The following is a 57,267-nucleotide window of genomic DNA, read 5'->3' on the forward strand; positions in this document are numbered from 1 at the left end:
CGAACCCGACCGACATGAGCACCCGACCGCCACGATTTCACACCGACGCCGAACCGTCTCCCAACCACACAGCGACGCGACCGCAGACGCCGCCCACCTCGAGCGCGACCGCTCGAGCACCGCAGACGTTCTCCCACCGGAGCGGGTCGCGACTGCAGAACCTCGTCGACGAGTTCAACGCCGCTATGCCCGGTTCCCGGAGCGAGTAGTCGACCGCCGGACTCGAGTCCAAACCGTCTTTGTCGGGGGTGTCCTACGCTCGAGTGGCCGATGACGACGCACCCGCTCCGAGCCGGACTCGGCACCCGGTGACGACGAGCCCTATGAGTGCCGAGGCCAGCTTTCTATCCATACATTTACGAGAAGAAGTGAACGAACGTCATAGAATCGCGTCTGCTACCCTCTGCGGGAGGACAGTCGTAATCAAAAGGCGAATAGAGTACACTCTGAGGCGTCACATGGGCATAGTCACTCATCGACCTCTCAGAGAAGACCGTGATTGACCGGATGAACGTGGGGATAGATGTACTGGACATACACTTCGACAAATGTTCGGAACGGGTGAAGCTGGAAAAGCATCGGTTATACCTCGAAGACACCTAATCATCCGTCACAGATATCACAGGTTATTTTTGACTTGTTATTGCAAATCAGAGCACAGAGTTTCTTCACTAGATCAAGCATTTAATTCTGCTAGTCTCTAAGTGGAACTGGTAGTTAATACTTTTAGGAAGGATTTTGTAGCATCTATCGTGAGTTCGACGGTCGACATCTATTCGGAAACATCGGGTGAATTGGTGAACGAAGATACAGGTTTTCTCAGTAACGTAGGTGACAACCTCGAGTTCGAGATCGACAACGTCTACATCGCTAAACGAGGTGGAGGAGAGGACAGTTACCTGAACGGATCCTATTTCGAATTCGACCTGGATCGCCGTGCGATGCACGATGAGAAGGTCATCGCACCCAAACCAGTACAAGAGATCGTTCAGTGGTGTGCTCCCGATATCATTCTCGTAGTCGATGAGGAACCGGTCCTTTCAGTTGAGACGACATACCACGAACTTACCTACAATAATATCGCCCAACGCATCCCTCGGCAGGTAAAGCCAGCCATGGAAGGCGTACCGAGCGTAATCTTCCAAAAGGTCGAGTCATATGATACAGACACGGCATATCTCACGTGGTTTGCTGAAACCTTCCGGAAAGCAAACCAGATCTACGATCCACCGTGCCTCGCCCTCATGTTTACCGAAGAGGATCATGACGAGAAAGCTGATCGACTCGCTAATCTCTGTAATTGGGCGGTCAACAGTAACCAGAACGGATCGATGGAGACTGTCACACAGACAGTCGAAGACATCGCTTCAGATTTTGACCCCGAGTCTATCCTCAAAACAAAGAACGGACGACGACGGAGCTGGATTCGGGTTGACAACGATTATGTTACCTCAATACCAGGCCCAAATCCAGATCGGCAAGGATGGCGGACAAAAGGAACCGGGAATCTCGACCCGTATCCAGGCATGGCGAAGATGTCAGAGATACTCTTCGCATATAACGAGGAAGGTGAGAAAATCCGCGATCTTCGTATATTCTTCCGAAACCTCCCGAGCGACTTCTGGTGGTTCCAGGAGAACGAAGACGAACTATATTATCGCTTGATGAAGGAATTCGCAGACGAACTCTACTACGCTGATCAGAGCGACCAAATCGACGTGTAGACCTCAAACCACGCGGTGGTTCTTGTATAGTCATATAAGCAAGAGGGAAAGACGTATGCTATTCGTGTCCCACTTTTCGGGGAGACGTGATACGTCGAACTCAATCCCTAGCGATCCGCGAAATCAAGATTTGGTTGGAAGACCACAACCATGACGTGTTATATACTGATCAACCTGGTAGCAGTCGTGGGGGTATCGGCGATCGAGCAAATCTGAATCTAGCTTTCGAGCATCTGTATGATCGTACTCCAGATATCGTCGCGATAGACGCTGACAACAATCTCGTCATTGTAGAGGTCGACAAGCGGTTTGACGAGGCTTTGGAAGAGAAATTCAATTTGTACTACAGTAAGCGCGATGCTCTCCTTGAACGACTCGGGGACGAACTCAATCGAGAAATTACTGGGCTCATCTTCGGATTTGGAACTTGGAATACATCTCGACCAGAAGTTGACACTCAATATGATCCGTTCTATCGGTTCTATTTACGCGAGGAAGACGCGAGGGCAGTGAGAGTCTGACCACCATATCACAATTTATATTCGATGACGCAGATATCGTTTCTGGTAAGGACTTAATATGGAGTTCGAGACTCTCGACGAGAAAGATTGGAGCACGATAAAGGATAGCAGTAGTAAAGAACTCACCCACGATATTCACCCGTACTTTGCTAAGTTCTCACCAGAAATCCCTCGTTACCTGATTCGAGAATATACCGACGAAGGAGATGCTGTCCTCGATCCTTTCAGTGGTTCTGGAACTACTCTAGTTGAGAGCTTATCCCTGGGACGCAATGCGATCGGTGTAGACGCAAATCCACTCGCCTGCTTGATTGCTAAAGTAAAAACAACGAAGCTTCAAGATGGCGACCGTCGCCTCACCCGAGAAGTCATCTCTGATATATCGACAGATGTCAATAGCCTATACGGTCAACAAAATCTCCTCGGCAAGTCGTTCGAGGAGCCTGAGATACCGGAATTCCATAATAGAGACGACTGGTTCAATAAAAACGTACAAAAAGAGTTAGCAGTCATCAAACGGCGGATTGAGAAGGTACAGAATGAACGAGTATACGATGTTCTACGTATCGCCTTCTCTCGAATTATTGTTGGTGTTTCAAACCAGGATAGTGAATCACGATATACGCAGGTAGAGAACGACATAGATAACAAAGAATGCCTTGAGAGGTTCACTGAGCAGGCAAATCATATTCTGGATAAGCTTCGAAGTCTTGAGGCAGAAGTGCCCGAGTCGGTTGAGGCCGAGATCTACAATGAGGACTCACGAGAGATGGAAGGCGTCCCGAGTGATTGTGCAGATTTCGTCGTTACGAGTCCACCGTATCTCAACTCTTGGGACTACGGGCTGTATCATAAGTTCCGATTCAAGTGGCTCGACTTGGACGTGGACACGTTCAATCAGCGTGAGATCGGGCGTCATCTCCGACGTAAGGGCGACAAAGTCAGCAGATACAGGAACGATATGTCCGCTGTTCTAGGAAACGTCGCACGGGTTCTCCGTGATGATGGATGTGCTGTCATCGTAAACGCTACTTCTGTCGTTGATGGTGAACACATCGATACAAACGAGATTCTTATCGAAGAAGCCCAGAAACACGGCCTTACATTAGGGAATTCGGTGAGCAAAGAAGTATACGGGCCTCACTTTGGAATGCGGGCAAATAGTGATAAAATGGAAGAAAATCAAAAAATCGAAAAGATGCTCGTGTTTCACGAGGAGGACTGAATTAGGCCTGTAGAATGAGTACTGTTTCGTAGTCGATCTTCCCGCCGGTACTTCGTCGACCGGTTTGCAATTGCACCTTTCGATAGTAGTGTTTGAAATCCGTAACAGAATCGAAGCCAACGCTCTCAGCGATCGAGCTTAGGTACTTTGCTGTCGGAATGTACTCGTTCCGAATTTCGTTGTCACCGACAACAATGACACAGTAGGCGTCCTCCTTCAGAACGCGGTTAAGCGACTCAAATGCTTCTTCCATCCCCGTGAAGTACTGATAGAGGATGAATGCTCGAATCTTGTCTTTCCGTTCGCCCTTCTCGAATATTTTCTTGATTTGTCCGTCAATCGATTCGTATCCAGTCAGACGCAGCTCGTCATAGTAGTCCTTTGTAACTGCCCGCTCGGTCATTCCGACGTATTCCCGTCGATGCTCCTTATAGGAGTCTTGATCGAAGAAATCAAGAAAGATGAGACTTCGTCTATGAGCCATCGTGTAGTCGATAGCGTTGATGTACGGTGGCGAAGTGACTACGAGATCAACCGAGTTCTCTTCAAGTGACTGAGTCCGTGCGTCCTCCCCGACTACTTTAGAGAAAAGGCCGTCGCCTCCACACTTCTTAGCAAACTCGACGGCGCCTCGCTGATTCTTCTCGACAGTGCTCTCGAATAGATCAATGGTTTCCGGAAGTCCATCTTCGAATTTATCTTCGTCTTTTCGGACCTTGATCTGGTTCTCATCTTGATACGAGACAGTATCGACGATTGAAGAAAGGTTGATTAAATAGAATTTTTCTAACAGCTCCCGGTTCTGCTCTGAGATCTCAACAGGTGGATCAAAATTCAGAATATGGCGCTTGATCTTCACTAAATCCGCAATCGCCTGTTCTGGGAACCAAAAGTCCCAGTTAATCGGCGGGTTGAAATATTCGTTCTCGTCAGTCAGTTCCTCCTCAGTCGTATCGTTTCGAATGTTGGACAGTAGCTTTCGAGAACACGCTTTTAGACGTGCAGGATCCTCCGGGAAGAGCGGATTACTCTTCACTTCAGCCATCATCTGGGCTAATGGACTGATGTCCGTGCCGTATGAGTTAAGTCCACACAATCGGGCTTCGACCATCGTCGTTCCACAGCCCACGAATGGATCGTAAACCGTATCTCCTTGATCTAATTCTGCTAGACGAAATGCCCAGCGTGGTATCTGAGGAACGAATTTGGCGGGATACGTGTGCATTCCATGCGTGTAGTCAGTAACTTCGTCACCGACACTGTCGGCGAATGTTATGCCCTCGATCCTGGATAATCCCTCAGTTGGGAATTTATATACTTCCAATACCTCATCAGTGTTGATTTTTTGCTCTGCCTGACCAGATTCTCCTAGAAATCCCTCTAAGCTAGTCTGTTGAGATCCACCTGAGACAGCGTCTTTGAGATCGATTGATTTACTGATATCGTAGTCATCACTTCGTGGCATTCTACGAATCCTCCTGTTGCCATCGACTGTTTTTTGCTTTCACCGTGCGATACTTCACGAAATTTTTTCCTCGCATCACGATGCTTTGTGCTCCGTCTTGAACCTTATAATTACCAGAAGTAATCGTTGGGGTAGAAGTGATTGATTTCATATTCGGAGATCGTCGATTGTGAGGATACTTCTGCACTGTATTCAAGAATTGTCGCCCCCGACCAGATAAAGGTATATATGTATCTTACCTCAGGAGAGCGAATTAGACAGCGGTCACCAGAGTCGACTAACTGAGGTTGCAGTCGAACAGACTGCACAGTTAGTCTATGAACGCAGATCAAAGAGACTCCGACAAGACGCGGTTTCGTGGCGATGTGGTGAGGAATACATCGAATAGCACCTCAACTCGCAGAGACAGGCATCTCTTGACGAGACAACGAACTAGTCGCAGAACAGGTATCACTCTGAAATAACGGAATCCCGATTGCTACGAGTCTCGATTTCCGGAATAGCGTAGTCCGATGAGGTGCTGCTTCGTTACTTTTTGTCGTGAGTCAGGAGATCAACAAGTACCTCCGAGTCACAGTCGTATGGGCTCGGGAGCGCGTCTACGAAGGCCCGCACGAATCCTTCGGTCCCCGGATCGACAACGATCTCGGCGTCGGCGTGAACTGTCTCACCATTCTCGTAGGTCGTAGGCACGAGCACGGGAACTCCCTCTTCAAGATACTCTTGTGAGACATCGTGTAATGCGTCACTCTCCGTATCGAGGTTTCCGTTCGTATCAATCGTCCCGACGACCTTGCCCTGATCATGATTAATTATCTCGACCTCTACAGCCTCATGCTCTTCGTCCTTCGTGTGCTCTTGTGCCGCCTCCGCGATTGCCCACCCGAAGTCCTCTTCCATCCACCGCACGATCTCGGCAGAGTCAGCATCAGGGAGTGGGCGTTCCGGTTGGTTTGATTCGTCCATGGTAGTATATTATTCTTGTCTATATTTAGTCGCTGGTGATGTTTTACTCGTCGCCTCTGAGTGCCCATAGCGCCATGTCGAGCCTGCGAAGACTCACGTCGTACTCGTTCGCGATCGCCCAACATGCTCCGAGAGACAGTAAGTAGTCCTCATCAGTCGGGTTATCGGGCATCTCGTCGGGTAAATACCCGTTCTCGTGCAGCACGTCCCACGCCTTCCAGTCGAGAACGGTGACGCGGCCTGGATTCATAAACAGGAGAAATGCAGACCCCACGAGATAGACTACTTTAGATTTTATTTCATTTTTCCGACATAATCATCGCACTATCGGTGCGATATCCTCTATGCGATACTCCACTCGTTGGATGACTATCTGCGACGAGCGTATCCTCGAACGTCTATCGGAGGTCGAGACAGACAGGCAGAAAGGCATGGCTGACAGTGGGGACGTACGCTTCAATTGGAAGTACATCGGAGAGCGTTATCGAAAATTGACTGACTACGGGATGCTCCAGCATCTCGGCAATGGTGTTTATCGAATCACAGAAGTCGGAGAGCAGTATCTTGAGGGCGAGGTTGATGCAGAAGAGCTCGAATCCGACGAATCGGACTAATGAACGGCTGTCCCTTATTGTAGACCGAAGAGACTCGCGCGAGAAGCGAGAGCAACAGGACCTCCCGAGGGATACATCGGAACGAACGAGGAATCGCAGAGACGGTTAGTCTACCGTATCAAAAAATTCGCGAGCTTCGTCGGGCGATAGGGGTGCTTCAAAATCTGGATTATCCGCGCTCAGTTCCGATGGGTCGCGCCATCGGCTCTCGATATCCGGCGGTTCGTCCAATCCACAGTCTGAGCCTGGTCTGACGAGCTGGTATTTCTTTTCGCCCGTTCCAGTGTGTTTCCAACCTCTGCCTCCGCGTGACCCTTCAAACGGAATCCAGATTCCCGTTGTATCTTCCACCCCATTATCAGTCATACTCAACGTCCTCACTCCTTCTACTGGACCGTGTTCCTCACGATACGATTCGGGATCTCGTCGGTACTGATGGCGAGCCCGAGCCCATTCGTGCAGCTTGGCCCGTTTTTTCTTCGACTTCTCCTCGGCCCGACGAATCTTCGGTGGTTTGTACTCTTCACTATCTCGCCTTGCCTTGCGACGAAGATAGGCCTCCTCTTTGTACTGTTCCTCCTTTCGCATCATCTTCCACTTGTCCGAGAGGGACTGGTTCCACGAACTCATCAACGGGGGTTAGTGACCACCGTAGATAACGTGTACGAGCCAAAAATGACCCCGCATTTAGGAAGAGAATGTAACATGGCATTGAATAGGATGCTGTGTTCTCCACCCCGTCGACACCCGGCCGGATCGAGTTTTTTACTAGCTACATACGTAGCTAGCTTTTTTAGCTGTATACGATAGAGAAGTAGTGATTGTAGAATCGTATAGGGGATGTCAACCATATTTCTCCTACACCCGTCTTCCCACTCGTTGTTAAATAGCTCAAACCTATCTAACGAAAGTGTCTAACGTCTAAGCAATAGCAGAGAGGAGCTGATGGAACACACGGACCCATAGTAACGAACGCGAGCACGCCACCTTGCTCTTCGGTCTCCGCGAGGCGAACGCAGAGGCAACGACTCGGACTAGTAGAGAGACCGGTCACGAAGCGAGAAGGTGAACCTCTATATCGGCGATTTAAGCAGATTTGAAATATGATTTTCTTTCACCAAGCCTACTAGCGACTTCCCCGAGCGCCACGGCATGCCTGTCCACTACTACCAGACGTGTGGTGCAGAGCTTGACGACAACGCCTCGTACTGTCCCGAGTGTGGTACTGTAGTCAGGGATGGCCACAACATAGACGCAGGCGACGACACGACCTCAAAGGACAGCGACCCATGGGACTGGTCAGACCCGCGGGCCCCGGTTCAGTCACCTCGTCACGTCGTTGGCTCCTTGAATCTCCTTGGTTTCGTCTCGTTCCTGCTCGCCATTGGTCTCAACGCGGTGGGTCTGCCTATCACCGCGCTCCCGCATCCTATCCCTATCGCCCTATTCGCTTTCTAGGCGGGCGTCCTAGTGGTCGGGCTGGCACCCTGGTGCCTCCTGCACGTCACCGGCAACGTTATCGGATTCTTCAAACCCAAATAACCTGACCGCAGAGACGACAGTAGACTCCTCGCTCTCGGGAAGCAGGTTCTATCCGTCCCATCGCGGGGGCCGTAGGTGCAGATAGGGAGAGCGTGTCGTCTCTTGACGGAGACACGAAAGCAGGCATACCGATAACCCCCAATCGGGATCGTGTCATGAACTGGTGATTACTTTCACCCCGCTCCGACAACCGTTTTCAGGATAGTAAACAAGACGAGATATGTGAATTGAACTGCTCCCTCCGGTCGTCGTTGAGAATTTAGACGTGATTTCATTGATATTGCTAGATTTACTTGTTGAGAAGAAGTACATCAGTAGACCGGCCATCTGGACGAACGTCGCAGCTATCAACCTCCATTTGTACGAGTACCAGTTTGTCAGCGAGTGGTTCACCTGGTATGCGAACATCGGGATTCTCGTCGTTGGGCTCGCACTCTACACATACAAATTCGATGAGTCGCTACCAGACTGGTACTATACTCTCGCTTGGGCGTACTCGTCAATCCCCATCGCAGCGATAGCAGACTTTACATGGAGCGGTGCTCTTTGAATCACGGTCAGAAACGTATTAAGGTACTCCTTGTTAGACCAAAGACATTCGTTGTCTCTCACGGTCCAGTGTTCATCTGATGGAACACGGGCACCCGTCCAGTCGACTTGCTTCACGACCGCATCTCTTGCGTCTCCGCGAAGTGTTCGACGAGGCGAGGTTACAAATCTAGGGACTTGATACACTCGAGATATTCCTGTCGGGTGTCGTCACGGTCAACCCGAGTGTAGACGTCCATCGTTCGGTTGTTCGCGTCACCACGGATGTGCTGGAGAATGTGGTCTTTCATCCCCTGATTCCGCATCAGCGTTGTGAACACCGTCCGAAACGTGTGAGGGGTGAACTTGCGGTGGAAGCGCGTCTCGCCCTCGTCCATTACTTCTGCCTCGATCGCAGCGTCACGAACGGCCCGCTGCACCTGCGTCGTATTCACACGGTTCCCCCGGACGCTCAGGAATAGGTACTCGGAGTCGTTGTCCGGGCGAACGAGTCGATACCGCTTGATGGCGTGCTTCACCTCCTCGTCCACAGGGACGACCGTTTGACTGCCACCCTTGCGCTCACGGAGGCGAATAAATCCGTCGTCAAGCATCAGGTCGTCCCGTTCGATTTCGAGCGCCTCCCGGATGCGGCATCCCGTCTTCGCCAGCACGACGGCAATCGCCTTGTTCCGTGGGTCAGCGATGTTGTGGACGATTTTCTTTGCATTCTCCCACGTCGCACAGTCAGGACGCTCGCGGTACTTCTGTGGGATTTCTTCGAGGACGACTGCCGCAGGATTGCCGGTGATGTTCTTGAACCGCGGGCGCTTCATCGCCCACCCGTAGAACGACGAGAGCGATTCGAGATACCGTCGTTTCGTGTTCTGCGAAAGGTCGCGGGCAGCGAGTGATCCGATGTAGTCCTCGATATGACGTACCTCAACCTCTCCGGGTTCGAGATCAGGGAACTCCTCGTGAAAGAATGCTTTCAGGGTACGGGAGTAGGCATTGAGCGTCCGACGGCTCCGGCCCATTGCCTGCTTGCGTTCAATGAAATCATTGACTGCATCGTGCTTGTTTTCATAGATCTTCTCGCGGCTTTCTCCAGTCATACCTCAACCACCTCCTGTTCGTCGCTATCGTGAGCGAGACGCCAACCATAGCCCTGTTTATACTCAACTTCACCCTCTTCCGCAAGATCGAATAATTGGTCCTCAACAGCGTCCTTAACAATACCTGTCAGTACACCACTATCCGTGACCTGATGGAGAATTTTATCGAGTGGCTGGTAGCGTTCATTAAGGAAGGTAGTGACGAACTCTTCATGGGCGATATCGATCTCCCCAGATTCCTTGTCCCTCTCTTCCTCGAGTTCTTCCTGCAATTGTTCGACTTTCATTTCTAATTCCTTGACTTTCGGTTCATTCTGACTATACGTGAGAAATCCCTCTTGCCGGGCGGCACGAGCCTCCTGTATTAACTCGTAGAGATATTTGCTACGACTGCCGTACCCCTTCTCTTCTGCTTCTTTCATCCATTCTTCGGCATGCTTTCGACTGGGGTACAAGGCAACATAGGTTGTCTCTTCGGATAATCCGACTTCTTCTTCCCATTCACACTGTTGAGACTCTTCTTCAACCATTTGTATAATACATCAGATAGTTTTGCCTAGAGGTTCCTAGGTATTGTGGATAGACACACCGGATATGGCGACTGAGAGTATAGTAAGTACTCGAGTACGAGTGGAAACCAGGCGACCATCCACCGGGATATCTGCATGTCATGCATGTCGGATGGGAAGACACTGTTCCCGAGATAAGTTCACGACAGGCGTCCTAAGCGGGGAGACTCCCGATGAAACCGAGGAACCCGTTCGTCTTCGAGGAGTTGGTCGCCGCAGTCCTGTGAGCGATGAGATACCACGCAAAGAAAACGCAAGACAGTCAGGACCACGGTATCGACGTGGTCGCTCATCCCGACTCGTTGGGGTTCGAAGAACCATATATCAAGGTCCAAGTCAAACGCCAACAGTCGAAGGTCGGTTCCCCGGACATGCGAGCGTTCATGGGAACCCTCGGAAATGGCGAACGGGACCTGTTCGTTTCAACTGGTAGCTATACAAGTGAAGCACAAGATACAGCACGGAATGTCGAACAGCGGGTCACGCTCATTGGCGGGATGAGTTCATTGACCTCTTGATTCACTACTACGACGACCTCGATTCCGAGTATCAGGCGACACGTTGAAACAGGTCTATATACCCTCGCAGGACCTTCCTCTTGAAGAATAGATTGACTCAGCCGATTTCAGAATAGCGGGCGACACTAATTGTTATTTGACCCCACAATCATTTGGGACTATGGCGGATATTCAACAGGAAATATGGGAGAACTCAAAGCATGGCGAAGGAGCGTGTAGGGGGTGTCCAAAGGCCGGGAGCGAATACAATCATCCGGGGTTCTTCAATTACGAGGCAGATATTCTTATTATAGAGGAGGCACCCTCGTTCCCCCACTTCGATTTCGCCGACTATGATAGGTCTGGTGATTACGAATGGTATAGGACCTTCTACGAGGAAGAACATCTGGACTCCATTCTTTCTTGGCCTCCTGTCAGGCTGTTTCTCCGACCAATATTTGAACCATTAGGCTTTGAAGTGTCCGACATAATCGAGGAAGTCTACATGACGAGTAGCGTGAAGTGTCCTGTCAAAAACCGCAAATTCGATGAACCATTCACATCGTGCCGGTCCTATCTTGAACAGGAAATCATAGAGATAGACCCTGAGGTAATCATTACTGCAGGCAAGTTAGCGACCGAAGGAACTGCTGGGCTATTAGGGGTCTCACCCACGCAAATACGTGACCTCAGTATTTCTAAGCCGGAGTGGTGGGGCTTAAGCAAGTTCGACACTAGCCCGCCGCTGATTCATATCCCTCATTGGGGATATTACGACAACCACAATCGACTGACCGATGAGGAATGGGACGAGTGTCTCCACTCGGTACGTGAGGGACTACGAGATACAATATATACGGACTGAGACGCCAAACCTCGCAGATGCAGAACTCCCAAACTACGGACTGAGTGTGCTCGACAGAGCCGCTAAACACATTTACTATGGATAGATTGTGAGTCGTGAGTGCCGAGGCCACTGATGTACAGGTACCAACGAAACGTGCTGGTTCTTCGAACCAGTACGGACCACAATCCGTACCGGTAGCCAATCACGACGAAGCTTATCAGCCATGACTACGTTTCAATATTACAACTAGAGTGGTCGGTCAACCGACCGTGTAATCTGGAACTCCGCCTCGAGCACATTCGAAAGCGATATTCCAGCAGGATTGACAGATGAGACACCATGGGCGTGGAGGACGCCAGCGATATTGATGTGGCAAACAGTGACGTCATGGAGTGGGCGAAAGCGCACAGTGACGCGTTGCGGTTTCACACCTTGCGCGGAATGGCATCCGATAACGACCGGGAGATATCGCACAACGGAGAGCAGCGCTTCTGGAAGGTATTTCCCAACCGAAGAATCGTCTTCAGTTGGTTGCTGACGCTGGCTCTCGTCGTCGTCGTTCCGGGGCTCGCTCTCGAGGCAACAGGGTTCGACCGAATACTGTTCGACGGGACTCTGCCAGCAGCGCTCGACTCCATCTGGTCGTTTCTCGTGTTCACGCTAGCACTCTACGACTGTACAGTACTCTCCGTGATCACGACGTACGTGACGTTGCCGCCACCTCCATTCACCGGGGTGCATAGACGACAGTTTCTGAGAAGTTGGGTTTCAAACTGCCTGATCGGGCTGGGTATCTTCGTCGCTTACGGCACTCTCTTCTATCTTGTTATCGGCCTGCTCGCAGTTCTGTCGGTTGCATTAGCTGCTTTTGTGGCGGGAATCCTCTTCGCGTACACCGTCAGTCGAGTCCTGTGGCGGCTGATTGACCCCGAGCGGGAGGCCGACACGGTGCCACGGTGGGTCCTTGCCGGCGTGCTCGCCGCGTTCGTCGGCGGGATACTCGTCAATGGCGGTATCGCGGGGAGTTGGACACTCGCTGACTGGGGTATCGCGCTGGTCGCCGGAACGATGATCGTGCTAACGTTTTCGAACACAAGCGCGCTCCCACAGGGCGTCTTTATGGAGGAACTCATTGCGCTGGAAATCCTCCTTCAGGGTAACGAGCGTCTCACAGACCTGCACGATCGCAAACGACGACTGGAAGAACGCGCTCCGGACGAGCTACGTATTACCCTCACGCTCCCGGAGCGACTCGAGACGGTCGACGACGCCGAGGAACTCCTCAACGCGTCAACCCGGTCCTACAACGAGCGGTGGCTGGATATCTACGAATCGTACGTCGATCACTACCTCGAACTGGAGTCGATGCTCGAAACGAGCGCCGTGGAGCAGATCGAAACTGGCGACGAGGACGCCGTCGAGACGGTGCTCGCCAGTTTCGCGGAGTGTCTTCACCCATACCACTACACGAGATCAACGAACGCTCAGGAGGGGGTCGATGTCTTCGGGCACATGGTCGAGGCATACGGAGATGGGGATATCGAGGAAGTCGAAGATCTCTACGGGAGCAGCCTCGTGGAGTATCTCACAAGCGTTGACGGCCCAGTGGATAGCGATCTCGAATCGGTGTTGGCGTTGTTCGATCCCCCGGCGGACATCCGCGACGATTTCGATATCGGTTCGGAGACGATCGAGCGGGCCGACGACCTGCTCGATTACTTCGACTCCTCCTATCGGTCGCTTGTAGTTCGGGCACCCGAGGAGCTAACAATCGACATTCCAATCGACGTTCCGGACGGCTCGCCCGAGATGAGCATCCAGGAAGCCGGTGCGTTCCTCGCAGCAGAACCCGGGTCCCGGTTCGAGGCATGGGTAGCTGTGTACAATACCTACATCGCCGCCTACAGGCGTCTCGAGCGGACCCTCGAGGATTCCGTCCCGGAGACGGCGGAACAACCGGCCAGTTCCCTCGAAGCGGTCCTCTGTCGGCTGGCCCAACGGCTGGAACCAGCAGGATACGACGAACATAGGGAGGCAGAGGCCGCGACAGAGCTTTTTGAGGCTGCTGTCGACGCCTACGTTGACGGGACTGCCGCTCCCGACGAATCGTCGGTGCTGTAGAGGAGTTCGTCACGCCGACCGATTCACCACTTCGTGGTGAGGATCTCAACCGACTCGGTACGAGGATGCGTCGGGCCGACATCGGCATGCACTGAGTACCCGGGCTAGTCATCGGTCATCTATGTATCACGACGGTCAGCCAGCGTACTGGTACATCGTCGGCGTTCGAGTGCCGAGGCCATCGGTTTACCCGTATTAGACAGCTATTGTTTTCTCGACTTTTTCTTCTAAACCATCAAGGAAATCAGAATTATAGCATTCCTCTCCCTGATTCACGTTCCATAGTCCGAATTGACGGACCTTCTCGCTCCAACTGTGGTTCCCGAGCCATTCATCGGAGCGAGCGTCAGTTGGTGACTTCTGGTAGTTACTGACCAGTGCGATGGCGTTTCGTTCGAGATAGATCCGTTCACTTCCGGGACCTAACTCGTCATCTACCTTGATCCAAAGAAACGGAAACGCCGGAGATACTCGCTTATTTGCCGCTCTATCTCGAGTTCTTCGAGGCGAAGTTCTCGGCCTGCACTCGAGCCGTCCCCCATTCGGGATATTTTTCCTGGCATCCGTCGCGGTCGATCATTGCCTCACCGACTCGTTTTCGAAATACAGAGCCTCGATGAGTTCCACTTCCATCGTATGTTTCACTCGTTGCTCCTCAATACATTCGCAGTCGATCCCAGAGTGATACACTGCTTCCCTCCGAAACAGCCAGAGTGCCGATACGGGTCACGCGAAGTTGATCATTCGGATTTTGGGTTTCATCCGGAGCAAAGAAGAAATAGACTCCATGGAAGGATCAGACGAGAGGTTAAATCGTAATATCTAATGGGTTAAAATTAACATATGAAGACGAGTATCTTCTCGCATCGTACCAGAGTACTGTTGGTAAATCGATATGGAACGGATACTGGAGTTACGAACTTCGTAATGAGATACGATTTTGTCGAATCGGACCAAATCAAACAGTTGGACGCAGAATATACGACCACCGGGTCACCAGAAACCAGACGGCAACTGGCGGACGCACTTGCAGAGAACGCGATACGGGAGTTCGAACACGGAATCTTCGGTACCGCAGGCAAAGAGATGCGCGAACGGTTGGCGCAACTTCATGAGGAAGCCGACGGGGAGACGGGTATCACGGTCAATCTTGCCGAGACGCTCGAGGCTGAAGTTCGTCACAATTTCGAGCGAAGTCCCTCGACGAATCCGCTGCCACCGTCCAAACAGCGACAGCGGGTGGCCGACCTTCTTGACCTCGCTGAAGAGTGTAACGACGGACGCGTTAGGAGCGCAGCAACAGTTGCCGTCGAAGGAGTTATCGAAGACTACAGACTGCCGGAACTGTCGAACAACAGACTTCGTGTGGAAGTAGACGAACTCGATGCAACTATTGAACTGTTCGAGCGCATCGTCGAACTGAACCTCGATGTCGATGGGAAAGCCGTGCTCTCTGAAATGCAGTCACACCGTGAAACCGCCAAACAAGAGGCGAAGAAAGCCGAAATAAAATCACATATATTCAACAAATATGTGCTGTTCTTACTCGTTTTCCTCCCACCAGTCTTCACTTCCTATCTCGGTATTATGATGATTACCGGCCATAGCCCAGCGGAAATATTTACGAACTACCTCACATATAACCTCAATCCAGCATATCGAGTTGGAGAAATTGCTGGGCTAATCGTCGTAGGACTCGAGTTTATACTGCTCAAACTCTACTTCTGGTATCGAAAACGGACAGAGTTGGATAAAATTCGGAATCAGTACCTGTAGGTTCGTCTGGTTCTCACCGAGCGACAGCGACCGAACTCCGGCGTCGGCTTCGAAGTCGATCCCGTCGAGATCCAGCCAGAAAACGTTCAGTGAGAGCGCCGACTCGAAGTAGTAGCGTCGGTCACGGTGATCGGCGACCGTGCGCCAACGCGTCGAGGAGATATGCGGCGCGTCCGTCGTACTGATCCCGTACGGCACGGAGACGTTGCGGATCGCGCCGAAGACGCTCGCCGTTGCGGTTCGACGGTTCTGGGTCTGCGGGATCGCGTCCACGTAGAAACTCGCGCGGGCGAATCGGTCAGCCGGACGATTCGTTCCCGGCAACATGACCGTTCCACCGATCTCAGACCAGTACTCGTCGAGTGCGAGCTGTTGGTCGAACGTCGGGGAATTCGTCATCACCTGATACTCCCGACCGTGGTGGATCGTCAACTCGCCGTCGACGTACTCGAGGATGGCACTATCACCCGTGGCGTCCGAGATAGACAGGTGTAGGGTGGCCAACCGGCCTTTGTCCGGGATTTCGTCGGAAACGACCACGAACTCTTCGTTTCGGTGGTTCTCGACTGCCTCGGCTACCGTCGCGAAGTTGTCGAGGACGTACTGCGCCCACAGCGAGATCGACAGTCCAGGTCTGTCGCCAGTCCACTCAGGATAGTCGGATTCGGTGAGCCACAGGACGTTCGCAACCAGACCCGCCTCGTTCATCCCGTCGGTCGTCGCGATGTCGTACGCGGATGCGACGACACTGCCGTACTCGGCGGTCCACTGTATCGAGGCCGGACCGACTTCGCCCGTTCGCTCCACTCCGCGCGGGAACGCCCAAATGTTCGTTCCGATCTCGCCGTGCCAGTCTATCGACCGGCCAGTGAGCACGAGATTCTCGGGTGCGATATACACTAATCGCGTACACATCTACGGGCTCTCTCCGGTCGCTCGGCCGTTGTGTGCCATAGGCCGGATCATACTGCTGCTCTACTTCGATCAGGAACATAAGTTGCATTCGGACCAGCTGATACCTTCTCGCGGGAATGGGACCGTCTCACGAGTTCGGAACCGAGGGCGACGATCGGATTGGCGACATGCCTAGAAATCGGCCAAATCGTGTCGGCTACAATATCACCGTACTGTCAAGCAGTGAGATCAGCCGGCGTGTGACGATTCACCTGGCCCGAGAATTCGTTCGATACGGCGTTCGTAGCCGTCCTCGCTTTCGAGTGATCCAGTCGCCTACCGTCTCCAGACCAAAATCTGACGACGAAGTCGGCTCGAGGGTTCGACTCCACGTACCTGACTGGATCCCCGTCTTTGGCGACGCCGGGGATCGAATGTCGCGGGGGTTCGCTCTCGAACCAGTCGGCCACGGGTCCCTTGTCTGAAAACCGGGCGAGATCGAGGTGGGCTGCTTCGTACGCCAGCAGCCACGCGACGTGCTCGGCCATGCTCTCGTCTCGGATGCGAACGTTGTCGACTGACCCCCTCCCAGACATCGGCGTAACGGGAGGGGAAAGGTCAAATAGCTCGGCAGTGGACTGACAGGTCGTGAGCGATAGCCGCCCGGTACCGTTCTCGCCCGTCGGGTTCGCCATCGCCCTCGTGGCGGTATCTGTCGGAACAGCCGCAGGACTGGCACTGCTCCCTGCCTTCGGTTCCTTCCTCGGAATGCTCGGCGGCGGAGTTGTCGCCGGGCTGGCCATCGAGGATCGCCCCCTGATAGAGGCGGGCCTCGCCGCCGTCCTCGCGAATCTCGGCGTCCTCGCCGCGGCGGCGGGTATCGGAACCGGGATCGTCGCCGCTGTGACCGCGCTCGGGTCGATCGCACCCACGACGCTGCTCGGATCGATCGTCCTCAGCTTCGCCGTCGGCGCGTTCGGCGCGCACTTCGGGGACGACCTGCGGGACGGGCTGACCGAACCCGTCGAGGAGTCCTCTCCTCGAGTGACCACGTCCGGCTCTCGCTCGTCACCTGTCGCAGAATCAGCCGCCACCGACGCTGTCGACGAGACGGAGCGACACGAACCGGCCGCTGACGAAACTCGAGGGAGCGAGACCGAGGGGACTGGGTCCAACGTCGAACGCCGGTCAGAACGATCAGAATCCACTGACGACCGCGAGACCGAGCGATCCGAATCCCGCGACGACCTCGAGCTGGACCGCAACTAACCGGTTCCAGACGCGAGGGTGGCTTCCGGATCTCGGGTGTGCTGGATTTATTAGTGAGACGAAAGAATAACCGACCACATGGGCAGACGAGCGTGGTCCCGCCGCGACCTGTTGAAGACGGCCGGGACGGGCACACTCGGACTCGGCGTCGGTGCCGCGGTCTACAAGTGGATGGACCGGTACATCGTCGGCACGAGATCGGCCGACGGCGCTGACGCGGCTGCGTCAGTATCCGACGGCCGGACCGGGGAAGCCGATCTCAGGGACCACACGTCGTTGAAACTGGTCTGGGGCATTTTCTCGAGGGATCGACTCGAGTCCCTGCTCGCCCGCGACGACGTAGCCTTCGTCCAGCCCGATCACACCCTGACGCGCGTCTCCACGCAGGCCGACGAGCGGGACGAGGGACAGACGCTCCCGTGGGGGGTCGACCGGATCGACGCCGAGATCGTCCACGCGGAGGGTGTCCTGGGGGATGGCGTCGACGTCGGCGTCATCGACCACGGCATCGACGCGACCCATCCCGACCTCGAGGCCACCCTGGCGGACCCGGACGACGACGCCAACCACGAGTCGTGGGTCGACTGCGAGGGCTGCGAACAGCCGTGGTCGGACGAGCAGGGACACGGGACCCACGTGGCAGGAACCATCGCCGCGGGGGACGGGGACAGCGGCGTCGTCGGCGTCGCCCCCGAGGCGCGTCTGCACGCGCTGAAGGTCTGCGGCGGCGCTGGTGGCTGTCGCGCCTCCGCCATCGTCGAGGCGATCCGGTACGCCGCCGACCAGGACTGGGACGTGATCAACCTCAGCCTCGGCTCCCCGCGGGAGTCCCCCGCACTACAAGCCGCCGGCCAGTACGCCCTCGAGGCGGGCGTCCTGCCGGTCGCCGCCGCGGGCAATCGGGGCGCACCGGACTCCGTGGGCTACCCGGCCGCCTACGACGAGTTCGTCGCGGTTTCGGCCACCGACGTCGACGACGAGATCGCCGACTTCTCCTCGACCGGACCCGAGGTCGACGTCGCGGCCCCCGGCGTCGACGTCTGTTCGACGCTCGTCGACGGCTACGGCGACCGAAGCGGAACCTCGATGGCAGCCCCCCACGTCGCGGGGGCCGCTGCCCTCCTCCTGGCCGACGGCTACAGCCCTTCCGAAACCCGGGAGCGACTCCTCGAGACCGCCGAAGACCTCGGCGTGGGCGGCACCGAACAGGGCGCTGGACTGGTCGACGTCGCGGCGGCGCTCGGGTACGACTCGAGCGACGACGGCCCCGCCACGCGCCCGAACTGTCCGGCCTGACGCGGTGCCGACCGACGGGCATCCGTTTGGAGCGGATCGTGGACTCGCGAGGCGACGGGACGGATGGAGGTGACGACCCGCTCGAGTCCGAACCGATCCGTTACGGAGAGTGGTTCCACAGCCAGAATTATCCGTCGTTGATCCGAACGACGGACGATGCCTGGCGCTGCATTCCTCACCGGGGAAGCGATCACGCTCCGGGTGCCGGAACCCGAAGACCGCGAGTTTCTCGCGAGAAACGAAAACGATCCCCGCGTTCGAGCGACCCGAACTGCGGCCTCCCCCTCCGGGACGGAAGACGTAGAGCGGTACATCGGGGGAACCCTGGGGCAAAGCGACGACACGATCGCGTTGCTCGTCTGCAAGGACGGCGAACCGGTCGGCCTCGTGTTACTGATCCGCGAAAAGCCGGGCGATCGACGATATCGCCGCGGCGAACTCGCGTTCTGGATCGCGCCCGACGAACAGGGGAACGGCTACGCGACGGACGCGAGTCGGCTCGTACTCGAGTACGCGTTCGAGACCCTCGGCCTCCACAAGGTCGTCGCCAAAGCCTTCGCGGCGAACCACGCCTCACAGGGCGTCCTCGAATCGCTCGGGTTCGAGCAGGAGGGGACGTTCCGGAACGAGGTCTACGTCGACGGCGAGTGGCAGGACTGGTATCGATACGGCCTGCTGCGGTCCGAACGGGACGCGGCCTGAAGCCGTGGGAGTTCGACGGGGTAGCGGGCTAATCCAATCGGATCCTAGATACGTCGTCCGGGGATCCGTCCGACGGTTCGGAAGACGATACACTCGTCGGCCCGATTAGTATAAGTATTCGTACTATCCTCCATCCCCCATGGGACTCTTCGACGTCGACGAGAACGTACATCTCGAGAACGCCGATCTGGACTGCGAACCGCAAAACGAGTTCGCAAATAAGAAAGAAGTAAAGAGAATCGACAAGTATCTCGACCCGGGCGAGAAGGTCCACTTCCTCGCCCGGAGCGCGGGCGAACAGTTCGAGATCGACGGCGACGACGTCGACGACGTCCTCGCACAGCGGACTGCCGCGACGGACAAACGCATCGTCGTCAAGAAGAAGAAAAACCCGTTCGGGTACGAATCCCAGAGCATCCGATACGAGAACATCTCTTCGGTGAATCTGAGCACCGGCCTCGTCAAGAAGAAACTCCGGATCGAGACGGCCTCGAAGGTCTACGGCATCGGCGTCGGGAAACTCTCGGACGACGCGGCCGAGGCGATGTGTGATTTCGTCCGGACGAAGATGTCAAAAGCCCAGGGGTCGGACAGCGAGAGCGGCGCAAACGAGGACGATCCGCTGGACAAACTCGAGCGACTGGGCGACCTGAAAGAAGACGGCGCCATCTCCGAGGCGGAGTTCGAGGAGAAAAAGGCCGAGTTGCTCGAGCAGATCTAGAAGAAGAGAACGAGGAGGACGAGCAGGAGGAAGACGGCACCGACCAGATAGGCGAGCGCGTTGGACTCGCCGAACGCGCCGCTGCCGATCGCGTCGGATCCCGCGGCGATCTCTCTCGGCAACCGGCCGGTGTACGGCGGCGTTTCGGACGGCAGTCCGTGGATCGACTCTGTACAGTCCTCACAGACGACGTACGCCGACACGGTCGGCAGTTCCGTGGCGTCCTGATCGAGTTCGAACTGGATTTCCTCGTCCCAGTTGCCGGCCTCTTCGGACTCGCGGCTCACCGACCCTTCACCCAGGACCACGGCGTATCCCCGCGGCTCTACGACGTCGTCGGGAACGTCGTCGAGCGCGACCTCGGTGTCACAGACGTGACAGCGATCGGTCGCGTAGGACCGTTCCTCGGTGACGGCTGTTTTCCTCGACATGGTCACTCCGCGAAGCCGTAGACGGCATCGGCACAGGACCGACACATGTGTTGCTCGAGGAGGTCCCCATCCGACTCGCCGAGGAACCACTTCACGAGAACCGTCGGCGTTCGGTACGTCTTCACTCGAGCCGTGCGATCCGTTCGTTCGACGGTCATGTGCTCGCCGCCACCGACGACGACGGTCACCCCCTCCGGAAGGTCGTCGACGTTGTCGACGTCGTCGTCCACGAACACCGCCTCACCGCAGTGGACGCACGTCGCCGTCTCGTATTCGACCGTCTTCGATATTGCCGTCTCCCGGTGTTCCATGACTGCCGGTCGCCCAGAGGGACTATTAAGATTGTTGCAGTTGGCCTCGTACGAGGAGAGACGAGTTCCCGAGCACTGAGTCAGCCTACTGTCAGCCATAATTCGTCACTGCCAGGAACGACATTCAGCACGACCCGGGGTTTCGTTTTCCGTGATCAAATAAGATATAAATAGAGTTAGTTGAAACGAGTAATCGGTATACTATGGGGGATGTAATGGACGAACTGTCGTGGTCGGAGCGATCGACCTACCAGGGAATCGCTTTCGGACGAATATTTCCGCGCCGTTACACGTTTCTCTCGACGCTCCTTTCCGTGCTGATCGGGTGGGTCGGCGGAGTTGCAGCGCTCCTGTACTTCGGTTTCATCGACAGTGTGACGGACGTGAGCAGTACTGGCGAGTTGGCATCGGTATGGGCATTCGGCGTCTTTTTCCTGTGTATCGGACTCGGTTGTGGCCTGAGCGCCTACCTCTGTTTTGGGCTGCTCTCACCGTCGGACATTCGAAACGAACTCGGAACTCTCAGAAACCCGGGCTACTACGTCGGTTACACGGGGATGCTGGTTGGTCTCGGGACCGTCGTCTTCGGGATCGTGCTCTTCATCGATTCCCTCTCGGCGGTATTGGCTGTTATCGTCGCTGCGTTCATCGCTACGTTCCGATACATAAACGACGGGTACATCATGTATTACGGTCGGAACAGGCGACAGACGATGGCGCTTTCAGCAGTCGTGCTCGTCGTTCCGATCCTCGGCTTCGGTGGCCTGTATTTGACGGGGCTGTTGCCGGACTGGTCATACAGCGAGTGGGCCGTCGGACTCATGTACGCGACGGCCGCGTACGTCGGAATTACCGGACCAGCCAATGCCGCTGCTACCGTCGTCGACGACGAGATCGACCTCGTCGGCGGGACGGTCGCCTGTATCGACGCGTTCGAAGCGAGGAACGAAGCGTTGAAAGAAAACGCCCCGGAAGGCGTGACGATCGACGTCGAACTCCCAGCATCGCCGGAGACGTACAGCGAGAGCATCGAGGCGATGGAAACCATTTCGACGACGGAGTATCCGGCGCTGTTCGACGCGTACGAGACGTACATCGCCGCCTACGACCGACTCCAGTCGGAGATCGACGGGACGGTCGAATCGCGAGCAGTCACCGGCGACGGGGACGAACTCGGGACGTTCGTGGCGCGACTGGCCCGGAACGTGCATCCGACCTACTACTCGGACAGCGAAGCGGCGAAGACGGCAGCGGAGACGCTTTCGTCCGTCGTCGACAACTACGTGAACGGATATCTCGAGGAGATCGCAGCAGATGTCGACCCAGCACAGCGCGAGCGACTCGGTGACGAGGAAGGGCCGGACGGAGAGCAGTTGCGTGCGATTCGGACCCAGTTCGACGCTGCATACGCCTGAGCGCGCAAATTCCCGGAACTGGTCGACGGCCGTCTCGAACCGGTCGACCGCCGCGTTCGCTTCGTCGACGTCGTCGTCACTGCTCGGTTCGGCCTGCGCGGCGAGTGCGGCTAACAGCGGTTCGAGCGCGTCGTCGGCCGACGAGTCGCGATCGGTGTTCGCCAACACGCTCTCGAGGCGTTGTACGAGGCCTTCGTCGATGCCGTCGGTCGTCGAGCGGTCGGCGTCCGCGGGTCACAGGGTACCGAAACCCGGCGAGCAGCACCGGCAACTCCGGATCCGTCTCCCGGAGCCGGCTCCCTAGAGCGTTCCGTCACGCATCCAGCGAACCGCCGTCGCTGTCCGAGTGGGCGCGGACCCAGAGCTCGCCGATCCGTGAGAGGCGCGTCCGGTAGGATTTCCCGTGTTCCTCGCGCTCGATGTACCCCTTCCCGCCCGGACCCAGACGATCGACGTTGTAGATCACCTTCGAGCGGAAGCTATCGGTGTACTCCTCGTTGAGTTCGCGCGCCAGCGACTCCGCGAGCTCCGACACCGAATCGAACTCGCCGTCCTCGCCGAGTTTGTAGAGGATGAGTTCCTCGAAGGGTTTGACGTTCGAGAAGGAGGCCACCGGAAGTTCGACGATGTGATCGCCGTCGATCTCCTTCGCGCCGATGGTCGTCCCGCGCTCGTCGAACTCCGAGAGCAGGTCCCGGGCGCTCTCGAGGCGGCGTCGAATCCGGTCCACGCCCACGTCGGCGTCGAGGTCAGCGTCCTCGAGGTCCTCCAGCAGGGCGATCTGTTCGCGCAGTTCCTCCGCGAGTTCGGTCTCGAGGTACTTCTCGGGGGCGGTGTAGTAGGTGTGAATGTGTTCGCGATCGTCCTCGCGTTCGACCATCAGCGAGTGGGCGGCGTTCGCGAACGCGAAACTGACCGTCCGGGGCATCGCGGCGACGTTGACCCAGACCTCGTTGCCGCCGTCCAGTTCCGTCGTGATGAGTTCGTAGGCCTGTTCGAACGCCTCGTCGTAGTCGTAGACGTCCTCTAAGACGAACCGTTCGGTGTCGGCCCCCAGCAGGTTCTGGAAGTCCGTCTCGAGTTTCGTCGAGAGGTGCCGCGAGTACTCGACGTTGGCCTCGCTGCCGACGGCACCCTCGAGCAAGATGACCTTGTCGACGTCGATCTGATCGCGGACGAGCGGCGCGATCAGCCGGTCGTAGTCGAATCCGACCGGGACGATGTGGGTCTGCATACGTGGACGTGGGGGCGGTGCTTATAAAAAACACCAGACTCACCACCGAGCCGCGAGGAACGCGCTTACGGATCCCGGAGTTCCCAGCCGCAGTTCCAGCAGTAGGACGGCGATTCGACGGCCGAGAGATCCGTCCCACAGTGCAGACACGTATCGTCAGTTTCCGGTTTCGTTCGCCGATGGGCCGTCTCGTCGTGATGTCCGAGCGTCGCTCGTCGGACTCGCGAGCCGCGACTGTTACCGGTACAGTCGGGGACGTCGACGGCTGCAACGCCGTTGGATCCACCGATGTAGACTGTGCCGTCGACGGCGATCGGTGCACAGCCACGGATCATGCCGACTGGTTCCATCCACGCCACGTCTCCGCCGTCGGTGTCGAGGCCGAACAGTCCTCCCTGGGCCGTCGCCGTGACGACCTGATCGCCCACGACCGTCGGTGCGGCCGTCACGCGGGTCGGAGACTCGATACCGAGTTGTTGTTCCCACTGCAGTTCTCCCGTCCCGACGTCGGCGGCGAACAGCGTGCCGGCTTCGGTCCCCGCATAGAGGGTCCCGTCGGCGATCGTCGGCGTCGTCGTCGGTGGTGCCGGCGTCCCGATCTGTAGCCGCTTCTCACCGGTCACGGCATCGAAACAGTAAATCGAGCCACCCGTTCCCGCCGCCTGTTCCCGTTCGACGCTCGGCGGAACGGACGTATCGTCGTCGGCTAACGCGTCGTAGGCCCGCGTCACGGCGGACTGGTATCGATCGAGGAGAAAGACCGCCGGGTGGTCGTCTGCCGCGTCGGTCGGGACTTCCCGCGAGGCAACCGCCGGTGCCGTCTCGAGCGGCGTCTCGGTCGTGTATCGCCAGCGTTCGGAGCCGTCACCAGCATCGAGCGCAACGAGCGAGGCGTCGTCCATGACGGGATCGACGGTGACCACGACCGTTCGCTCCGCCGGGCCGTCGATCACCGTCGGTGCCGTCTTGATCCCGCCGTCCATTTCGCGTCGCCACCGTACGGATCCCCCCTCGACGTCGAGGGCACAGAGGTGAGGGGTCCCGTGTTCGTGCGTTCCGACGTAGGCGGTCCCGTCGAGGACTGCCGGGGACGGCATCTCGTACACCAGGGAATCGAAATCGTATCGCCACCGTTCGGTGCCGTCGGCCGCGTCGACTGCATAGCAGATCCCGTCCTCGCTCCCCACCAGGACGGTCCCGTCGACGACTGCCGGCGCTCCCGATATTTCGTCACCGGTTTCGAATCGCCATCGCTCGCTCCCGGTTTCGCTCTCGAACGCACAGAGGACTCCCGTCTCGGATCCGACTCCGTCGTCACAGCCGACGTAGATCGTGTCATCGACGATCGTCGGAGCCGTATCGACCTGTTTCTCGAGATTCTCGAGATCCACCCGCCACTGTTTTTCAACTGACATTACCGGGCCGACGGCGCGTCCGGCCATAAGATTGCCGATCGATCGGGCGAGGAATCTATCCGAACGCCGGATATCCTCGGTCGAACTGGCGGCTGAACCCGCCGGCCCGCGTGACTCTGACGGGGACCGACCCCTGGTCTTGACTCCAGGCCGTCCGCGTATCGAGCGCGACGACGTCGGATTCGTTCGGTGAGCGAACCGGAGACGTTCGTTTCGTATGGATTGCTGTACCGATGTATTGGCGCATCCGCCGCCCGGGTCGGGTACGCCGGAAATACAGGAACTCGTATCAGCGGCCGGGTCCGCTGGCTTCGTCCTCGAGGATCGTCTCGAAAACCTTCTCCTGGGCTGCCCGGAGGTGTTCGTGGAACGTCGCCGGCGTGACATCCAGCGTCTGGGCGACGTCCTCCCCGGAACTGTTACGCGGCCACTCGAAGTAGCCGGCGGCGTAGGCCGTCTCGAGGGCCGTCCGCTGGCGATCGGTCAGCTTCTCGGAGAGGTACTCCTGCAGCCGGTCGATCGACTCGGTCGCAGGGCTTCGCTGGCGGTGGGCGAGCGTCCGCGTCTCCGGGTAGACCTGTTTGATATCCTCGAGGAGCGAGCGGACGTCGGTCCCGGCCGGGAGGTGCAGCGTCGTCACGTAATCGCCGTCGTGGATCGCCGCCTCGTCGACGTAGCCGCCGTAGGCGTCGACGAGCGAGAACAGCGGCGGATCGTCGATCTGGAGTTCGAAGGTGATTCGATCCCGCGACTCCTCGACGACCGAAACCGACTCCCAGTGGGGGACACAGTCGACCAGTTCCTCGATTGCCGGATACGTCTCGGGAGCGGTCGACCCGTACTCGAGGTACTCCCCGTCGCCGATTCGGACGACGCGATCGAACTGGATCGTCCGATCGGTCATCGGCGGGCCGTCGAACAGCGTGGTCGCGTCGTCGATGACGAGTTCGAGTTCGGTCACCGCGTCCCCGAGCAGCACGCGGCGACGCTCGAGGGCGGCGATCGCGTGGCCCAGGATCTCGCCGAGTTGGGCGACGACGTCACACTCCTCGTCGGTGAAGGCGTTCGAGCGGCCGCTCGCGATCCCGAGGATGCCGTAGAGGACCCCGTCGTGGACGATAGGGATGGCGGCGGCCGAGCGATAGCCGAACTCCCGGGCGGCGTCCCGCCAGGGTTCGAAGGCGGGGTCGTCGAAGACGTCGTTCACGACCTGAACCTCCTGGGTCCGGACGGCCTGTCCGACCGGCCCGCGACCGATCGGCTCGTCGGCGTCCGTCGACAGGTCGATCGAGGCGAGATAGCCGTCGACGCCGGCCTCGACGCGTTCGGAGATTGCGCCGGTCGCGGCGTCGACCTCGAGAACGAACGCGAACTCGTACGACGGGGAACTCGCGAGCGTCTCACAGGTCAGGTGTTCGAGTTCGTCACGGTTGGAACCGTCGACGATGGCGGCGTTGATCTCGCGGACGACGCGGTTGACGTGATCGAGCGCCGCGAGGCGTTCGCGTTGGCGTTCGAGTTCCCGCTCGCGCTTCCGGGCCTCCGTCACGTCCCGGAGGATCGACATGTGCGTCCCCGGAAGGACGTGCGCGACCGCGTTGTACTCGACGATACGTTCCTCGCCGTCCGGTCGATCGATGGAGCGGGAGCCGCGCTGTCGACCCTCTTCGAGGAACGTTTCCCAGGCTTCGCGGAAGTCCGAGTCGTCGTCGAGGAACTCCGTGAACGAACGGCCGTACAGTTCCTCGCGCTCGAGACCGAGCAGTTCGGACGCGGCGGGGTTCGCCGCCGTGATCCCGTCGTCGTCGCCGAGCAGGATCGCGTCGTGGGCGTCCTCGAAGATCGACCGAAGGCGGCGGTTCCCCTCTTCGAGTTCCAGTTCCCGCCGTTTGCGATCCGTCACGTCGCGCACGTAGACGGTGACGCCGTCGTCGTCCGGGAAACACCGTCCCTCGAACCACGCGTCGGCGGGTTCGTAGTACGTTTCCGTCGTGACCGGCTGCCCGTGCTCGAGCGCGCGGCGGTGTGACTCCGCGAAGGGGAGCGACGGGTCGTCCCCGTCGGCGCGTTCCTCGCTCGTACGGACGTCCGTCCCACCGTCCGAGTCGAGTACGTCGTCCGGTTCGACGTCGAACTGCTCGCGAGCGGCGTCGTTGGCGTACGTACAGCGAGAGGCCTCGTCGACGGCGTACACCGGATCGTCGATCCGCTCGAGTACGGGCGCTCGCGGCGGCGCGTCGACCACCGGGCCACACCGTGACCGGCGAGTCGACGATCCGGCGGCCGGCTTCGGCGGGTCGTCCTCGATCGGATGCGACTCCTCACACATGGTCGCCCCCAGTTAATCGGTAGAGATAAGCCTAGCGGGTAACCGCGGATTTCCTTCGGGCGGGCTGACGAGCCGTCGATGCGCGAAACTCGAGTCCAGCCGGCCGAAAGACTACCCGTCGTCGGAATCGAGCGGCGAATTCGCGCCCTGGGACGCGTCCACATCGCTCGAGTCACCCGTACCGTCCCCGAGCGTACGCGTCAGTCGGGCGATCCGGTCCCGGTCGCGGTCACGATTCGGGGAGACGTCCGCGACGGTCTCGAGCGGGAGGGTGCCGCCGGCCACGCCGAAACTCGTCTCGGTCGGCCAGACGACGACGTGCGCCTCGGCGTCGACACGGGCAGCGGTCCCGTCGGTTCCGTCCCCCGGGAGCGGGAAGGTCACGTCGAGGACGTACCACTTGCCCGGTTCGCCCGACGGGCTCTCGAACGGGAGGGTATCCCGGACGCCGTCGACGTCCAGCCCCTCGTCCTCGGCGAGTTCGACGAAGCTGTCCTTGGCCTTCAGCGCGGCCATCGAGAGCACCCCGGTCGGTTCGATGCCGACCATCGACAGCGGCGGCGAGATATCCAGGTCCACGACGAACAGCGATCGCAACGGGAGGTCACCGGTAGCTGGCGTCGCGGCTCCGGCCGGCTCGTAGACGGTCGTGGCTGCCTCGAGCGTGACGAGGGTGACACTGCGCTCGTCGGTCAGGGTCGTGACCGGCTCCCACTCGTCGGCGAACGAGTCCGGCAGATCGACGGTCATCGTCGGTCGTTCGACGTCAGGGGGTTTCGGTCTGGCGGTTCCGGCGGGCGCGTTCGGTGAGGGCTGCTTTGGCGGTTCGCGACGTACTCGAGCGTTCGTACGGACCGCTGGTGGTCACGTTCGGCAACTCGCGAGTCTGATCAACGCACGACAGTAGCTCCGTGGCGGCCGACGACTCTCGAGCAATCGTTTCCGCGCTGGCCTCCAATACGGAGCGATCGATAGACCTGCTGTCGATTGGTATATTCGGAGATTTGAATGGGAAAACGAAGCGCGCTGCTATCGTGGACACGGGGAGTGGCCACGCCGCTCACGGGTCACTCCGTTCCCCGTTCGCATTTCGAGGCGCTCACTCCGTTCGCGCCTCGCCCTCCCCAGCCGATTTCTGCTCACGGGCGCGGCGGGGCGGCGCAGCCGCCCCGACATCGCGGCGCGTAGCGCCGCGCTCTGCCCGTTCGCATGGTTCGCGGAACCAGAGGTTCCGCGCTAACGCTCGGTCGCTACGCTCCCTCACTCATCCACTGGAAGACGCAAGCGTCTTCCAAGCCTTCGTTCGCTTCGTGTCGCGCGGCTGCGCCGCGCGATCAGTTCGCGGGACCTGGCGGTCCCGCGCAGCTCACGAAGACCTCGCACGGCTTCATCGACTGGCCTCACAGTCGTTCGGGCAGTCGACAGCGCGCGCCACCCCAGGTGACCTGTATCCATCGTCGAGAACTATCGTCGATAGACGCAAGCGGCGTTATATCGCTTCAATTCTCGCTCGAGCGTCGAATACGTCAGTCGGCCCGCAGCCCCTCGAAGTAGATCGCTTGCCGTTCGTCGGCCGCCGGCGACGTGAGAAGCGACGCGCCGACGGTGACGACCAGGCCGAGCAACATGCCGACGATGCCGGCCGTCCACCCGGCGTAGGTCGGCCGGAAGACCGTCGTGAGGACGGCGATCAGCGAGGGGGTGACCGCGCCGACCACCGGCAGCGTCGCCAGCGCCTCGAGAGCGGCGACGATGGTGCCGCGGAACAACGTCGTGAGGTAGAACGCCTGGCTCACGACGATGCCGGCGGTCATGCCCGCTCTGGTCGTGCGACGCCAGTAGAGCGCGAGCAACACCGGGAGCGCGAGCTGGGCGAAGCCGCTGAAGGCCGCGTCGCCGAGTTCGAACAGCGTCGCGGGATTGAAGAGAGTCGCGACGAACGCGGCCGTCGCGAACAGCACGACGACGAGGCGGGCGATCAGGTCCTCGGCCCGTTCCGAGAGTCCGCGGTCGACGAACGGCCGGTAGAGGTCCCGCGTGAAGTACGACGAGCCCGACAGCAGCATCGAGTCCGAGGAGGACATCATCGCGGCCATCGCGCCGGCGACGACGACCGCGGCGAACCAGGCGGGCGTGAACTCGCCGAGCATCGCCGGGAGGACGTTGCCGCCCTCGGGGAAGGTCACGCCGAGCCCTCGAGCCCACGCGCCCAGCATGAACGAGGGGACGAACAGCAACACACAGAGGATCGGCCACAGCGCGAACGAGCGCTTGAGTACCGTCCGCGACCCGGCCGCGAAGAAGCGCTGGTTCACCTGCGGGAACATCGCCACGCCGAACCCGATCGTGATCGCGGTCGAGAGCATCCACTGGGGCGTGTAGAGGCCGCCGCCCAGCGAGAGGTGGCCCGCGGCTTCGGCCTCGAGCGCCGCGGTCGCCGCGGACGGCCCGCCGACGACGGCGAGCACCCACACCAGCGCGACCCAGGTGGTGACGAGCATGAACGCGCCCTGGAGGGTGTCGGTCCAGGCGATGCCGCGCATCCCGGCGACGACGACGTAGAGGATCATGAACGCGGTGATGAGTCCGGCACCGGCGGCGTAGGGGACTGCGCCGTCGGTCAGCGCCGACAGCGCCGTCCCCGCACCGGCCTGCTGGAGCATGACGTAGGGGAAGAGCCAGAGCAGGCTGACGCCGGCGATGAGGGCACGGAGGCGCGTCGATCCGAACCGGTCGCCGAGCATCTCGCCGAGGGTCACGTAGTCGCGTTGCTGGCCGAGCAGCCACTGCTTGTAGCCGATCAGGTACCAGAGGATCGCGAAGATGATCCCGTCCATCAGCCCCATCACGAGCACCCACGCGGGGCCTTCCTCGTAGGCGACGTCGGGGCCGGCGAAGAAGGTAAACGCCGACAGCAGGGTCGCGAACGTCGTGAACAACAACACGACCGTCCCCAGCGTTCGGCTGGCCAGGTAGAAGTCCTCCGCGGTCCGCTCGGCGACGCGGTAGGCGACCGCGCCGACCAGCAGCGCCAGCACGAGGTAGCCGACGATGATCCCCAGTTGCAGCGCCAGACTCACGGACGGTCACCTCCGGACTCGCTTGCGGACGCCGTGGCGTCCGGTTCGATTCCCACTCCCCACGCCCGACGGGCGAACAGCCAGAAGACGGCCGAAGCGAGGACCATCCAGCCGACGTGCCACCAGAGCCACAGCGGCAGTCCGGCGACGATCGTGGCGTCCCCCCACAGGAACCAGGGGATCGCGAACGCACAGAGGACGAGCGCGACCGCCAGCCACCCCCACTGCTCGATCCGTTTCATAGCCGGTGGTCGTGGTCGAATTGGGTAATATTTTTCCTTCGACAGTCGCGTTCGAAGACGAAGATTCATCGATCGGTACCGCCACGCCGCCGGTCGATTTGTCGTAGCTAAAACCGCTCTTTCACGTAGGAAAAGGCGTATATGCCCCGCCCGGCGAATGAAAGCAAGCGACGATATGGCTCGTTTGTTCCCGCTCCGATCCGAGACGCCCTCCAAGGACGGGGTCCCTCGCGTCGTCGACCTCGAGGGCGAAGACGCCGACGCCGTCTTCAGCGCGCTCTCCTCGACCACTGCACGGGAGATCTACACGCGACTCGACGAGGAACCCGGCACCCCCAGCGACGTCGCGGACGCGATCGACTCCTCAATTCAGAACGTCCGCTACCACCTCGAGAACCTCGAAGACGCGGGCCTCGTCGAGGTCGTCGACACGTGGTACTCCTCGCGTGGCAACGAGATGAGCGTCTACGCGACGACCGACAGCGCCCTCATCGTCACCAGCGACGAGTCGACCGGCTCCCAGCTCAAGGAGGCCATCTCGCGGCTGATCGGCGGGATCGGAGCGCTGGCCGGGGGTAGCCTCCTGGTGCAGTACGGCCTCACCCGCTGGTTCGGCGGTCCCACGACGGGTGCGGACGGCGCGGCCCAGGGTGGCAGCGAACCCGAATACTTCCACTCGGACGACGACGCTGGCGACGGCGGGGCGGACGCAGGCAACGGCGAATCCGACGCGGACGCCGAGAGTGGTGACGACGTCGGTAGCTTGGAGATCGAGGAGGACGCGGCCGACGCTGGCGACGTAACGCCGGATGGCGGCGACACGCTCGTAGGTGATGAGGTCCCCGTCGACGCTGACCCGACCGCAGCCCCGGGCGACGCCGACGGCGTCCTCGAGGGGGCCGACGCGGTCTTCTCGACGATCCCGCCGGGCCTGCTGTTCTTCCTCGGCGGGCTGGTGGTGTTGCTCGTGGTCACGGCCTACTGGTACTGGTACCGGCCGAACTACTGATCGAAGCCGACCGAACCGCTCGTCGGCGTCACCACTGGCGATCGGGGAGAGAGATCGCTCGAGACCACCGACGCGGCGGGATCGACGGGACAACAGCTATTTGCCTCTCACGATCCTAGGTTTCCGCAAATCGGTTGCCGTACGCGATATCCGGCCACCGCTTCCCCCTCCGGGGAACGGATCTCACATGGAAGACACCTCGAAATACCTCATCCACGCGGACGTTACGGCTGACGGGGTCGTCGAGCGCAGCGACGTCGTCGGCGCGATCTTCGGCCAGACCGAAGGCCTGCTCGGCGACGAGCTCGATCTCCGCGATCTCCGCCAGTCACAGAAAGTCGGACGCATCGACGTCGAGATAGCCAGCACTGCCGGCCAGTCACACGGCACGGTGACGATCGCGACCAGCCTGGACAAGGTCGAGACTGCGACGCTGGCCGCCTCGCTCGAGACGATCACCCGGGTGGGTCCCTGCCGGGCCGACCTCCAGGTCACCGAGATCGAGGACGTCCGGGCGGCAAAGCGCAAGGAGGTCGTCGAGCGCGCGAAGGAACTGCTCGAGACGGGCTTCGACGACAGCGTGATGACCTCCGAGGAGATCCTCGCGGAGGTCCGCGAACACGTCCGCGTCGAGGACATCACCGAGTACGAGGGACTGCCGGCCGGCCCCCGGGTGACCGACAGCGACGCCATCATCGTCGTCGAGGGACGGGCCGACGTGCTCACCCTGCTCAAGTACGGCATCAAGAACGGGATCGCGGTCGAGGGGACGAACGTCCCCGACGCGGTGGCCGAACTCACGCGCCACCGCACCGTCACGGCCTTCCTCGACGGCGACCGCGGGGGTGACCTCATCCTCGAGGAACTCGCCCAGGTCGGCGACGTCGACTACGTCGCCTTCGCCCCCTCCGGCGAATCCGTCGAGGAACTCGACCACCACGAACTGTTCGCGGCGCTGCGCAACAAGGTTCCCTACGACTCCGTCTCCGGCCTGAACGAACCCCGGGAAGCCGTCGCCGCGACCGACGGCAGTTCGACGCCCGCGCCCGCACCGACCCGCAGCGAACCGCGCTCGCCCTCGATCGACGCACCCGAGACCACGCCGCGAGAGGACGACGTGACCGCGACCGATCCCGCGAACGAGGGGCAGCGGGAACTGGGCACACCGACTGACCTCGAGACGCCCGACCAGCCACAGGTCGACGAGCCGGGATCCGAGGCGACCGCCGCTACCGACGTTGCGGACTCCGCCGAATCGACCGCAGAACCGGCAGAGCCGGGCACACCCGAGACCGTTTACGGACACGCGAACGAGGTCATCCGCGAGGGAACCGACCGCGTTCGGTTTCTCGACGCCGACGGCGAGACGATCGAGGAGACCGACGCCAGCGACGCCGACGACGCGCTCGAGTCGCTCGAGGAGGTCCCGACGACGGTCGTCCTCGACGCTATTTTGAGCCAGCGCCTGCTCGATCTGGCCGCGGACCGGGGGGTCGACCGGATCGTCGCCCGCTCGCTGGGCCAGTTCACGAAGCGTCCGACCGACGTCAGCGTCCACGCGATCACCGACGTCGCCGAGGAGCCGCCAGCGACGGAGTGACGAACGAAATTCCCACGCGGTGGTAGTCGACCGGAGCGTTCATAGCCGGGTAGTGCCGAGTGTCGCTCGAGATGAGTCCCTCACCGATAGTCGCGCTCGTGCTGGTGGGCGTCTGGGCGGTCGTGATGATCGCGGTGACGAACGCCGCAGGTGCGGCCCAGCGACGCGACGCGGACGCCGTTACCGATCCGGGCCGAACCGACGCGGACGACCGCCGATCCGGGGATCGAACGCCGACCGCGGAGCGGTACCCCGCGGTTTCCGACGACTGATCCTTCGCTCACGTACTTGCGGTTCACGAGCCCACGATTCGCCTACTCCCGGCTTCCTCGCTCACGGCTCACTCGCTACGATCGCCCCTCGCACTACCCGAGAACGGCGAACGAGAGCACGAGCAACGCACAGATCAGCGCGCCCGAGAGCGTCGCGAGGAAGTTCACGCCCTGATTGCCCAGGACGGAGCCCTCGAGGGTCGCGCCCAGCAGGCTGTCGACGGTCATCCCGACGAAGCCGGCGGCGACGATGATCGCCGCGCCGACCGCTTCGACTTCCGGGAACAGAGCGAAGGAGATGGTGGCGACGATCGCCGCGCCGACGATCCCCGCAATTTCGCCCTGCCAGGTGATCCCCCCGTCGGTGCCCGGCTCGACCGGTTCGAACGTCGTGATGAGCCGGGGGGTCTCGAAGACGCTGCCGATCTCGCTCGAGAGGGTGTCGCTCATCGCCGTCGCGATAGAGCCCGTGAACGCGAACAGAAAGAGCATGGGGGGGAGATCGACCGGCAGCAGCGAGGTCGAACTGGCCGCGTACCCGAGGACGGCCACGAGCGCGACGGCGGCGTTCCCGAGGACGTTGCCGGTGCCGCGAGCGCCGTTGTTGTCCTCGGCCACGCCGAGTTCCGCCTTCCGCTCGTAGCGGAACTTCGTCGAGAGGCCGCCGATCGCGAAGAAGGCGATGAGGACGGCGAACCAGCCGTAGCCACCGAGGACGATCGTCACCAGGCCGAGCAGAACGCCGGTCAGCATGCCGGCGATCGAGGCCGTCTCGAGCGCGTAGGAGACGACCCCGAGCGCGATAGTGACGGCGAGCGCGACCGCGATTTCGACGGTGCCGATCGCCGGCTCGAGTTCGGCCAGCAGCCACAGCAGGAAGCCGACCGAGAGCATCACGATCGGATCGTCGTACAGCAGGAGGACGTCACGGAGCAACGCGGCCAGTAGGGCTCCGCTGGCTGCGAGAAAGACCACGCCCGGGAGGACGGTCTCGAACGAGGGGCTCGCTGTTCCCAGCACGACGAGCTGTCCGGCGACGGCGGCGACCGTCGCGACCAGACAGAAGACCGCCACGACGGCGGCGTCGTGATCCGTCCACAGCCGGGCGGCCTGCTCGCCGAGGTTGCCGTAGCCGACGAGCAGTACGGTCCCGACGAAGACGGCGATCGACATCGACGTCCCCACGGCGATGAGTCCGAGCGCGATGCCGGCGAGGACGAACGTAATCACTCCGTAGAGGCGTTCGTCCTCGTAGTCGCCGGGATAGGCCAGCAGCTCGAACAGGGGGCCGTCGCGCACGACGAACGCGCCGACCAGAACGACCGCGGCCAGCGCCGCTCCCGCCATCGGTCCGAACACCGGAACGACGAGCGAGAGCGTCGAAAGGACGGCGAAGACGGCAGCTCGCCGAACTGGGGGTGTCACGATACGGGGTTCTTTCTGTGGCGGTCACTTGAAGGTTCCCGAACTCCGATCGGGGTCGATACCAGCCCCTGCAGCGTCTGAGCCGTGGCATTCGTCTCGGAAACCGGGGCCGATCCGAGGGCCATCGTCTCGAGACGACCGGCTGTCCTCCGGGAGTCTCGACTCGAGTCGCAAAGACCCGAAACCGGTATGGGAACCGACGTGATAGCCGACCACGTGGGAGTCTACGAACGGTATCTCGCCCATCGGATCCGCCGCCACGACGGGCAGCCGCCCGAACACGTCGCCCTCGTCATCACCGAGCGCGACCTCTTGGAGCGTGGGGCGTACGAGACGCTAACGGAGTTCTTCGAGTGGACTTTCGAGTACGCCTCGCAACTCTCGGTCTACGTGAGCGTCCTCGACACCGGCGCGGTCCCCGCGTTACGCCGCGAACTCGAGGCGATCGACGCCCCGCGGGAGGTGGCCGTTCGCGGCCCCGGCGATCGAGCACGGGCGGACGCGCCGATCCGGATCGCCGTCGGCCTCGGCGGGAAACACGAGTTCACGAGCGCCGTGCAGACGGTCGCCGAGCGCGTCGACGGCGGCGAACTCGCGCCCGAGGAGATCGAGGACGAACACGTCGAACGCCATCTCGTCTTTCCCGAGGAGCCCGACCTGGTGATCAAGACCGGCGCGGAGCGGCTCTCGGATTTCATGATCTGGCAGTCCGTCTACTCCGAACTCTACTTCACCGACGTCAACTGGCGGGACTTCCGGAAACGCGACTTCCTCCGGGCAGTCCGGGAGTACTGCAACCGGTCCCGGCGGTTCGGTCGCTGATCGGCGTCGGGACCGTCGAAGAACGGCCTCCGCCTCGAGCGGATCACTCAGTCGGCGACCGTTTCCGCCCCGTCCAGTTCCTCGCCGACCCGCAGGTCCTCGTCGACCGGCCGTTCGCCGGTCGGCAGCGAGTCCCGAAACCGGGCGACGATCGACCGGGCCTCGGGGAGATCCGTATCGCCGAGTGCGCCCAGCAGCGCCATCGCACGGCGAGCGCGGGTCCGCCGCCAGGACTCCGCGCGGTGTTCGTACGTGCGGATCCCCCGCAGGAAGTCGGTCTTCGAGAACTCCGGCCAGTAGGGCGTACAGAAGAAGACCGCGGCCTCGTTGCCGTTGGCGTGCCACGGCAGGAAGTTCGAGGTCCGTTCCTCGCCGGCGGGTCGGATGATCAGGTCGACGTCGCGGACCGGCTGGTCGTACAACCGCTGTTCGATCGTTTCGACGTCGATATCGCCGGGATCGAGATCGCCGTCGTCGACCTCGCTGGCGACGTCGCGAGCGGCCTCGAGCAGTCGCGAGCGGCCGCCGTACGCGAGTGCGATGTTCAGGACGAACCGGTCGTACTCCTCGGTTCGGCGTTCGGCGTAGTCGACGGCCTCCTGGACGCGTTCGGGGAGCATGTCGATCTCGCCGATCGCGCGGATGCCGACCTCGTTCTCGTGAACCCGTTCGGCGTCGGCGAACTCCCGGAGTTTCTCGCAGATGAGGTCGAACAACGCCTCCTTCTGTTCGGGCGGTCGGTCGAAGTTCTCCGTCGAGAACGTATACAGCGTCAGTTCCTCGACGCCGACCTCCTGGCACCACTCGAGGACGCGTTCGGTCGTCTCGGCTCCCGCGCGATGGCCCTCGTGGGCGTCGCCGCCGCGTCGACGCGCGTAGCGTCGGTTGCCGTCCTGAATCACTGCGACGTGGGTCGGCGCGCCGGAGATCTCTCTGGTGAGCACCCGTTCGTACACCGCGTCGACGCGCTGCCGGAGCCACCGTTTCATCGGTCGAATCGACGACAGCGACGCCTATGTGTCTTATGTGTGACTCTCGCCCACTGATACGAGTCACCATGCCAACAAGAGCTGGGATCAGCGAGATCAGTAGGGAACCCGTCGAACGACGGGTCGGCTCGCCGACGGAATCGTGAGTCCTATGCGTTCGGACCGTCTCCGGTCGGGCATGACCGACGCGATCGACCAGGACCTCTACCAGCGGACGAAGGCGTTGCTCGAGCCCGGCGAGATCGAACTCAACGGGGCGATCATCCGCACCGAGTACGGCAACGACGAGGACGTCCAGATGATGCAGGCGACGATCGACATCGGCGACATCATCGCGGAACACGCCGGTTACGATCCCGCCGACTGTTACGTCTACTCGGGCAACGACGACCCGGAGTTCTCCTCGAACCAGCACCAGGGGCTGACCCTCGAGGACGACGAGTTCGTCTGGGAGTGCCAGCAACTGCTGCGAGAGGGCACCTTCGACATCGTCATCTACTACGAGGCCAGCGCCGACCACGAGGCGATCCTCGAGGAGATCAGCGACCTGGGCTACGAGGTCACCGGCGTCGAAGGTTCGTAATCGCGGGCACGGTTTCGGTTCCACGTGGGCGTTCGTCCCGACTCGAGGCGTTCCAGACGCGTGGGAGGAGCCGAGTCCCTTATGTGCCAGTCACGACGATCCACCCGTATGAACGGGGTCGTCGGTCGGGACAGCCGCGAGACGCCGGTCCCTGTCGTCCTGCACGGGAGACCAGCGCCGCCGGGCCACTCGCCGCGAGTGGCCGGCCGCATCCGTCGCGACCGACTACCGGAACGGGCGCGAAACGACGCAAAAATTGTGCCACACCGGCATTCGTTTTGGCGATCGGGAGAACGAACAGACGAACGTCTCGAGGAAACGACCACGAACGGACAGCTTCGATGATTCCACTCGCTCACGATTTCACGGACGCGACCGTACTCGTCTTCGGGGGTGGCCCCGTCGGCGCGCGGAAGGCCCGTCGGTTCGCTCGCGAGGCCGAGACCATCGTCGTCAGCCCCGAGTTCGCCGATCGGGAGTTCGGCTCGGCGACGTTGATCCGGGCCGCACCCGAGCCGTCCGCGGTCGCGGGCTGGCTCGAGCGGACCGACCCGGCGCTCGTCGTCGCTGCGACCGACGACGAACGGGTCAACGAGGCAATCGACGCGGCCGCACGCGAGCGAAACGTCCTCCGAAACCGGGCTGACCGTGCGGGAGCGCGCGATCCGGGCAGCGTGGTCGTTCCCGCGACGGTCCGCGAGGACCCCGTCGTGGCTGCCATCTCGACCGGCGGGCGAGCGCCGGCGCTGAGCAAGTATCTACGGGGAGAACTCGAGGAAACGCTCGCCGGTGCCGGTGAGATGGCCCGCCTCTGTGACCAGCTTCGAACGGAACTGAAACGCCGCGAGGTCGCCGGCCCGCGCCGGCGCGCGATCGTCACCGACGTCGTCAGTTCCCCGGAGCTTTGGACAGCTTTACGTAGCGGTACTGCCAACACTCGCCAAGTGATCGACGACGTGCTCGAGGAGGAACTCTCTACTGGGGGTGAGACGGCGTGAGGTCTGCCGGGGTGGTCATCGGCGCACGCGTCACCCACGAGACGGGAAGCGTCGACGACCTCGCAGCGGCCAGTCCGGAGAGCCAGTCGGCCGCCGTCGACGGCCTGCTCGAGATCCCCGACGTCGAGGAGGCGTTCGTCCTCTCGACGTGTAACCGGGTGGAAGCCTACGTCGTCGCACCGGACCCGGCGGTCGGGCAGGCCGCGCTCAGGGAGTTTTTCGCCGGGAGCGAGGAGGGCCTCGTCGTCACCGACCACGACGAGAGCCTGCGACACCTGCTCCGGGTCGCCGCCGGCCTCGAGTCGGTCGTCCTCGGCGAGGACCAGATCATCGGCCAGGTGCGCGACGCCTACGAGGACGCCCGCAGCGCCGGCGGCATCGGCGACATGCTCGAGGCCGCCGTCACGAAGGCGATCCACGTCGGCGAACGTGCCCGGACCGAGACGGCGATCAACGAGGGCGTCGTCTCGCTCGGTTCGGCCGCGGCCCGACTCGCCGCCGACGACGTCCCGCTCGAGGGGGCGACCGGCCTGATCGTCGGTGCCGGCGAGATGGGCCAACTCGCAGCCCGGAGCCTCGCCGACGCCGACGTGGACGAACTCGTCGTCGCCAACCGGACGCTCTCCCGGGCCGAACACCTGGCGTCCGAACTCGCGGTCGACGCCGACGCCGTCCCGCTGACCGCACTCGAGTCGGTCGCCTCGGAGGCGGACGTCGTCGTGACCGCGACTGGCAGCACCGAACCGGTGCTCGAACCCGACCACCTCGACGCCGAGGACGCCGACGGAAGCGACCCCGAACGGGTCGTCGTCGACCTCGGCCAGCCGCGGGACGTCGACCCGGCGGCCGACGACCTCGAGTCGGTCGCGGTGTACGATCTCGACGACCTCGAACGGGTCACCGAGCGGACCCGCGAGCGGCGCGTCGACGCCGCCCGCGAGGTCGAGGCGATGATCGACCGGGAGTTCGAACTGCTGTGCGATCAGTACAAGCGTGCCCGGGCGGACGAGGTCATCGCCGCGATGTACGAGTCGGCCGAGCGGCTGAAACGCCGCGAACTCGAGACGGCGCTATCCCGGCTCGAGGGCGAGGAGTTCACCGCCGAGCAACGCGACATCGTCGAGTCGATGGCCGACGCACTGGTCAACCAGTTGCTCGCGCCGCCGACCAAGAGCCTCCGGCAGGCCGCCGCCGAGGACGACTGGAGCACGATCAACACGGCCTTACAGCTGTTCGATCCCGACTTCGAGGACGGGAGGCCGTCCCCGGCCGGAACGGCGAGCAACGTCGACCAGCCCATCGGAGCGACCGACGACGACTGAGACGGAACCCGGAGTCGATTCGTCAGCCCCACGAACGAGGCGAGGTTACCCGATCGTTTCGACGAGCGACGTCTCCGACAGCAAGAGGAACACGTTGTTGACCACCAGGAAGGTGTAGACGAGAACGACGACGGTGACGAACCCCGTGTCGGCGGGGTCGGGGAGGACGTTGCCCACGGCGATGACGATCACCGCGTAACAGAGGGCAGCGAGGGCGACACCGGGCAGTCCGAACAGGTCGTAGGTGAACACGGTGACGGGGTTGAGTTCGGTCGCGTACGGCACGAGAAAGAAGAGACAGGCCGCGATCATGTCGACGAGCCAGAGGACGAGAAACGACCGCCGCAGCCGAGGGCTTCCCGGCGGATCGACCTGCAGCCGTCCGTCCTGTATCGCACTCATTATCGGAGTCCAGTGGCCTAACGAGGCTAACGCGTGCCCCTGCAGACGCCGGTCGTGAGACACTCACACCACTCGCTTCGCGGACGGCCTGTCGCTGCCGGCTGCCGATTCGGTGTAGCACAATCGTTATTTACGTCGCTTCCGTTCGGGACACTATGGGCGACGTACTCTCTGACGACGAAATCGAGGCGCAGTTGCCGGCGGAGTGGCAGCGCGAGGGCGACGAGATCGTTCGCGTCTACGAGTTCGACGACTACCTTCGCGGCGTGAACTTCGCCCAGATGGTCGGCGAAATCGCCGAATCCCAGTTCCACCACCCCGAGATCGTCATCCGATACCAGGAAGTAGAGATCCGGCTCACGAGCCACGAAGCCGGCGGTATCACCGACGACGACATCGAGATGGCCGAACTGATCGAGACCGAACGGAACGCCTAGGTTCGACCCGGCCGTCACCAATCGATGGACGGACGATACGTCTTCCGCGTCGATTGCCGACTCGAGGCGGCCCACGAGGCCGTCTCGATCGAGCCATCGAGCGCCGAGACGACGGTCACGGTCGTCCGCACGGCCCCGGAGCCGGGAACCGACGGTTGGCTGTTCTTCCGGGATACGTGCTGGCGGGGCGAGCTGTCGGACCCCGACTACGGCCGCCGGCTGGCCGAGGAGTGGCTCGAGCAGCCCGTCGAGAGCGTCTCGTTCCGGGAGCTACAGGTCGACGAGGCCTACTTCGAGGCGTTCAAGACGGCGATCGCGGACGACCTCGAGGCGTTCAACGCCGAGAACGTCGACGAAGTCCTCTCGAAGTACCTCGGATCGAGCATCCGCGTCCGCTCGGATCCCGACTGAAGGCGTCGGTACCGGGGACGCGAGTGGGCAACTATTTCAGCCACTACCGACAGGTACCCCACAATGCACGGGCGACGACTGGCGACGACCGACGAGATCATCGCCGTCGCGAGTCCCGATACCGACGGCCCGCTCGAGCGACTCCGAGCCTGGGCCGTGGACCGAGGCATCGGCTTTACGGCCGTCGCGATCGGCGAGGACGTCGGCGACGTCTACGAGGAGAGTCGCGCCACGCTCGGCGTGACCATCGGCGGCGACGGCACCTTCCTCGAGGGGATCAAGACGTTCGCGCCGCGGGGGATTCCGCTGTTGGGGATCAACGCCGGGACGCTCGCGTTCCTCGCTCGCGTCGAGGTGGAGAACCTGGAGGCGGCGCTCGACGAGGTGATCCGCGGGCGAGCGACCGTCGACAGTCGTCAACAGATCCACGTCGAGACGGCCGGTCTCGAGGCGACGGGGATCAACGATCTGACTGTCGAACACGTGCCGCCCGAGAACCCCTTCGATCGGAAGGTGACTCGACTCGAGGTGTTCGCCGACGGCGAGTACGTCGGCGAGTTCGAGGGCACCGGTCTGGCCGTCTCGACGCCGACCGGATCGACGGGCATCTCGCTGTCGGCCGACGGGCCGGTCCACTACCCCGTGAACAACCACACGCTCCAGATAGTCCCCCTGCACACCCACCGGATGGGCGTCCGTCCGCTGGTCGTCGCCCCCACGACGGACATCAGGATCGTGACCCGTGGAACCGCGAGCGCGCTCGTCGATGGCGGTCGAGCCCACACGGTCCTGGACGAGGGGACGGTGATCGAGGTGACGGGCGCTGACACCCGGGCTCACGTCGTCCGGACCAGTTACGACGACCCGTTCTTCACGGCGATCACGAACAAACTCAACTGGGGTGCCCGCGACGTCGACGAGTCCGGGCCGACGGCCATGCTCGAAGACGAGCCTCCGAACGACGAGCGCGAATTGGGGGTGGTCGAACGCGCTCGCGACATCGCGGTCGAGGCCGCCCGCAGCGCCGGCGAACCGCTCCAGGAACTCCACGGGCAGATCGAGTCCGTGGACTACAAGACCGACAAATCCGACATCGTTACCGAGGCCGACCAGCAGGCCGATCGGATCATCACGACCGTCGTCCGCAACGAGTTCCCCGAGCACAGCATCTTCTCGGAGGAGAGCACCTTCGTCGACGGCGACAGCCCATACACGTGGGTGATCGATCCGCTCGACGGAACCGGGAACTTCGCTCACGGGAACCCCAACTACTCGGTCTCGATCGCACTGCTCGAGGACGGTCGCCCGGTCGTGGGCGTCGTCCACGTCCCCGAGACCGACGAAACCTTCCACGCCATCGCCGGCGAGGCAGCCTATGAGGGAGAGACGCGCATCGAGACGACCGACCGCGAGACGCTGGACGAGAGTATGCTCCTCTCGGGGTACGATCCCGACGGCTCCTTCCTGGCTCACTACTACGCACAGGCCCGCGGCGTCCGCCGGCTCGGCTCCGCTGCGCTCAACCTCTGTTACCTCGCCAGCGGCAGCGCGGACGCCGTCTGGGAGTACGACACCTATCCCTGGGACGTCGCCGCCGGGGTCGTCATCGCCCGAACGGCGGGTGCGACCGTCACCGACGAAACAGGCGATCCGTACGTCGTCGAGTTCGACGCCGACCGCCGGAAGGGACTGCTCGGCTCGAACGGTCCGCTGCACCCTGCCCTGCTCGAGCACCTCCGCCAGGACGGTGCCGGGCTTGCCGACGACTGAGCGGCGGCGGTCGACGGCACGGCCGATCGTGGAACCCGTTCTCGCGGCGGACAGTCGAACAACAGACATATACTGGAGAATCCCGTAGGTACCCGTCCCGATGGCCACGGATCCCCGCGAGGAGTACGACTACTGGCTGCTCGACCTCGACGGAACGCTCGTCGACGTCGAGTGGTCCTACACCCGGGACGTGTTCGACCGGGTCGGCGACCGCCTCGGGCGGGAGTTCACGGACCGCGAGGCCGACATCATCTGGAACGGCCTGACAGGATCGCGCGACCATCAGCTCCGGGAGTGGGGCGTCGACCCCGAGGCGTTCTGGGAGGCGTTCCACGACGAGGAGGATCCGCTGGTGCGCGCAGAACAGACCTACCTCCACGAGGACGCCGCGTTCGTCGGCGACCTCGACGTGCCGGTGGGGCTGGTCACCCACTGCCAGGAGTTCCTCGCCGAACCCGTCCTCGAGCACGTCGGCATCCGCGACTGGTTCGACGCCCGCCTCTGCTGTACGGAACAGACGGGCTGGAAGCCCGACCCCGAACCGGTCCAGTACGTCGAGAAGGAACTCGGCGTCGGCTACAACGGCCACGTGGGCGTGCTCGCCGGCGACGGGGCCTGCGACGTCGGCGCGGCCTGGAACGCCGGACTGGACGCCATCCACGTCGAACGCGTCGGTCACGAACGCCGCGGCCGGTGTGTCCGCGGTGATTATCGCGTGCGCTCGTTCGACGACCTATTCTGATCGCGCTCGAAGAAGGACAAACCGAGCATCCAACGCCCGGTTTCGTAGCAACCGTTGGTCGTCGGAGTACCCGCCTGACCATGGACTGATCACGTTCCCGTACTGTCGGGAGGGAGGCGACGGCACAGGAGCTCACCTGGCGATGCAACGTTCCGGGAGGGAACGCGGAACGGTTCGACACTCCGGTCACCCGGAGTGTACTCGAGCTATTCGGAACCTGAGCTTGAATGTTGCTAAGACTAATAGAGAAGGTAGACGTGTCTAAGCCACCAGTAGGTAACGAAAGACGGAATCACGGATGAGGACGTACCGACGGACGGGTGATCCAGCCGATTCCGTTCGGGCAGTCGGTGTTGGCAGACCTCCGTCGTGGTCGCCTCGACACTAGCGTCGGTCAGTCGGCCAGTCGGTCGCCGGACGTCGTCTGCGTATCGGTTAGTAAGTCGTCGTCCGACTGGACCTTCCCCAGCAGGACGGTGCCCACGTAGATTACGACGCCGACGAGAACGATCGTCCCACCCGCGGTGGTCTCGTACTGGTACGAGAGGGTGATGCCTGTGAGCACCGCGAGCTGGGCGAGAACGACGGACGCCAGCATCGCTTCCTTGAACCCTCGAGCGAGCTGTGCCGCACTCGCGACCGGAACGACCAGCATCGCAGCGACGAGGATGACGCCCATAATCTGCATGGCACCGACGACGACCAGCGCGGTGAGTACCGACGTCAGCCGGTTGTACCACGGGACACTGAGCCCGGCGACTCGGGCAGCAGTCTCGTCGAACGTCACGTACAGTAGCTGCTTGTAGGTCACCGTGACGACCAGGGAAACGATAGCAAAGAGGGCGACGAGAACGATCGCACTCTCTCGAGAGACAGTCGCCAAGTTCCCGAACAGGTACTGATTGATACCGACCGCCATTCCACCCGTATTCAGGCTGATCAACACAGCCCCGAGTGCAAACCCGGTCGAGAGTACGATCGCCATCGAGACGTCGTTGTAGGCGTCCGTGATCTCGGAGATCAACTCGATTGCGAGCGCTGCGACCATTGCGACGACGATCGCCGTAATATACGGCGAGATACCGGTTCCAAACGCCGCGTTGACGAAGAGACCGACCGCAACTCCCGCGAATGCGGTGTGTGCCAGCGCGTCGCCGATGAGCGCAAGCTGTCGATGCACCAGGAAGGTCCCAATTAGCGGTGCCATGACGGCGATGAGCATACCGACGAGAAACGCGTGATGCATGAACGTATACTCGAGCATCTCGATGCCGTATTTCGCACCGAACTCCCCGAGTTCTTCGCTCCAGCGCTGGATCAACCAGTCGAGTACGTCGTAGGGGACGCTCGTAATCCCAATTCCGACAGCAGTGCCGGTCATGATACCACCGCCTCATCATCACGTCGGACGGTCGTTCCGTAAGCACGCTCCAGTGCGTCGCTGTCCGCGAACGCAACGGGGTCGCCGTCGAAGTACAGTTCCCGGTTGAGACAGACCACACGAGACGTATGCTCGATGACGGCTCCGATATCGTGTTCGACCAACAGAATCGTCATCCCGTCGTCGTTGAGGTCCCCGAGTAAATCGAAAAACGCGTCTACGGACTCCGCGTCGACGCCGACCGTCGGTTCGTCGAGGACGAGGAGTTCCGCCTCGCTGGCGAGTGCCCGGGCGATGTAGGTCCGCTGTCGCTGGCCACCGGAGAGTTGCGTTACTTTTCGATCGGCGAGATGTTCGATCCCCACGGTCTGGAGAGCCTGGCGAGCGTGTTCACGGTCGGTACCCGTAACGCGCCCGAAACCGGCGTGGGGAAAGCGTCCCATCAAAACGACTTCCTCGACTGTGATCGGCATTCGCTTCGTGTTTTCGGTTACGTCCTGTGCGACGTAACCCACCTTCTCGCGTTCGGCAAACGCCCGTGCGGGATGACCGAGCAGTTCGACGTCTCCGTCGTCGGGTTCGTGTAAGCCGAGAATCAGCCGCAACAGCGTACTCTTCCCTGAGCCGTTCGGGCCGACGATCCCGACGTACTCGCCGCGATCGACCGTAAGCGAAACGTTCGTGACCACGTCTGTCGACGTATAGCCGAACGAGACGGCGTCGACGCTCACGAGGGGTTCCGACCGATCTTCGGAGTCGTGTGGGGTGGGAGGACACATGGTTGCTTACGGTTCGAAGTTACGACCGTAGTCGACGAACTCGACAGTCTCGGGTGACTCGACATCCAGAAGGATCCGGAACGTCGGCATGTTGACGTTGCGTGCGATGTCGAAATAGCCCCAGCCCCGCTGGATCCACGATTCGGCCGTCCCCGCGTACGGTGTCACCGGATAGTACGCCTGGACGGCCGTTTGCTCGAGTAACTGCCGCGCTGGACGGATCGGTTCGAAGACGGCCGCACCGATGTGCTCGATGTCGTTGTCCGCTATCGTCTCCTGTGCACGTTGCATATCCGCTGGGCGGACGTCGTCGTTGGCGGCGAGATTGACGACGAGCGGTTCGATCGTTGCGTCGTACCGATCGGCCACGTACTCGAAGGCGTTGTGGGCGGCCAGGAAGACGACGTCACGCTCCGCGAGGTCGAACAGGTCCTGCCACTCCTCGGCGAGGGCCTCGAGGTCCGCTTGGAGGGCGTCCACGTTCTCGTCGAAGGCGTCCTCGTAGGACGGCGCGATTTCCATCAACCCCTCAGCAATGTTGTCGACCGACCGGGTTGCTCGTTCGGGATCGAGCCAGAAGTGTGGATCCTTCGCGTCTCCGACAGCCTCGTCGTCTTCGACGGTGTCGGCGAGGTCGATCAGATCGATTCCCTCTCGAACGTTGATCAGGTGCGTGTCCTGGTTCTCGTCCTCGAGGGTAGCTCTCGCCCGATCAGCCCACGGCTGGAAATCGGGACCGACGTGGATAAACGCGTCTGCGTCGGTGATGTCCCGCTGGACGGACGGGTCCGGCTCCCAACCGTGACCGTGCATTCCCGTCGGGACCAGGTTCTCGACCGAAACCGGCGTCCCGTCGGCAATCCGTCTCGCGAAGTCGTAAAAGGTGAAAAACGACGCGACTGCGACTGTCCGGCCGGTGTCTTCCGCCTGACTGGTTCCATCGCCCCCCTCCGAACGGGTGCCGAAACAACCGGCCAGCCCGGTCGTTACCGCACTCGTTCCGAGAGCGACTGCCCGTCGACGGGAAACGACTTGACGATCGCTGTGGATCGATTGATCAGCTGTCATCGATTCCGGATTTCAGGCAACCACTAATATAGTTTGCTAGCACAAACATGAAAATTAGACTCGTCTAATTAGAGGTCCCGTCGGCCGCTCGAACACCGAGGCGTCGTGCGACGTGGGTCGGCAACGGGACCGACGCGTCGCCGGAGGCGGGGAAAACCGTGACGAGATCGATCGGTGGGGCGTCCTCGACGGACAGTCGCGTCCCCGGACCGATACCCTGTCGGGTCAGATACTCACGAACGTCCGGATCACGATGGGGGACCTGTTCGACGACCACTGTCTCTCCCGGTCCGTATTCGGTAAGCGGGGCGAACGGACCCTCAGTCGGAATCGAGAGGCTCGAATCCGGGATCGGATCGCCGTGTGGGTCCGTCGTCGGTTCCCCCAGAAACGCCTCGAGTCGCGAGACGAATTCGTCACTGACGTGGTGTTCGAGTCGATCCGCTTCGTCGTGGACTTCCGACCAGGGATAGTCGAGACACTCGACGAGAAACGTCTCGAGCAGTCTGTGATTCCTGACGAGGCGAAGCACGACCGATTCGCCCTCCGCACTCAGTTCGACGCCCTCGTACGGCGTATACTCGACGAATCCCTGTTCGTCCAGCGTCTCGAGCATGCTGGTGACCGATGGAGGCGTCACACCGAGGTCCTCGCTGATCTCCGCAGTTCCCACCGCCCGTTCGTGTTCGGTCTGGAGGTAATAGATCGCCGTAAGGTAGTCCTCCGCGATCGGACTGAGGGTCATCGCTGAGTGCTTCTCCAACGACCCATATTAATGTTTGCTGGGCTAATAAAATAATTTGACTAGTCTAAAATAGTTCTTCTGACGATCGGATCGGCTGGAGTGCGTCTGTTCTGATGGCTGAACGCCTCAGTTCGAGTGACCGGCCCCGGACCGGCGGTACAACCGGACCCAGTATGTCAGAGCCAGGACGCCCGTGACGAGGAACGCGGCCAGCAGCAGAGTCGCGACGGGTGCGTCCATCCCGGGAGGCCCCCACCGGTCCCACGTCGCCCCGGCGACGATTCCGGTACCGACAACCCGATTCCGTCCGCCGGTCGCGGTCCCGCCTCGACGGCCCGCGACTCGAAACCTTGACCCGCCGCCTGCGAGTACGGGAAGCCATGCTCACGTTCATCGGTCTCGGCCTCTACGACGAGCGCTCGATCACCGTCGAGGGCCAGGAGGCGCTACGAAGCGCCGACCGCGCGTACGCCGAGTTCTACACCAGCAAACTGCTCGGCACCTCGGTGGCCGAACTCGAGTCCTACCACGACGTCGAGATCGAGGTCCGCGACCGCGCGGGCGTCGAGCGGGACCCCGAGGAGATCCTCGCGACGGCCGAAAGCGAAGACGTCGCGTTCCTCACTGCGGGCGATACGATGATCTCGACGACCCACGTCGACCTCCGACTGCGTGCTCACGAGCGGGGCATCGAGACTCGCGTGATCCACGGCGTTACCGCCCAGACCGCCGCGAGCGCGCTGACGGGGCTGCAGAACTACCGGTTCGGCAAGGCGACGACCCTCCCCTTTCCCTACGCCCACGGGGCCGACGGGCTCCCCGCGAGCGTCACCGAAACGATCGACGCGAACCGCGCGGACGGCCTCCACACCGTCGTCTACCTCGACATCAAAGTCGGCCACGAGCGCGCCGACGAGGACGAATTCATGACCGCCGACGTCGGTGCTGAACTCCTGTCCGAGGAGTACCCCGACCTCGTGGGCGTCGTCGTCGCCCGGGCGGGGAGTCCCGACCCGCTCGTGGAAGCGGGACCGATGACCGAACTGGCCGACCGGAAGTTCGGCGACCCGCTCCACCTGCTCGTGATCCCCGGCGAGTGTCACCTGCTCGAGGCCGACGCGCTGGTCGAACTCGCCGGCGCGGACCGCGACGACCTCGATATCGACTGATTCGGAACTGCTCGATCGGGAACGGAAAACCGGTGACCCGCTCCGGGACCCCCACCCCTATTGGGAAAAAGAACTACGATCGTAGTATGGAGGAAGAGGTTTCGCGGCTGGTCGACCGGCTCACGCTCGAGGAGAAACTCCGGCTGATCCGCGGGGCGGCCGATCCGGAGGGGACGGCGACGGGGTACGTGCCGGGCGTCGAACGGCTCGATATCCCACCGTTGCGACTGGTGGACGGACCGCTCGGGGTACGGGCGATGGGCGAACGCGCGACGGCGTTTCCGTCGTCGATCGCGCTCGCGTCGACGTGGGATCCCGACCTCGCGCGCGAGTTCGGTGCGGCCCTCGGCCGGGAGGCGGCCGCCCACGGACAGGACGTGGTGCTCGGGCCGGGGATGAACCTGATCCGGGTGCCTCACTGCGGACGGAACTTCGAGTACTACAGCGAGGACCCACACCTCACCGCACGGATCGGCGTCCCCACGATCGACGGGATCCAGTCGGAAGGCGTCGCGGCGACGGCCAAACACTACGTCGCGAACAACCAGGAGACGAATCGCTACGACGTCAGCGCAGACGTGAGCGAGCGCGCGCTGCGCGAACTGTACCTCCCCGGGTTCCGTGCGGCGGTCGAGGACGGCGACGTGCTGTCCGTGATGAGCGCCTACAACCGCGTCAACGGGACCCACATGAGCGATCACGAGCGCCTCCTGCAGGACGTGCTCAAAGACGAGTGGGGGTTCGACGGGGTCGTCGTCTCCGACTGGTGGGGCACCCGCAGCGCCGTCGCGGCCGCCGAGGCGGGACTCGACCTCGAGATGCCCGGCGTGGGGATCGAGGCGTTCCTGCCGGAGGAGATGCCAGCTCAGGGAGCGGACGACGGTGGGGCCGAACTGCCCGATCTCGACGACCTCGAGGGGATGGTCGATTCGGTCGACGCCGACGCGGGCGGCGGTCCGCTTCCGCCGATCCCGGAGTTCCCGGCGTACTTCGGCGATCCGCTTCGGGAGGCGATCGAGTCGGGCGACGTCGACGAGGCCGTCGTCGACGAGAAGGTCCGCCGCGTACTCCGGCTCGTGGACCGACTGGGTCGGCTCGAGGGCGACGCACCGGAAGGCACACTCGACACGCCCGAACACCGCCGACTGGCCCGCGACGTCGCCGTCGAGGGGTCGGTCCTGCTGGCCAACGACGGAGTCCTTCCCCTCGACGGGGGCGACTCGATCGGCGTGATCGGCCCGAACGCCGACGCCGCGAAACTGGGCGGCGGCGGCTCCTCCGAGGTGTCGCCGCTCGTCGAGACGAGCCCGCTCGAGGGGCTCGCGGAGCGGTTCGACGAGGTGGCGTTCGAACGAGGTGCGGAGCCGATCGCAGAGTCGTCGTTTTTCAACCCGACCGAGGACGGGCAGGCGGACGCGGACGCGAGCATCGAGGACGCGGTCGCCCTCGCGGAATCGGTCGACTGTGCCGTCGTCGTCGCCCAGGACGACGCGACGGAGTTCAGGGACCGCCCCGACCTCGCGTTGCCGGGCGAGCAGGACGCCCTGATCGAGGCGGTTGCGGACGCCGCCGAGCGGACCGTCGTCGTTCTCCGGACCAGCGGCCCCGTCACGATGCCGTGGCTCGAGTCGGTCGACGCCGTTCTCGAGACGTGGTACCCCGGCCAGGCCGACGGTGAGGCGCTCGCGGCCGTCCTCAGCGGGGACGCCGACCCCGGCGGCCGCCTGCCGGTGACGTTCGGACGGTCGGCCGACGACTACCCGACGGCCGGCGAGGAGGCCTTTCCGGGGGTCGACGGCGTCGCGAGCTACGACGAGGGCGTCTTCGTCGGCTACCGCCACTTCGACGCCGCCGACGTCGATCCACTGTTCCCGTTCGGGCACGGCCTTTCGTACGCGACCGTCGAGTACGGGGACGTCACCGTGACGGAGACGGAGGACGGGTTCGAGGTGGCCGCTACCGTCCGGAACGTCGGCGACCGGGCCGGTACGGAGGTCGTCCAGGTCTACGCAGGCACGGCAGCCGCGCCGGTCCCCTGCCCGGAACGCGAACTCGTCGGCTTCGAGGCCGTCTCGCTCGAGCCCGGGACCGAAACGACCGTTCGAATCCCGGTTGAACGGGAGGCGTTCGCGTACTACGACGACGCCGACGGCTGGACCGTCCCCGACGGGACGAACGATCTCGTCGTCGGCCGTTCCTCGCGGGACATCGAGGCGGCGTTCCGGGTGGAGTGCTGATCGCCGCCGACGCGAGCGCCGGTTACTCCTCGAGAACGCTCTCGATGCGCTCGAGGAAGTCGCCGGGCATCTCGACGTGGGGCGAGTGGCCCGTGTTACCGAAGACGTCCTCCTCGTACGTCCCGCCCCGATCCGCGTAGGTTTCGAAGACGGCGCGGGTCTGGTCGATCATCGGCTGGGGCGGGAAGACGTCCTCGCCCGGCCAGCCGGGTACCTCGCCCATGCGGCCCAGCGTCCCGAGGTCGAACAGCGACTCGTTGGAGACGATCTGATCGGAGTCGCCACGGATCCACAGCAGCGGCGGCTTCTCGGCGGGATCGATCTCGGTGATCGCCTCGAGCTGACAGTACTTCGGCGACAGCGCGTTGTTGACGCCGGTGTCGCCGGGAGCGACGCCAGGCCAGTTCTCGCTCTCGGTCGCGGAGCCGGGGTAGTTCTCGTCGCCGGTGGCCGTATCGAGCATCCCCGTCAGGTACGACTCCTCGCGCTCGTCGTCGAACGTGTGGGAGGGGTCGACGTAGTACGTCCGCAGGATCCGCCGCGCGGACGTCTCGCCCTCCCCTCGATCGCGCTCGGCGAGTGACGATACGAACGCGTCGTTCCCGATACCGCCGCCGGAGCCCGCGTAGTCGTCGAAACAGGGCGTCCCCTCGACGTCCTTCGTGCCGCCGAAGCCGTACGGCGAGACGGGGTTGACGAGTACGAGCGAGTCGACGTCGGTCGGCGTCTCGATCGTATACCGCATCGCGACGCCGCCGCCTTTCGACCAGCCGACCAGCGTGAACGGCGTCGGAACCTCGAGCGCCTCACACAGCGCCTCGAGGTCGCGGACGAAGTCGCCCAGCCCGTTCGTCGCGTCGACGGGTTTCGTCTCCGAATCGCCGTAGCCGCGCATATCCGGGGCGACGGCGTAGTGGTCGTCCGACAGGTCGGCCAGGACGTGTTCGTAAAAGCGCGACGAGGAGACGTTTCCGTGGAGAAAGACGATCGGCTCGCCACCGCCGTCGGGGTCGCCCGACTCCAGGAGGTGCGTCTCGAGGCGGTCGGTTTCGATCGTCCGCGAGCGGACGCCGTCGAGGGTGTCGGCTCGTGACATAGCCCCCCGTACCACGGCCCCCGTGATAACTATCAGGCCCGGGACCGATCCCCGGCGCAGGCGGTAGTCGCGGGTCGACCCCTCCAGCGGCGGACCGGAGCTATAAACCGCCGCGGCCCGACCCGTCGAACCATGGGCGACTCCGATTCCGACCCGTCGGCGATCCGGTCGCTCGCGGTCTCGCCCGACGACGCCGTCGATGCCTTCGTCTACACGCGGGAGAACCCCGGCGAGGCGGTCCTCCGGGTGACGCCGCCGTTTCACGGGCGGATGCGCGCCCGCCTGCACGTCTACCGCGTCGACGACGCGCCGCTGACCGGTGCGGTCCACGTCGACCCAGCTGCGATCATCGACGACCAGGTCGTCGCCGACTACCCCGAACTGGACGACCGACTCGAGTCGGTCGACTCCGAGGAGACCGAACGCCTCCGCGAACGTCACGCCGAAGCGGTCGAATCGTGGCGGACGCGCGCCCGGGACGCGCTGCTCGAGACGGTCACGATCGAGACTCCCGACGGACCGCAGGAGGTTCGGATCACGCCGCTCGGGTGACGACGATCCGCGGCCGGTTCACGGTAGCCGCTCGAGTGCTCTGTCCCCCGCCGTGCGACCGCCATCACCGCTCTGTCGGCTACTTTCACTTTCACCACGGACGGATCGGTTTGACGTACCGTCACTCCAACGTGGGGATATGACGCTGATCGTCGATCGAACCAGTGACCGGGAGGCACGCACGGACGACCGTTCCGAGGCGACCGAATCGCGACGCCGCATCGACGTCACCGACGTCCACACCGGCGGCATCGAGGGCTTCGTCGACTCGAGCGTCGACACCGACTGCGTCTCCCTCGAACACCGCGGCGGTCGTACCTACCTCCTGCTCGAGGAGTAACGACGGCCGTCACGGACGGGGGTGACAGAGGGGTCGGCTGCCGGAGAGACGGCCGGCCCTGGCGACGAAACCCTCGCGTAGAATCGCCCGTTCGTGACCGTCATTCTGCCTTGAACGTCGCGTTCGAAATATTGGCATAAGTTCTTAACCTACCATCGCCCACTCGAGACGTATGCACGCAGATCCATGGACGAAAACGACGGTCGTCGACGAGCGACGGCCGAGTATGGCGGTCATCGACGTCGTCGCCTCGCTCGAAGGCGTCGATCCCCTCGATCTCGATCCGCTGTACGATTCGATGGACCCCGATGCGCTCGATTCGATCTGTCGTGAGGACGGCTTCACGGAACTCGCGTTTACCTACTGCAACCGTTCGATCACCATCGACGGCACCGGCGACGCCCTCGAGATCGCGGTCGAGGACGTCCCCGCCGTCGAGGGGGCAACCGAGGTCGCAGACACCGAGCGATCCGCCTAGGCGGTCCGGTCGCTCCCGAACTCGTCGCGGACGACGGCTCGTTCGTCCGCCGGAATCCCGTACAGCGAGCAGACGCGCTCGTGAATCGTCCGGTCGACGGCGGCGACGTCCGCCTCGAGGTCGGCCAGACGCTTGCGCGCGTCGCGAAACGCCGCGAGCGCCCCGCCGGCGGTCGTCGGCAGGCGGACGGCCCGAAGCCGATCCAGGGGCGACGTAGTCGCCGTGACCGGCCGTCTGAACCCGGCGAACCCGTCCGCGCGCTCGACCGCCCGGGGGACGAACGCCTCGAGTAGCGTGGCGAGATCGTCATCGGACGTGGTAATCCGGAGCGCGGGGATGGGATCGGTCCGCGCGTACCCCCAGCCGTCGGTCGCCGTGTGGTCGTCGTCGGGTTTGTACCGCAGTTCGATCGAGAGCCGCGTGGCCGTCTCTCCGTCGGTTCGCTCCGTCGTAGCCGTGACCGCGTCGACCTTGAGCGAGGGACGACTGTCGCCCGTCTCGGTGAGAAGCGTCCCCTCGACGTCGTCGACCGGCCGAGACGCCTCGAGCGACCCGAGGGTCGGGCCGTCGACCGCGTCGGGGAGGTACGCGAGGACGTCCGCCTCGATCCCATCGCGGTCGGTCGTGAGCGCGAGTCGCTCCTCCACGGCTTCGACGAGCGTCGGGTCCGGGCCGTCGGGCATCGCGATCGGCAGGCGTTCGAACGTCGACTGGTTGATCTGCGGGAACACCGACCGGTATGCCGCGTGGACGTAGTGGTGGTAGTAGTTCAAAAGCGGCGACTGGAGCACGCCCAGCAGGTGTGCGAGCAACTGTCGTTCTGTCCGGGTCCGATCGACACTGGACCCGTCACCAGCCGCGTCGCCCCGTCGCTCGTTCTGCCACGCGTCGACGACAGTCTCGAGCGGGCGAATCGTGTAGGCCGACTTGATCGTACACACCTCGTCGGTCAGCGTGCCCACGAACGCGTCGCCGGTCTGCCTGAACACCAGTTTCGGCCCCCGATACTGGGCGGGGTCCTTCTCGAGGGTCTCCGGCTCAACGTACCGCAAGGCCGACTCGTCGATCCCGTAGGGAACGATCGCACCGCCCGGTGCGATCGGTCGCCGATCCGCCGCCGGCGTCGTCTCGAGACGCGAATCGTTCTTTCCGATCTCCTCGCCGCGAGCGATCGTCACGAACCGCTCGAGGGGTGGCCATCGCTCGAGTCGCTCGACGATCGACTGCGCCGTCTCGTCCAGCGACGGGAGAAAGCGCGTTTTCGGGCGGGACGCGAAGACCGACGCCGGAATCTCGGTGTAGGAGAGGTTCTCGAGACGGTCGCGATCGGTCGCGTCCGCACAGCGTACCGCGTCGGTGTCGCCGCTGTCGGTGTCACCCCCGGTCACGATGGCGACCGCACCGGTCTCGACGTCCTCGAACCGAGCGCCGAGGCGGACGATCCGCGACAGCGACGTCCGGTCACAGATCGCCGATCTGATGGGTTCGTTGCTCTCCCGCGCCAGAATCGCGTCCGGGACGACGATCCCGACGCGGCCGTTCCGGGCGAGCGCGAGCGCGCGCTCGTAAACCGCCACGTAGCAGTCGAACTGGTTCTCGGTCGTGTCGAAAGCGTCTGCGAGGTACTCGCGGAGCTCCGACTCCATACACGCGCTGACGTCCGCCCGACCGGCCGTCGCGACCCACGGCGGGTTTCCGAGCACCGCATCGAACCCCGACGCTGGACCCTTCGCGTCGTCGCCACCGTTCCGACACGACGACGCGCCGAGGACGTCGGGATACGCGAGCGGCCAGTGGAGGTACCGCCCGGCCGCGGCCCACTCCTGGGCGCGTTCGAACCAGCCCGTCGCGGACAGTCGCTCCCACCGACCGTCGTCGTCGACGGCTTCGAACAGCCGCTCGACGGCGTCGTCAGGAACGCACTCGAGTCCGAACGCACTGGCAGTTCGGACGTTCGCGGCCGCCCCGAGCCGGGTCCGTCGCGTCGACTCGGCTTCGCCGCCCTCGAGGAGCGCGTCCCGAATCCGCCCGTCGGGATCGGCTCCGACGATGGCGTTGCCGGACCGGAGCGTCGTGGCGAGTCCGTCACGCGGGCCGGTGGCCCCCTCGGCGTCGGCGCGCATGGTCCGGAGCCACAGCGACGCGGTCGCGACTTCGACCGCGAGCGGGTCCAGATCGACCCCGAAGAGGGCCGTCGTCGCAATCCGACGCCGAAGTTCCCCAACGGATCGTCCGCCATCGATCGCGCCGGGGTCGCCTCGAGCGGCCGCCCGCTCCCGTCCGCGGACTGCCTCGCGGGTGAGGAACTCGCTCGCTCGCAGGAGAAAGTGACCGCTCCCCATCGCCGGATCGAGAAGCCGTAGCGCGGTGAGGCGATCGACGAATCCGGTGTCGTCAGCCGACTGCTGGAGAGACGGCTGCCGATCGTCGCCACCTCCGGACGACAGTTGCCGAATCTCCGCACAGAGCGGAGACATGGTCTCTCGAACGACGTAGTCGACCACGTCCGCCGGCGTGTAGTAGGCACCCGTCGCCTTCCGTCCCCGACAGTCGCTCTCGAGGTACGGGTCCCCGGGACCGATCGCCGCCGCGTCGTCCTGGGTCGGCACGTAGGTGCCGTCCTCGAGCGCCAGCGGCTCGCTCGCGACGGCGAGCTCCCACGCCAGCAGCCCCTCGTAGAGCCGGCCGAGTTGTCGCGGGGCCAGGGCCGCGTAGTCGATCGGTCGCCAGCCCCCGTCGTCGCCGGGCCGGTGCGTGGCCAGGAGGATGGCTCGAGCGACCGCCGCCTCGTCCACGCGATCGATCGGGAGCGTCGCAGTGTCGGGCGCTGTCGCTCGGTCACCGGACTCGCCGAGCAGCCAGCCGTCGTAGGCGACGCCGCCGTCCGGTCCGGCCGCGACGGCCGCGACCGCCCGCTCCAGACGGGGACCGATCTCGAGGTGGCCGACGGCAGCCGCGACTGACCCGCCGTCGACGACGGCGTCGACCCCCTCGAGCAGCCCGTCGTCCTCGAGCCGCGAAGCGACCTCACGGCCGAGTCCACCGACCGTGGAGTGGGGCGTCCCTCGTTCGCCGAAGGTAACCCCGGCTCGACTCTCGGCAAACCGGCAGACGACGAGTCGAAGGACGAACCCTGCGGCGCGTTCGAACGCCGCCGCGCGGTCGCGACCGGTCGGGGCCTCACCCCCGGCTCGGCGGTCCCGGTCGCTCGCGCGGGCGACGATTCCGGCTGCCCGGGCGAGGTGCTCCGGGAGCGTCTCGAGGAGTCGTTCGACGGCAACCGCCCGCTCGTCGATCAGTGACTCGAGGAACGGATCACGACCCTCCGTACCCGCTACTGCTTCGTATCGGAACGTCGCGACGAACTCGCGACCCGCCCTGGAATCCTCCCGCTCGAGGAGTGTCGCCAGATCGAGTTCGTAGTAGCAATCGAGTCGCTCGCTCGTCTCGGCGTGGTAGAGTCGCCACCGTCGCCCGTCGGTGAGCAGCCCCCACCGAGCACCCGTCGCCTCGAGGTGGGCGTGCATCCGGGCCGCCGGAACCTCGGCCGCCCGGTCGGTATCGCGCCGATCGACGTCGTCGAACGGCCGTCCGGGACGGTAGACGTTCACGACCGCGACCGGGTCGTCGTCCGACGACCGATCCGGTCTCGCCGCCGGCGGTAGATCTTCCGAACTCACAGTCGGAACGAGCACGTCGGGCGCGTTTCGGAGTTGCCCGTCCCCCGCGTCGTCGTCAGGACGATCGGGCGAAACGGGATAGCCGAGCACCCGCAGGACCGGCCGGACGAA

Annotated in this window: 54 protein-coding genes (1 of these 54 only partly in view); 30 read left to right on the plus strand and 24 right to left on the minus strand. The window is 62.4% G+C overall.

From position 1 onward, the window contains the following. Positions 1-14: 14 nt before the first annotated feature. The 3 genes from TX79_RS11205 (at position 15) to TX79_RS19035 (ending at position 3,470) form a co-directional block, all read left to right on the plus strand. On the plus strand, positions 15-209 hold the full coding sequence (locus tag TX79_RS11205) for a hypothetical protein (protein WP_049927528.1): 195 nt from the start codon (positions 15-17) through the stop codon (positions 207-209). Between the two features lie 543 nt (positions 210-752). Then, positions 753-1,724, plus strand: coding sequence for a hypothetical protein (locus TX79_RS11210; protein ID WP_154660505.1), 972 nt, complete (start codon positions 753-755; stop codon positions 1,722-1,724). A 579-nt stretch (positions 1,725-2,303) separates the two neighbouring features. After that, positions 2,304-3,470, plus strand: coding sequence for a DNA methyltransferase (locus TX79_RS19035; RefSeq protein WP_081655547.1), 1,167 nt, complete (start codon positions 2,304-2,306; stop codon positions 3,468-3,470). A 1-nt stretch (position 3,471) separates the two neighbouring features. Here the strand turns inward: TX79_RS19035 and TX79_RS11225 are convergent, their stop codons facing one another. Continuing rightward, positions 3,472-4,935, minus strand: a complete 1,464-nt coding sequence (locus TX79_RS11225) for a DNA methyltransferase (protein WP_081655548.1) — start codon at positions 4,933-4,935, stop codon at positions 3,472-3,474. Positions 4,936-5,463: 528 nt separating this feature from the next. After that, complete coding sequence (locus TX79_RS11230; protein ID WP_049927534.1) at positions 5,464-5,901, minus strand: hypothetical protein; 438 nt, start codon at positions 5,899-5,901, stop codon at positions 5,464-5,466. Between the two features lie 431 nt (positions 5,902-6,332). Here TX79_RS11230 and TX79_RS11240 point away from each other — a divergent pair, with 431 nt between their 5' ends. Beyond that, positions 6,333-6,515 (plus strand): hypothetical protein, encoded by a 183-nt coding sequence (locus TX79_RS11240; protein ID WP_394324995.1) that lies wholly within the window; start codon positions 6,333-6,335, stop codon positions 6,513-6,515. A gap of 105 nt (positions 6,516-6,620) precedes the next feature. On the opposite strand, the gene TX79_RS19320 is transcribed toward TX79_RS11240, so the two are convergent. Continuing rightward, the gene (locus TX79_RS19320; protein ID WP_154660506.1) at positions 6,621-7,145 is read right to left on the minus strand and encodes a hypothetical protein; all 525 of its coding nucleotides are present in this window, start codon (positions 7,143-7,145) and stop codon (positions 6,621-6,623) included. 522 nt (positions 7,146-7,667) lie between these two features. On the opposite strand from TX79_RS19320, the gene TX79_RS20105 reads away from it, so the two are divergent. Further along, on the plus strand, positions 7,668-7,973 hold the full coding sequence (locus tag TX79_RS20105; RefSeq protein WP_049927537.1) for a zinc ribbon domain-containing protein: 306 nt from the start codon (positions 7,668-7,670) through the stop codon (positions 7,971-7,973). A 794-nt stretch (positions 7,974-8,767) separates the two neighbouring features. On the opposite strand, the gene TX79_RS11255 is transcribed toward TX79_RS20105, so the two are convergent. Together TX79_RS11255 and TX79_RS11260 are read right to left on the minus strand one after the other, a co-directional pair. Then, complete coding sequence (locus TX79_RS11255; protein WP_049927539.1) at positions 8,768-9,700, minus strand: tyrosine-type recombinase/integrase; 933 nt, start codon at positions 9,698-9,700, stop codon at positions 8,768-8,770. After that, positions 9,697-10,230, minus strand: coding sequence for a hypothetical protein (locus tag TX79_RS11260; RefSeq protein ID WP_049927540.1), 534 nt, complete (start codon positions 10,228-10,230; stop codon positions 9,697-9,699). Before TX79_RS11260 ends, TX79_RS11255 begins: the two co-directional genes overlap by 4 nt. Positions 10,231-10,499: 269 nt before the next feature. Between TX79_RS11260 and TX79_RS19870 the strand changes: the two genes are divergently transcribed. The 4 genes from TX79_RS19870 (at position 10,500) to TX79_RS19325 (ending at position 15,510) form a co-directional block, all read left to right on the plus strand. Then, a complete protein-coding gene (locus tag TX79_RS19870; RefSeq protein WP_230198569.1) occupies positions 10,500-10,787 on the plus strand; it encodes a restriction endonuclease in 288 nt (95 codons plus the stop codon). A 160-nt stretch (positions 10,788-10,947) separates the two neighbouring features. Continuing rightward, the gene (locus TX79_RS19045) at positions 10,948-11,631 is read left to right on the plus strand and encodes a uracil-DNA glycosylase family protein (RefSeq protein WP_081655549.1); all 684 of its coding nucleotides are present in this window, start codon (positions 10,948-10,950) and stop codon (positions 11,629-11,631) included. Between the two features lie 321 nt (positions 11,632-11,952). Further along, on the plus strand, positions 11,953-13,734 hold the full coding sequence (locus TX79_RS11265) for a hypothetical protein (protein WP_049927541.1): 1,782 nt from the start codon (positions 11,953-11,955) through the stop codon (positions 13,732-13,734). Positions 13,735-14,661: 927 nt separating this feature from the next. After that, positions 14,662-15,510 (plus strand): hypothetical protein, encoded by an 849-nt coding sequence (locus tag TX79_RS19325; RefSeq protein ID WP_154660507.1) that lies wholly within the window; start codon positions 14,662-14,664, stop codon positions 15,508-15,510. On the opposite strand, the gene TX79_RS11275 is transcribed toward TX79_RS19325, so the two are convergent. Together TX79_RS11275 and TX79_RS11280 are read right to left on the minus strand one after the other, a co-directional pair. Next, a complete protein-coding gene (locus TX79_RS11275) occupies positions 15,415-16,425 on the minus strand; it encodes a linear amide C-N hydrolase (RefSeq protein ID WP_049927543.1) in 1,011 nt (336 codons plus the stop codon). The genes TX79_RS19325 and TX79_RS11275 overlap by 96 nt on opposite strands. A 215-nt stretch (positions 16,426-16,640) precedes the next feature. Continuing rightward, the gene (locus TX79_RS11280; protein ID WP_049927544.1) at positions 16,641-16,952 is read right to left on the minus strand and encodes a hypothetical protein; all 312 of its coding nucleotides are present in this window, start codon (positions 16,950-16,952) and stop codon (positions 16,641-16,643) included. Between the two features lie 100 nt (positions 16,953-17,052). On the opposite strand from TX79_RS11280, the gene TX79_RS11285 reads away from it, so the two are divergent. From TX79_RS11285 to TX79_RS11300, 4 genes are all read left to right on the plus strand, one after another. Beyond that, complete coding sequence (locus tag TX79_RS11285; protein ID WP_195892492.1) at positions 17,053-17,673, plus strand: hypothetical protein; 621 nt, start codon at positions 17,053-17,055, stop codon at positions 17,671-17,673. 78 nt (positions 17,674-17,751) lie between these two features. Next, the gene (locus TX79_RS11290) at positions 17,752-18,969 is read left to right on the plus strand and encodes a S8 family peptidase (protein ID WP_049927545.1); all 1,218 of its coding nucleotides are present in this window, start codon (positions 17,752-17,754) and stop codon (positions 18,967-18,969) included. Between the two features lie 156 nt (positions 18,970-19,125). Further along, a complete protein-coding gene (locus TX79_RS11295; RefSeq protein ID WP_049927546.1) occupies positions 19,126-19,671 on the plus strand; it encodes a GNAT family N-acetyltransferase in 546 nt (181 codons plus the stop codon). A gap of 139 nt (positions 19,672-19,810) precedes the next feature. Beyond that, positions 19,811-20,392 (plus strand): PH domain-containing protein, encoded by a 582-nt coding sequence (locus TX79_RS11300; RefSeq protein ID WP_049927547.1) that lies wholly within the window; start codon positions 19,811-19,813, stop codon positions 20,390-20,392. Here the strand turns inward: TX79_RS11300 and TX79_RS11305 are convergent. Together TX79_RS11305 and TX79_RS11310 are read right to left on the minus strand one after the other, a co-directional pair. Then, entirely contained in the window at positions 20,389-20,823 is a 435-nt protein-coding gene (locus tag TX79_RS11305) for a hypothetical protein (RefSeq protein WP_049927548.1), read from the minus strand. The genes TX79_RS11300 and TX79_RS11305 overlap by 4 nt on opposite strands. A gap of 2 nt (positions 20,824-20,825) precedes the next feature. Beyond that, positions 20,826-21,134 (minus strand): hypothetical protein, encoded by a 309-nt coding sequence (locus tag TX79_RS11310; protein WP_049927549.1) that lies wholly within the window; start codon positions 21,132-21,134, stop codon positions 20,826-20,828. Positions 21,135-21,847: 713 nt separating this feature from the next. On the opposite strand from TX79_RS11310, the gene TX79_RS19330 reads away from it, so the two are divergent. Next, entirely contained in the window at positions 21,848-22,549 is a 702-nt protein-coding gene (locus TX79_RS19330; RefSeq protein WP_154660508.1) for a hypothetical protein, read from the plus strand. A 313-nt stretch (positions 22,550-22,862) separates the two neighbouring features. On the opposite strand, the gene TX79_RS11320 is transcribed toward TX79_RS19330, so the two are convergent. The 6 genes from TX79_RS11320 to TX79_RS11350 form a co-directional block, all read right to left on the minus strand. Next, positions 22,863-23,783: an HFX_2341 family transcriptional regulator gene (locus TX79_RS11320; RefSeq protein WP_049927551.1), complete on the minus strand. Its 921-nt coding sequence runs from the start codon at positions 23,781-23,783 to the stop codon at positions 22,863-22,865. Between the two features lie 65 nt (positions 23,784-23,848). Next, the gene (locus tag TX79_RS11325) at positions 23,849-25,198 is read right to left on the minus strand and encodes an outer membrane protein assembly factor BamB family protein (RefSeq protein ID WP_195892493.1); all 1,350 of its coding nucleotides are present in this window, start codon (positions 25,196-25,198) and stop codon (positions 23,849-23,851) included. 289 nt (positions 25,199-25,487) lie between these two features. Beyond that, a complete protein-coding gene (locus tag TX79_RS11330) occupies positions 25,488-27,527 on the minus strand; it encodes a bacterio-opsin activator domain-containing protein (protein ID WP_049927553.1) in 2,040 nt (679 codons plus the stop codon). 111 nt (positions 27,528-27,638) lie between these two features. After that, the gene (locus tag TX79_RS11335; protein WP_049927554.1) at positions 27,639-28,277 is read right to left on the minus strand and encodes a hypothetical protein; all 639 of its coding nucleotides are present in this window, start codon (positions 28,275-28,277) and stop codon (positions 27,639-27,641) included. 776 nt (positions 28,278-29,053) lie between these two features. Continuing rightward, positions 29,054-30,607 (minus strand): sodium:solute symporter family protein, encoded by a 1,554-nt coding sequence (locus TX79_RS11345; RefSeq protein ID WP_049927556.1) that lies wholly within the window; start codon positions 30,605-30,607, stop codon positions 29,054-29,056. Beyond that, positions 30,604-30,849, minus strand: a complete 246-nt coding sequence (locus TX79_RS11350; protein WP_049927557.1) for a DUF3311 domain-containing protein — start codon at positions 30,847-30,849, stop codon at positions 30,604-30,606. The genes TX79_RS11345 and TX79_RS11350 overlap by 4 nt, the downstream gene beginning before the upstream one ends. A 175-nt stretch (positions 30,850-31,024) precedes the next feature. Between TX79_RS11350 and TX79_RS11355 the strand changes: the two genes are divergently transcribed. From TX79_RS11355 to TX79_RS11365, 3 genes are all read left to right on the plus strand, one after another. Continuing rightward, a complete protein-coding gene (locus tag TX79_RS11355; RefSeq protein WP_049927558.1) occupies positions 31,025-31,858 on the plus strand; it encodes an ArsR/SmtB family transcription factor in 834 nt (277 codons plus the stop codon). A 187-nt stretch (positions 31,859-32,045) separates the two neighbouring features. Further along, complete coding sequence (gene dnaG, locus TX79_RS11360; RefSeq protein WP_049927559.1) at positions 32,046-33,458, plus strand: DNA primase DnaG; 1,413 nt, start codon at positions 32,046-32,048, stop codon at positions 33,456-33,458. 71 nt (positions 33,459-33,529) lie between these two features. Beyond that, positions 33,530-33,730, plus strand: coding sequence for a hypothetical protein (locus TX79_RS11365; protein WP_154660509.1), 201 nt, complete (start codon positions 33,530-33,532; stop codon positions 33,728-33,730). Positions 33,731-33,823: 93 nt separating this feature from the next. Here TX79_RS11365 and TX79_RS11370 read toward each other — a convergent pair whose 3' ends face one another. Next, entirely contained in the window at positions 33,824-35,155 is a 1,332-nt protein-coding gene (locus tag TX79_RS11370; RefSeq protein WP_049927561.1) for a DUF92 domain-containing protein, read from the minus strand. Positions 35,156-35,371: 216 nt separating this feature from the next. Between TX79_RS11370 and TX79_RS11375 the strand changes: the two genes are divergently transcribed. Further along, a complete protein-coding gene (locus tag TX79_RS11375; RefSeq protein ID WP_049928368.1) occupies positions 35,372-35,977 on the plus strand; it encodes an undecaprenyl diphosphate synthase family protein in 606 nt (201 codons plus the stop codon). 47 nt (positions 35,978-36,024) lie between these two features. Here TX79_RS11375 and uppS read toward each other — a convergent pair whose 3' ends face one another. Continuing rightward, positions 36,025-36,966, minus strand: a complete 942-nt coding sequence (uppS, locus tag TX79_RS11380; protein WP_049927562.1) for a polyprenyl diphosphate synthase — start codon at positions 36,964-36,966, stop codon at positions 36,025-36,027. Between the two features lie 178 nt (positions 36,967-37,144). Here uppS and TX79_RS11385 point away from each other — a divergent pair, with 178 nt between their 5' ends. The 3 genes from TX79_RS11385 (at position 37,145) to hemA (ending at position 39,869) form a co-directional block, all read left to right on the plus strand. Continuing rightward, positions 37,145-37,549, plus strand: a complete 405-nt coding sequence (locus tag TX79_RS11385) for a DUF5778 family protein (protein WP_049928369.1) — start codon at positions 37,145-37,147, stop codon at positions 37,547-37,549. Positions 37,550-37,890: 341 nt separating this feature from the next. Beyond that, the gene (locus TX79_RS11390; RefSeq protein ID WP_049927563.1) at positions 37,891-38,547 is read left to right on the plus strand and encodes a precorrin-2 dehydrogenase/sirohydrochlorin ferrochelatase family protein; all 657 of its coding nucleotides are present in this window, start codon (positions 37,891-37,893) and stop codon (positions 38,545-38,547) included. Next, positions 38,544-39,869 (plus strand): glutamyl-tRNA reductase, encoded by a 1,326-nt coding sequence (gene hemA, locus TX79_RS11395; protein ID WP_049927564.1) that lies wholly within the window; start codon positions 38,544-38,546, stop codon positions 39,867-39,869. The genes TX79_RS11390 and hemA overlap by 4 nt, the downstream gene beginning before the upstream one ends. Positions 39,870-39,914: 45 nt before the next feature. Here the strand turns inward: hemA and TX79_RS11400 are convergent, their stop codons facing one another. After that, positions 39,915-40,271 (minus strand): hypothetical protein, encoded by a 357-nt coding sequence (locus tag TX79_RS11400; RefSeq protein ID WP_049927565.1) that lies wholly within the window; start codon positions 40,269-40,271, stop codon positions 39,915-39,917. A gap of 155 nt (positions 40,272-40,426) precedes the next feature. Here TX79_RS11400 and TX79_RS11405 point away from each other — a divergent pair, with 155 nt between their 5' ends. The 4 genes from TX79_RS11405 to TX79_RS11420 all read left to right on the plus strand — a co-directional run bounded on the left by TX79_RS11405 (position 40,427) and on the right by TX79_RS11420 (position 43,631). Continuing rightward, the gene (locus tag TX79_RS11405; RefSeq protein WP_049927566.1) at positions 40,427-40,708 is read left to right on the plus strand and encodes a 4a-hydroxytetrahydrobiopterin dehydratase; all 282 of its coding nucleotides are present in this window, start codon (positions 40,427-40,429) and stop codon (positions 40,706-40,708) included. 24 nt (positions 40,709-40,732) lie between these two features. Next, positions 40,733-41,119: an LWR-salt protein gene (gene lwrS / locus TX79_RS11410; protein ID WP_049927567.1), complete on the plus strand. Its 387-nt coding sequence runs from the start codon at positions 40,733-40,735 to the stop codon at positions 41,117-41,119. A gap of 63 nt (positions 41,120-41,182) precedes the next feature. Next, a complete protein-coding gene (locus TX79_RS11415) occupies positions 41,183-42,889 on the plus strand; it encodes an NAD(+)/NADH kinase (RefSeq protein WP_049927568.1) in 1,707 nt (568 codons plus the stop codon). Between the two features lie 100 nt (positions 42,890-42,989). After that, complete coding sequence (locus TX79_RS11420; protein ID WP_049927569.1) at positions 42,990-43,631, plus strand: HAD family hydrolase; 642 nt, start codon at positions 42,990-42,992, stop codon at positions 43,629-43,631. Between the two features lie 394 nt (positions 43,632-44,025). Here the strand turns inward: TX79_RS11420 and TX79_RS11425 are convergent, their stop codons facing one another. The 4 genes from TX79_RS11425 to TX79_RS11440 all read right to left on the minus strand — a co-directional run bounded on the left by TX79_RS11425 (position 44,026) and on the right by TX79_RS11440 (position 47,604). Beyond that, positions 44,026-45,012: a metal ABC transporter permease gene (locus tag TX79_RS11425; protein ID WP_049927570.1), complete on the minus strand. Its 987-nt coding sequence runs from the start codon at positions 45,010-45,012 to the stop codon at positions 44,026-44,028. After that, a complete protein-coding gene (locus TX79_RS11430) occupies positions 45,009-45,791 on the minus strand; it encodes a metal ABC transporter ATP-binding protein (protein ID WP_049927571.1) in 783 nt (260 codons plus the stop codon). Before TX79_RS11430 ends, TX79_RS11425 begins: the two co-directional genes overlap by 4 nt. A 6-nt stretch (positions 45,792-45,797) precedes the next feature. Further along, positions 45,798-46,859, minus strand: a complete 1,062-nt coding sequence (locus tag TX79_RS11435) for a metal ABC transporter substrate-binding protein (RefSeq protein WP_081655551.1) — start codon at positions 46,857-46,859, stop codon at positions 45,798-45,800. A gap of 64 nt (positions 46,860-46,923) precedes the next feature. Beyond that, positions 46,924-47,604 carry a metal-dependent transcriptional regulator gene (locus TX79_RS11440; RefSeq protein WP_049927572.1) on the minus strand — a complete coding sequence of 227 codons (681 nt, stop codon included), beginning with the start codon at positions 47,602-47,604 and terminating at the stop codon, positions 46,924-46,926. A 380-nt stretch (positions 47,605-47,984) separates the two neighbouring features. Between TX79_RS11440 and dph5 the strand changes: the two genes are divergently transcribed. Next, a complete protein-coding gene (dph5, locus tag TX79_RS11445; protein ID WP_049927573.1) occupies positions 47,985-48,773 on the plus strand; it encodes a diphthine synthase in 789 nt (262 codons plus the stop codon). 86 nt (positions 48,774-48,859) lie between these two features. Then, a complete protein-coding gene (locus TX79_RS11450) occupies positions 48,860-51,010 on the plus strand; it encodes a beta-glucosidase (RefSeq protein ID WP_049927574.1) in 2,151 nt (716 codons plus the stop codon). A gap of 22 nt (positions 51,011-51,032) precedes the next feature. Here the strand turns inward: TX79_RS11450 and TX79_RS11455 are convergent, their stop codons facing one another. Beyond that, positions 51,033-52,106 carry an alpha/beta fold hydrolase gene (locus tag TX79_RS11455; RefSeq protein ID WP_049927575.1) on the minus strand — a complete coding sequence of 358 codons (1,074 nt, stop codon included), beginning with the start codon at positions 52,104-52,106 and terminating at the stop codon, positions 51,033-51,035. Positions 52,107-52,238: 132 nt separating this feature from the next. Here TX79_RS11455 and TX79_RS11460 point away from each other — a divergent pair, with 132 nt between their 5' ends. The 3 genes from TX79_RS11460 (at position 52,239) to TX79_RS11470 (ending at position 53,476) form a co-directional block, all read left to right on the plus strand. Then, positions 52,239-52,658, plus strand: coding sequence for a hypothetical protein (locus TX79_RS11460; protein WP_049927576.1), 420 nt, complete (start codon positions 52,239-52,241; stop codon positions 52,656-52,658). A gap of 139 nt (positions 52,659-52,797) precedes the next feature. Continuing rightward, the gene (locus TX79_RS11465; protein WP_049927577.1) at positions 52,798-52,998 is read left to right on the plus strand and encodes a hypothetical protein; all 201 of its coding nucleotides are present in this window, start codon (positions 52,798-52,800) and stop codon (positions 52,996-52,998) included. A 172-nt stretch (positions 52,999-53,170) separates the two neighbouring features. Beyond that, positions 53,171-53,476: a HalOD1 output domain-containing protein gene (locus TX79_RS11470; protein WP_049927578.1), complete on the plus strand. Its 306-nt coding sequence runs from the start codon at positions 53,171-53,173 to the stop codon at positions 53,474-53,476. Here TX79_RS11470 and TX79_RS11475 read toward each other — a convergent pair. Next, a protein-coding gene (locus TX79_RS11475) for an Eco57I restriction-modification methylase domain-containing protein (RefSeq protein WP_049927579.1) crosses the window boundary here: on the minus strand, positions 53,473-57,267 show its 3' portion. 195 nt of this gene lie beyond the right edge of the window; only the last 3,795 of its 3,990 coding nucleotides appear in the window; its start codon lies off the right edge, out of view; the stop codon is at positions 53,473-53,475. The two genes, TX79_RS11470 and TX79_RS11475, sit on opposite strands and share 4 nt — an antisense overlap.

Source organism: Halopiger goleimassiliensis, assembly GCF_000455345.1.
In the GTDB taxonomy this organism is placed as follows: Archaea; Halobacteriota; Halobacteria; order Halobacteriales; family Natrialbaceae; genus Halopiger_A; species Halopiger_A goleimassiliensis.

Bases quoted from the DNA above. Each gene is read 5' to 3' on its own strand.
- TX79_RS11205 (WP_049927528.1), top strand. From the start codon at position 15: ATGAGCACCCGACCGCCACGATTTCACACCGACGCCGAACCGTCTCCC.
- TX79_RS19035 (WP_081655547.1), top strand. From the start codon at position 2,304: ATGGAGTTCGAGACTCTCGACGAGAAAGATTGGAGCACGATAAAGGAT.
- TX79_RS11225 (WP_081655548.1), bottom strand. From the start codon at position 4,935: ATGCCACGAAGTGATGACTACGATATCAGTAAATCAATCGATCTCAAA.
- TX79_RS11230 (WP_049927534.1), bottom strand. From the start codon at position 5,901: ATGGACGAATCAAACCAACCGGAACGCCCACTCCCTGATGCTGACTCT.
- TX79_RS11240 (WP_394324995.1), top strand. From the start codon at position 6,333: ATGGCTGACAGTGGGGACGTACGCTTCAATTGGAAGTACATCGGAGAG.
- TX79_RS19320 (WP_154660506.1), bottom strand. From the start codon at position 7,145: ATGAGTTCGTGGAACCAGTCCCTCTCGGACAAGTGGAAGATGATGCGA.
- TX79_RS20105 (WP_049927537.1), top strand. From the start codon at position 7,668: ATGCCTGTCCACTACTACCAGACGTGTGGTGCAGAGCTTGACGACAAC.
- TX79_RS11255 (WP_049927539.1), bottom strand. From the start codon at position 9,700: ATGACTGGAGAAAGCCGCGAGAAGATCTATGAAAACAAGCACGATGCA.
- TX79_RS11260 (WP_049927540.1), bottom strand. From the start codon at position 10,230: ATGGTTGAAGAAGAGTCTCAACAGTGTGAATGGGAAGAAGAAGTCGGA.
- TX79_RS19870 (WP_230198569.1), top strand. From the start codon at position 10,500: ATGAGATACCACGCAAAGAAAACGCAAGACAGTCAGGACCACGGTATC.
- TX79_RS19045 (WP_081655549.1), top strand. From the start codon at position 10,948: ATGGCGGATATTCAACAGGAAATATGGGAGAACTCAAAGCATGGCGAA.
- TX79_RS11265 (WP_049927541.1), top strand. From the start codon at position 11,953: ATGGGCGTGGAGGACGCCAGCGATATTGATGTGGCAAACAGTGACGTC.
- TX79_RS19325 (WP_154660507.1), top strand. From the start codon at position 14,662: ATGAGATACGATTTTGTCGAATCGGACCAAATCAAACAGTTGGACGCA.
- TX79_RS11275 (WP_049927543.1), bottom strand. From the start codon at position 16,425: ATGTGTACGCGATTAGTGTATATCGCACCCGAGAATCTCGTGCTCACT.
- TX79_RS11280 (WP_049927544.1), bottom strand. From the start codon at position 16,952: ATGGCCGAGCACGTCGCGTGGCTGCTGGCGTACGAAGCAGCCCACCTC.
- TX79_RS11290 (WP_049927545.1), top strand. From the start codon at position 17,752: ATGGGCAGACGAGCGTGGTCCCGCCGCGACCTGTTGAAGACGGCCGGG.
- TX79_RS11295 (WP_049927546.1), top strand. From the start codon at position 19,126: ATGCCTGGCGCTGCATTCCTCACCGGGGAAGCGATCACGCTCCGGGTG.
- TX79_RS11300 (WP_049927547.1), top strand. From the start codon at position 19,811: ATGGGACTCTTCGACGTCGACGAGAACGTACATCTCGAGAACGCCGAT.
- TX79_RS11305 (WP_049927548.1), bottom strand. From the start codon at position 20,823: ATGTCGAGGAAAACAGCCGTCACCGAGGAACGGTCCTACGCGACCGAT.
- TX79_RS11310 (WP_049927549.1), bottom strand. From the start codon at position 21,134: ATGGAACACCGGGAGACGGCAATATCGAAGACGGTCGAATACGAGACG.
- TX79_RS19330 (WP_154660508.1), top strand. From the start codon at position 21,848: ATGGCGCTTTCAGCAGTCGTGCTCGTCGTTCCGATCCTCGGCTTCGGT.
- TX79_RS11320 (WP_049927551.1), bottom strand. From the start codon at position 23,783: ATGCAGACCCACATCGTCCCGGTCGGATTCGACTACGACCGGCTGATC.
- TX79_RS11325 (WP_195892493.1), bottom strand. From the start codon at position 25,198: ATGTCAGTTGAAAAACAGTGGCGGGTGGATCTCGAGAATCTCGAGAAA.
- TX79_RS11330 (WP_049927553.1), bottom strand. From the start codon at position 27,527: ATGTGTGAGGAGTCGCATCCGATCGAGGACGACCCGCCGAAGCCGGCC.
- TX79_RS11335 (WP_049927554.1), bottom strand. From the start codon at position 28,277: ATGACCGTCGATCTGCCGGACTCGTTCGCCGACGAGTGGGAGCCGGTC.
- TX79_RS11350 (WP_049927557.1), bottom strand. From the start codon at position 30,849: ATGAAACGGATCGAGCAGTGGGGGTGGCTGGCGGTCGCGCTCGTCCTC.
- TX79_RS11355 (WP_049927558.1), top strand. From the start codon at position 31,025: ATGGCTCGTTTGTTCCCGCTCCGATCCGAGACGCCCTCCAAGGACGGG.
- dnaG (WP_049927559.1), top strand. From the start codon at position 32,046: ATGGAAGACACCTCGAAATACCTCATCCACGCGGACGTTACGGCTGAC.
- TX79_RS11365 (WP_154660509.1), top strand. From the start codon at position 33,530: ATGAGTCCCTCACCGATAGTCGCGCTCGTGCTGGTGGGCGTCTGGGCG.
- uppS (WP_049927562.1), bottom strand. From the start codon at position 36,966: ATGAAACGGTGGCTCCGGCAGCGCGTCGACGCGGTGTACGAACGGGTG.
- TX79_RS11385 (WP_049928369.1), top strand. From the start codon at position 37,145: ATGACCGACGCGATCGACCAGGACCTCTACCAGCGGACGAAGGCGTTG.
- TX79_RS11390 (WP_049927563.1), top strand. From the start codon at position 37,891: ATGATTCCACTCGCTCACGATTTCACGGACGCGACCGTACTCGTCTTC.
- TX79_RS11400 (WP_049927565.1), bottom strand. From the start codon at position 40,271: ATGAGTGCGATACAGGACGGACGGCTGCAGGTCGATCCGCCGGGAAGC.
- TX79_RS11405 (WP_049927566.1), top strand. From the start codon at position 40,427: ATGGGCGACGTACTCTCTGACGACGAAATCGAGGCGCAGTTGCCGGCG.
- lwrS (WP_049927567.1), top strand. From the start codon at position 40,733: ATGGACGGACGATACGTCTTCCGCGTCGATTGCCGACTCGAGGCGGCC.
- TX79_RS11415 (WP_049927568.1), top strand. From the start codon at position 41,183: ATGCACGGGCGACGACTGGCGACGACCGACGAGATCATCGCCGTCGCG.
- TX79_RS11420 (WP_049927569.1), top strand. From the start codon at position 42,990: ATGGCCACGGATCCCCGCGAGGAGTACGACTACTGGCTGCTCGACCTC.
- TX79_RS11425 (WP_049927570.1), bottom strand. From the start codon at position 45,012: ATGACCGGCACTGCTGTCGGAATTGGGATTACGAGCGTCCCCTACGAC.
- TX79_RS11430 (WP_049927571.1), bottom strand. From the start codon at position 45,791: ATGTGTCCTCCCACCCCACACGACTCCGAAGATCGGTCGGAACCCCTC.
- TX79_RS11435 (WP_081655551.1), bottom strand. From the start codon at position 46,859: ATGACAGCTGATCAATCGATCCACAGCGATCGTCAAGTCGTTTCCCGT.
- TX79_RS11440 (WP_049927572.1), bottom strand. From the start codon at position 47,604: ATGACCCTCAGTCCGATCGCGGAGGACTACCTTACGGCGATCTATTAC.
- dph5 (WP_049927573.1), top strand. From the start codon at position 47,985: ATGCTCACGTTCATCGGTCTCGGCCTCTACGACGAGCGCTCGATCACC.
- TX79_RS11450 (WP_049927574.1), top strand. From the start codon at position 48,860: ATGGAGGAAGAGGTTTCGCGGCTGGTCGACCGGCTCACGCTCGAGGAG.
- TX79_RS11455 (WP_049927575.1), bottom strand. From the start codon at position 52,106: ATGTCACGAGCCGACACCCTCGACGGCGTCCGCTCGCGGACGATCGAA.
- TX79_RS11460 (WP_049927576.1), top strand. From the start codon at position 52,239: ATGGGCGACTCCGATTCCGACCCGTCGGCGATCCGGTCGCTCGCGGTC.
- TX79_RS11465 (WP_049927577.1), top strand. From the start codon at position 52,798: ATGACGCTGATCGTCGATCGAACCAGTGACCGGGAGGCACGCACGGAC.
- TX79_RS11470 (WP_049927578.1), top strand. From the start codon at position 53,171: ATGCACGCAGATCCATGGACGAAAACGACGGTCGTCGACGAGCGACGG.